The organism is Vibrio genomosp. F10 str. 9ZD137, from assembly GCF_049974785.1.
Lineage (GTDB): Bacteria > Pseudomonadota > Gammaproteobacteria > Enterobacterales > Vibrionaceae > Vibrio.
In genome coordinates, this window is record NZ_JBNGCJ010000415.1 from 1 (window position 1) to 57,671 (window position 57,671).

At 40.5% G+C, this 57,671-nt stretch carries 56 protein-coding genes and 1 pseudogene (1 of these 57 running past the window's edge); 9 read left to right on the plus strand and 48 right to left on the minus strand.

Translation table 11 applies throughout. From position 1 onward, the window contains the following. Positions 1-14: 14 nt before the first annotated feature. From ACP45E_RS09625 to ACP45E_RS09635, 3 genes are all read right to left on the minus strand, one after another. On the minus strand, positions 15-1,199 hold the full coding sequence (locus tag ACP45E_RS09625) for an ATP-binding cassette domain-containing protein (RefSeq protein WP_241824294.1): 1,185 nt from the start codon (positions 1,197-1,199) through the stop codon (positions 15-17). Between the two features lie 376 nt (positions 1,200-1,575). Continuing rightward, positions 1,576-3,222, minus strand: coding sequence for a chaperonin GroEL (gene groL / locus ACP45E_RS09630; protein WP_017038310.1), 1,647 nt, complete (start codon positions 3,220-3,222; stop codon positions 1,576-1,578). A gap of 80 nt (positions 3,223-3,302) precedes the next feature. Beyond that, positions 3,303-3,596, minus strand: coding sequence for a co-chaperone GroES (locus ACP45E_RS09635; RefSeq protein WP_017036809.1), 294 nt, complete (start codon positions 3,594-3,596; stop codon positions 3,303-3,305). Between the two features lie 258 nt (positions 3,597-3,854). Between ACP45E_RS09635 and ACP45E_RS09640 the strand changes: the two genes are divergently transcribed. Beyond that, positions 3,855-4,472 (plus strand): helix-turn-helix transcriptional regulator, encoded by a 618-nt coding sequence (locus tag ACP45E_RS09640; protein WP_017036811.1) that lies wholly within the window; start codon positions 3,855-3,857, stop codon positions 4,470-4,472. 173 nt (positions 4,473-4,645) lie between these two features. Here the strand turns inward: ACP45E_RS09640 and ACP45E_RS09645 are convergent, their stop codons facing one another. Next, complete coding sequence (locus ACP45E_RS09645) at positions 4,646-5,623, minus strand: sensor domain-containing diguanylate cyclase (protein WP_017036812.1); 978 nt, start codon at positions 5,621-5,623, stop codon at positions 4,646-4,648. Further along, positions 5,620-6,561, minus strand: a complete 942-nt coding sequence (locus tag ACP45E_RS09650; protein WP_017036813.1) for a response regulator — start codon at positions 6,559-6,561, stop codon at positions 5,620-5,622. The genes ACP45E_RS09645 and ACP45E_RS09650 overlap by 4 nt, the downstream gene beginning before the upstream one ends. A gap of 384 nt (positions 6,562-6,945) precedes the next feature. Here ACP45E_RS09650 and ACP45E_RS09655 point away from each other — a divergent pair, with 384 nt between their 5' ends. Then, positions 6,946-7,287 (plus strand): DUF3135 domain-containing protein, encoded by a 342-nt coding sequence (locus ACP45E_RS09655; RefSeq protein ID WP_017036814.1) that lies wholly within the window; start codon positions 6,946-6,948, stop codon positions 7,285-7,287. An 18-nt stretch (positions 7,288-7,305) separates the two neighbouring features. Here the strand turns inward: ACP45E_RS09655 and birA are convergent, their stop codons facing one another. Both birA and murB read right to left on the minus strand, forming a co-directional pair. Next, on the minus strand, positions 7,306-8,310 hold the full coding sequence (gene birA / locus ACP45E_RS09660) for a bifunctional biotin--[acetyl-CoA-carboxylase] ligase/biotin operon repressor BirA (RefSeq protein WP_017036815.1): 1,005 nt from the start codon (positions 8,308-8,310) through the stop codon (positions 7,306-7,308). Further along, complete coding sequence (gene murB / locus ACP45E_RS09665; protein WP_017038311.1) at positions 8,307-9,395, minus strand: UDP-N-acetylmuramate dehydrogenase; 1,089 nt, start codon at positions 9,393-9,395, stop codon at positions 8,307-8,309. The genes birA and murB overlap by 4 nt, the downstream gene beginning before the upstream one ends. Before the next feature lie 64 nt (positions 9,396-9,459). On the opposite strand from murB, the gene ACP45E_RS09670 reads away from it, so the two are divergent. Continuing rightward, positions 9,460-9,891, plus strand: a complete 432-nt coding sequence (locus tag ACP45E_RS09670) for a GNAT family N-acetyltransferase (protein WP_017038312.1) — start codon at positions 9,460-9,462, stop codon at positions 9,889-9,891. A gap of 149 nt (positions 9,892-10,040) precedes the next feature. Next, a complete protein-coding gene (pssA, locus tag ACP45E_RS09675) occupies positions 10,041-11,381 on the plus strand; it encodes a CDP-diacylglycerol--serine O-phosphatidyltransferase (protein ID WP_017038313.1) in 1,341 nt (446 codons plus the stop codon). 99 nt (positions 11,382-11,480) lie between these two features. On the opposite strand, the gene ACP45E_RS09680 is transcribed toward pssA, so the two are convergent. From ACP45E_RS09680 to ACP45E_RS09845, 34 genes and pseudogenes are all read right to left on the minus strand, one after another. Next, the gene (locus ACP45E_RS09680) at positions 11,481-13,412 is read right to left on the minus strand and encodes a polysaccharide biosynthesis protein (protein WP_017038314.1); all 1,932 of its coding nucleotides are present in this window, start codon (positions 13,410-13,412) and stop codon (positions 11,481-11,483) included. An 81-nt stretch (positions 13,413-13,493) separates the two neighbouring features. Continuing rightward, positions 13,494-14,042: a sugar transferase gene (locus ACP45E_RS09685; protein WP_017038315.1), complete on the minus strand. Its 549-nt coding sequence runs from the start codon at positions 14,040-14,042 to the stop codon at positions 13,494-13,496. Next, positions 14,043-14,960, minus strand: a complete 918-nt coding sequence (locus ACP45E_RS09690) for an NAD-dependent epimerase/dehydratase family protein (RefSeq protein ID WP_017038316.1) — start codon at positions 14,958-14,960, stop codon at positions 14,043-14,045. It lies immediately after the preceding gene. After that, positions 14,954-16,072 carry a glycosyltransferase family 4 protein gene (locus ACP45E_RS09695; protein ID WP_069584939.1) on the minus strand — a complete coding sequence of 373 codons (1,119 nt, stop codon included), beginning with the start codon at positions 16,070-16,072 and terminating at the stop codon, positions 14,954-14,956. Before ACP45E_RS09695 ends, ACP45E_RS09690 begins: the two co-directional genes overlap by 7 nt. A 16-nt stretch (positions 16,073-16,088) precedes the next feature. Beyond that, positions 16,089-17,375: an SGNH hydrolase domain-containing protein gene (locus ACP45E_RS09700; protein WP_141707274.1), complete on the minus strand. Its 1,287-nt coding sequence runs from the start codon at positions 17,373-17,375 to the stop codon at positions 16,089-16,091. Further along, positions 17,309-17,971, minus strand: coding sequence for an acyltransferase family protein (locus ACP45E_RS09705; RefSeq protein WP_017038319.1), 663 nt, complete (start codon positions 17,969-17,971; stop codon positions 17,309-17,311). Before ACP45E_RS09705 ends, ACP45E_RS09700 begins: the two co-directional genes overlap by 67 nt. A 93-nt stretch (positions 17,972-18,064) precedes the next feature. Then, positions 18,065-19,618 carry a hypothetical protein gene (locus tag ACP45E_RS09710; protein WP_141707275.1) on the minus strand — a complete coding sequence of 518 codons (1,554 nt, stop codon included), beginning with the start codon at positions 19,616-19,618 and terminating at the stop codon, positions 18,065-18,067. A 170-nt stretch (positions 19,619-19,788) separates the two neighbouring features. After that, complete coding sequence (locus ACP45E_RS09715) at positions 19,789-21,198, minus strand: MBOAT family O-acyltransferase (protein WP_017038321.1); 1,410 nt, start codon at positions 21,196-21,198, stop codon at positions 19,789-19,791. Positions 21,199-21,317: 119 nt separating this feature from the next. Then, positions 21,318-22,439 (minus strand): N-acetyl sugar amidotransferase, encoded by a 1,122-nt coding sequence (locus ACP45E_RS09720; protein ID WP_017038322.1) that lies wholly within the window; start codon positions 22,437-22,439, stop codon positions 21,318-21,320. Beyond that, positions 22,439-23,203, minus strand: a complete 765-nt coding sequence (locus tag ACP45E_RS09725) for an AglZ/HisF2 family acetamidino modification protein (protein WP_017038323.1) — start codon at positions 23,201-23,203, stop codon at positions 22,439-22,441. The genes ACP45E_RS09720 and ACP45E_RS09725 overlap by 1 nt, the downstream gene beginning before the upstream one ends. Beyond that, a complete protein-coding gene (gene hisH / locus ACP45E_RS09730) occupies positions 23,204-23,809 on the minus strand; it encodes an imidazole glycerol phosphate synthase subunit HisH (RefSeq protein ID WP_026026670.1) in 606 nt (201 codons plus the stop codon). Between the two features lie 92 nt (positions 23,810-23,901). Beyond that, positions 23,902-24,963 carry a hypothetical protein gene (locus tag ACP45E_RS09735; protein WP_017038325.1) on the minus strand — a complete coding sequence of 354 codons (1,062 nt, stop codon included), beginning with the start codon at positions 24,961-24,963 and terminating at the stop codon, positions 23,902-23,904. Continuing rightward, on the minus strand, positions 24,960-26,015 hold the full coding sequence (locus ACP45E_RS09740; RefSeq protein ID WP_017038326.1) for a glycosyltransferase: 1,056 nt from the start codon (positions 26,013-26,015) through the stop codon (positions 24,960-24,962). Before ACP45E_RS09740 ends, ACP45E_RS09735 begins: the two co-directional genes overlap by 4 nt. Then, complete coding sequence (locus ACP45E_RS09745) at positions 26,012-27,283, minus strand: hypothetical protein (protein WP_069584941.1); 1,272 nt, start codon at positions 27,281-27,283, stop codon at positions 26,012-26,014. The genes ACP45E_RS09740 and ACP45E_RS09745 overlap by 4 nt, the downstream gene beginning before the upstream one ends. Then, positions 27,276-28,340: a Gfo/Idh/MocA family protein gene (locus tag ACP45E_RS09750; RefSeq protein ID WP_017038328.1), complete on the minus strand. Its 1,065-nt coding sequence runs from the start codon at positions 28,338-28,340 to the stop codon at positions 27,276-27,278. Before ACP45E_RS09750 ends, ACP45E_RS09745 begins: the two co-directional genes overlap by 8 nt. After that, on the minus strand, positions 28,331-29,332 hold the full coding sequence (locus ACP45E_RS09755; RefSeq protein WP_017038329.1) for a hypothetical protein: 1,002 nt from the start codon (positions 29,330-29,332) through the stop codon (positions 28,331-28,333). Before ACP45E_RS09755 ends, ACP45E_RS09750 begins: the two co-directional genes overlap by 10 nt. A gap of 91 nt (positions 29,333-29,423) precedes the next feature. Beyond that, positions 29,424-30,599, minus strand: a complete 1,176-nt coding sequence (locus tag ACP45E_RS09760) for an N-acetyl sugar amidotransferase (protein WP_017038330.1) — start codon at positions 30,597-30,599, stop codon at positions 29,424-29,426. Next, on the minus strand, positions 30,580-31,197 hold the full coding sequence (locus ACP45E_RS09765) for a HisA/HisF-related TIM barrel protein (protein ID WP_241824295.1): 618 nt from the start codon (positions 31,195-31,197) through the stop codon (positions 30,580-30,582). The genes ACP45E_RS09760 and ACP45E_RS09765 overlap by 20 nt, the downstream gene beginning before the upstream one ends. A 107-nt stretch (positions 31,198-31,304) precedes the next feature. Beyond that, positions 31,305-31,925 carry an imidazole glycerol phosphate synthase subunit HisH gene (hisH, locus tag ACP45E_RS09770; protein ID WP_017038332.1) on the minus strand — a complete coding sequence of 207 codons (621 nt, stop codon included), beginning with the start codon at positions 31,923-31,925 and terminating at the stop codon, positions 31,305-31,307. Continuing rightward, on the minus strand, positions 31,915-33,054 hold the full coding sequence (locus ACP45E_RS09775; RefSeq protein ID WP_069584943.1) for an N-acetyl sugar amidotransferase: 1,140 nt from the start codon (positions 33,052-33,054) through the stop codon (positions 31,915-31,917). Before ACP45E_RS09775 ends, hisH (ACP45E_RS09770) begins: the two co-directional genes overlap by 11 nt. 7 nt (positions 33,055-33,061) lie before the next feature. Beyond that, positions 33,062-34,111: a pseudaminic acid synthase gene (gene pseI / locus ACP45E_RS09780; RefSeq protein ID WP_017037941.1), complete on the minus strand. Its 1,050-nt coding sequence runs from the start codon at positions 34,109-34,111 to the stop codon at positions 33,062-33,064. Positions 34,112-34,121: 10 nt separating this feature from the next. After that, entirely contained in the window at positions 34,122-35,018 is an 897-nt protein-coding gene (locus ACP45E_RS09785) for a bifunctional UDP-2,4-diacetamido-2,4,6-trideoxy-beta-L-altropyranose hydrolase/GNAT family N-acetyltransferase (protein WP_347229979.1), read from the minus strand. After that, positions 34,931-35,617: a UDP-2,4-diacetamido-2,4,6-trideoxy-beta-L-altropyranose hydrolase gene (gene pseG / locus ACP45E_RS09790; RefSeq protein ID WP_241824297.1), complete on the minus strand. Its 687-nt coding sequence runs from the start codon at positions 35,615-35,617 to the stop codon at positions 34,931-34,933. The genes ACP45E_RS09785 and pseG overlap by 88 nt, the downstream gene beginning before the upstream one ends. Before the next feature lie 5 nt (positions 35,618-35,622). Further along, the gene (gene pseF / locus ACP45E_RS09795; RefSeq protein ID WP_017037940.1) at positions 35,623-36,312 is read right to left on the minus strand and encodes a pseudaminic acid cytidylyltransferase; all 690 of its coding nucleotides are present in this window, start codon (positions 36,310-36,312) and stop codon (positions 35,623-35,625) included. Then, positions 36,309-37,484, minus strand: coding sequence for a UDP-4-amino-4,6-dideoxy-N-acetyl-beta-L-altrosamine transaminase (gene pseC, locus ACP45E_RS09800; RefSeq protein ID WP_017037939.1), 1,176 nt, complete (start codon positions 37,482-37,484; stop codon positions 36,309-36,311). The genes pseF and pseC overlap by 4 nt, the downstream gene beginning before the upstream one ends. Further along, positions 37,481-38,494 (minus strand): UDP-N-acetylglucosamine 4,6-dehydratase (inverting), encoded by a 1,014-nt coding sequence (gene pseB, locus ACP45E_RS09805; RefSeq protein ID WP_017037938.1) that lies wholly within the window; start codon positions 38,492-38,494, stop codon positions 37,481-37,483. Before pseB ends, pseC begins: the two co-directional genes overlap by 4 nt. A 54-nt stretch (positions 38,495-38,548) precedes the next feature. After that, positions 38,549-39,046: an acyltransferase gene (locus ACP45E_RS09810; RefSeq protein WP_198927709.1), complete on the minus strand. Its 498-nt coding sequence runs from the start codon at positions 39,044-39,046 to the stop codon at positions 38,549-38,551. Beyond that, entirely contained in the window at positions 39,021-40,328 is a 1,308-nt protein-coding gene (locus ACP45E_RS09815) for an oligosaccharide flippase family protein (RefSeq protein ID WP_069584945.1), read from the minus strand. The genes ACP45E_RS09810 and ACP45E_RS09815 overlap by 26 nt, the downstream gene beginning before the upstream one ends. Then, positions 40,325-41,401, minus strand: coding sequence for a DegT/DnrJ/EryC1/StrS family aminotransferase (locus ACP45E_RS09820; RefSeq protein WP_017038464.1), 1,077 nt, complete (start codon positions 41,399-41,401; stop codon positions 40,325-40,327). Before ACP45E_RS09820 ends, ACP45E_RS09815 begins: the two co-directional genes overlap by 4 nt. A gap of 8 nt (positions 41,402-41,409) precedes the next feature. Further along, positions 41,410-41,991, minus strand: coding sequence for an acyltransferase (locus tag ACP45E_RS09825; RefSeq protein WP_017038463.1), 582 nt, complete (start codon positions 41,989-41,991; stop codon positions 41,410-41,412). 10 nt (positions 41,992-42,001) lie between these two features. Continuing rightward, the gene (locus tag ACP45E_RS09830; protein WP_017038462.1) at positions 42,002-42,949 is read right to left on the minus strand and encodes a Gfo/Idh/MocA family protein; all 948 of its coding nucleotides are present in this window, start codon (positions 42,947-42,949) and stop codon (positions 42,002-42,004) included. 11 nt (positions 42,950-42,960) lie between these two features. Further along, positions 42,961-44,241, minus strand: coding sequence for a Vi polysaccharide biosynthesis UDP-N-acetylglucosamine C-6 dehydrogenase TviB (gene tviB / locus ACP45E_RS09835; protein ID WP_017038461.1), 1,281 nt, complete (start codon positions 44,239-44,241; stop codon positions 42,961-42,963). A 179-nt stretch (positions 44,242-44,420) separates the two neighbouring features. After that, positions 44,421-45,572, minus strand: coding sequence for an LPS O-antigen chain length determinant protein WzzB (locus tag ACP45E_RS09840; protein WP_069584947.1), 1,152 nt, complete (start codon positions 45,570-45,572; stop codon positions 44,421-44,423). A 965-nt stretch (positions 45,573-46,537) separates the two neighbouring features. Beyond that, positions 46,538-47,855 (minus strand): annotated as a pseudogene (locus tag ACP45E_RS09845) (IS4 family transposase). Between the two features lie 191 nt (positions 47,856-48,046). On the opposite strand from ACP45E_RS09845, the gene ACP45E_RS09850 reads away from it, so the two are divergent. The 4 genes from ACP45E_RS09850 (at position 48,047) to lpxM (ending at position 51,026) form a co-directional block, all read left to right on the plus strand. After that, positions 48,047-48,364, plus strand: a complete 318-nt coding sequence (locus tag ACP45E_RS09850) for a hypothetical protein (protein ID WP_017037692.1) — start codon at positions 48,047-48,049, stop codon at positions 48,362-48,364. 53 nt (positions 48,365-48,417) lie between these two features. Then, complete coding sequence (locus ACP45E_RS09855) at positions 48,418-48,783, plus strand: MBL fold metallo-hydrolase RNA specificity domain-containing protein (protein WP_026026576.1); 366 nt, start codon at positions 48,418-48,420, stop codon at positions 48,781-48,783. A gap of 235 nt (positions 48,784-49,018) precedes the next feature. Continuing rightward, positions 49,019-49,960 carry an ADP-glyceromanno-heptose 6-epimerase gene (rfaD, locus tag ACP45E_RS09860; protein WP_017037693.1) on the plus strand — a complete coding sequence of 314 codons (942 nt, stop codon included), beginning with the start codon at positions 49,019-49,021 and terminating at the stop codon, positions 49,958-49,960. A gap of 109 nt (positions 49,961-50,069) precedes the next feature. Beyond that, on the plus strand, positions 50,070-51,026 hold the full coding sequence (gene lpxM / locus ACP45E_RS09865; protein ID WP_069584949.1) for a lauroyl-Kdo(2)-lipid IV(A) myristoyltransferase: 957 nt from the start codon (positions 50,070-50,072) through the stop codon (positions 51,024-51,026). 87 nt (positions 51,027-51,113) lie between these two features. On the opposite strand, the gene ACP45E_RS09870 is transcribed toward lpxM, so the two are convergent. From ACP45E_RS09870 to ACP45E_RS09885, 4 genes are read right to left on the minus strand one after another with little or no spacing between them, the layout of a single operon-like run. Next, positions 51,114-52,085: a glycosyltransferase gene (locus ACP45E_RS09870; protein WP_017037695.1), complete on the minus strand. Its 972-nt coding sequence runs from the start codon at positions 52,083-52,085 to the stop codon at positions 51,114-51,116. Between the two features lie 3 nt (positions 52,086-52,088). Next, entirely contained in the window at positions 52,089-52,577 is a 489-nt protein-coding gene (coaD, locus tag ACP45E_RS09875) for a pantetheine-phosphate adenylyltransferase (protein ID WP_017037696.1), read from the minus strand. Between the two features lie 8 nt (positions 52,578-52,585). After that, positions 52,586-53,638 carry a glycosyltransferase family 9 protein gene (locus ACP45E_RS09880; protein ID WP_017037697.1) on the minus strand — a complete coding sequence of 351 codons (1,053 nt, stop codon included), beginning with the start codon at positions 53,636-53,638 and terminating at the stop codon, positions 52,586-52,588. Further along, the gene (locus ACP45E_RS09885; RefSeq protein ID WP_017037698.1) at positions 53,628-54,731 is read right to left on the minus strand and encodes a glycosyltransferase family 9 protein; all 1,104 of its coding nucleotides are present in this window, start codon (positions 54,729-54,731) and stop codon (positions 53,628-53,630) included. Before ACP45E_RS09885 ends, ACP45E_RS09880 begins: the two co-directional genes overlap by 11 nt. Before the next feature lie 71 nt (positions 54,732-54,802). Between ACP45E_RS09885 and ACP45E_RS09890 the strand changes: the two genes are divergently transcribed. Continuing rightward, the gene (locus ACP45E_RS09890) at positions 54,803-55,525 is read left to right on the plus strand and encodes a 3-deoxy-D-manno-octulosonic acid kinase (protein ID WP_017037699.1); all 723 of its coding nucleotides are present in this window, start codon (positions 54,803-54,805) and stop codon (positions 55,523-55,525) included. A gap of 38 nt (positions 55,526-55,563) precedes the next feature. On the opposite strand, the gene ACP45E_RS09895 is transcribed toward ACP45E_RS09890, so the two are convergent. The 3 genes in view from ACP45E_RS09895 to waaA are tightly spaced (each overlapping or abutting the next) and all read right to left on the minus strand, a layout consistent with a single transcriptional unit that may run on beyond the window. After that, on the minus strand, positions 55,564-56,433 hold the full coding sequence (locus ACP45E_RS09895; protein WP_069584951.1) for a hypothetical protein: 870 nt from the start codon (positions 56,431-56,433) through the stop codon (positions 55,564-55,566). Beyond that, positions 56,426-57,175, minus strand: a complete 750-nt coding sequence (locus ACP45E_RS09900) for a glycosyltransferase family 25 protein (RefSeq protein WP_017038469.1) — start codon at positions 57,173-57,175, stop codon at positions 56,426-56,428. Before ACP45E_RS09900 ends, ACP45E_RS09895 begins: the two co-directional genes overlap by 8 nt. Further along, positions 57,172-57,671 carry the 3' portion of a lipid IV(A) 3-deoxy-D-manno-octulosonic acid transferase gene (gene waaA / locus ACP45E_RS09905; protein ID WP_069584953.1) on the minus strand. The gene runs 802 nt beyond the window's last position, so the window shows 500 of its 1,302 coding nt (coding positions 803-1,302); its start codon lies beyond the right edge, outside the window; it ends in the stop codon at positions 57,172-57,174. The genes ACP45E_RS09900 and waaA overlap by 4 nt, the downstream gene beginning before the upstream one ends.

Genomic DNA, 57,671 nt, shown 5'->3' on the forward strand with positions numbered 1-57,671 from the left:
ACCGCTCTTCCGATCTAGTCGAGACTGCGAAAACTGGTCTTAGCAAATTCACGCATTTCCAAGACATCTAACCACTGATGCGCCGCTTCAATTTGCTTTTTACTCGGTTGATCGTAAAGCCCGATAGAATCATAGAAACCCGACAACAACACATCCAACGCTTGGCACCCAACTCGATATTGCAGATGCAATGCGGATGAAACAATGCCTATCTGGCGTTTTATATCCCAGATACTCTCACCACTGCCGCGCTTCATGCCCAGTACATGAATATCATTGCAATAGCATTGAGGATGATCACCGAGAATCAGACCTAGCAAGGTGCTTTTTCCACAACCATTGGGACCGCGTATTTGCCAATGCTCCCCAGAGTGCATCTGCCAAGTGACGTCTTTGAAGATAACGCCATCTAGGTATTCCACTTTGACATTATTCATGGACACCAGCGGTTCACTCGTTTTTTTATTGGGTATTTTTTCAACCATCATCCCAAGTAACACGTCACTTTTTTGCTTTGATAGTGCTTGAATTTGTTGCCGAATCGGATGGGAAGACCACTCTTTTTCGGTCATGGTTTGTGTTAAACGTTGATGATCAAACAGAGCGACATGGGTAATACACTTCGGTAATTCATCCTCCCGAGAGGTAATGATCACTAACTGCATTTGGCTGGAACACTGATTGAGTAATTCTGTCAGAGCGGCGCGGTGTTCGGTGTCTAACCCGGTGTATGGCTCATCGAGAATCAACAATTGTGGATTCTGAACCAACGCTCTGGCGAGCATGACTCGGCGCGTTTCTCCCGTTGAAAGCTGTCTAAATTGTCTCTGGCGTAATCGCATCAAATCGGTTTTTTCCAACATCGTTTCAAGCTGTTTGGCCTCACAACCCACATCGATAAGCAACTGCTCAACGGACGTTCCATAATCTAAGCTGTCTTGAAAGTCTGTTTCGTCTTTGGCAATTTCATCTTCGAGCAATTGCTGCTGCATTTCCAATGAGACGCATGAAATACGCTGCGGGAGGTTCTTAATCTCGCCACTGTCTGGAACTAAATCACCACTAAGGATCTTTGCCACCAACGAAGCACTGTGACTGTGGGCAGCGAATATACCCCAATGCTGGTTTGGTGTGAGCGCCCAATCATCAATACTTAACGAAGCGGCATCGCTATGGTAGCGAAGCTTTTCAATGTGCATAACGTATCCCTGTTTTTATGATTGTAATTTTTTATTGTTGTCACTTTTTATTGTTGTGATCATGTCAGCCACTCTCATTGTCAGGCGATGGCCTTTCAGTACTTTCTTTTTCCCTCCCCCATATAGTGCAAAATATCATCACTATTATCCAGTCACACGCCAGCACCCATGTCGAATTACCGTATTAAATAAGCATCAACTCATTTTTCAGACACAAAAAAACCGAGACTAAAAAGCCTCGGTTCTCTATCTGATATTTGTTTAATTATCTTTAAGCTGTAACGTTTTAGAGCAAGAAGAAAGCACGGAGTTTACGCTAGTAAATGAGTACTTTCGACGCCGCTATCAAGCTTTACAGCAACAAGATAAACACAAATTACATCATGCCCGGCATACCACCCATACCGCCCATGCCACCCATATCAGGCATAGCTGGACCAGAATCTTGTGGCTTATCAGTGATCATCGCTTCTGTTGTGATCATAAGACCTGCAACCGATGCTGCGAACTGAAGTGCAGAACGAGTCACTTTTGTAGGATCTAGGATACCCATTTCGATCATATCACCGTACTCACCCGTCGCCGCGTTGTAACCGTAGTTACCTTCGCCAGCACGTACATTGTTCGCAACCACTGACTCTTCATCACCCGCGTTCATTGTGATTTGGCGAATTGGTGCTTCCATTGCGCGAAGTGCCACTCGGATACCGACGTTTTGCTCTTCGTTGTCGCCTTCAAGGCCAGCCACTTTTGATGCTGCGCGGATAAGTGCAACACCACCACCTGCAACCACACCTTCTTCAACTGCTGCGCGAGTTGCGTGAAGTGCATCTTCTACGCGGTCTTTTTTCTCTTTCATTTCCACTTCAGTTGCTGCGCCAACCTTGATAACCGCTACGCCGCCAGCCAGTTTAGCCACACGCTCTTGAAGTTTTTCTTTGTCGTAGTCTGAGGTTGCTTCTTCGATTTGTTGACGAACTTGAGCAACACGACCTTGAATCATCGCTTCTTCACCCGCACCATCGATGATGGTTGAGTTTTCTTTAGTGATGGTTACGCGCTTCGCTTGACCTAGGTCTTCTAGTGTTACTTTTTCAAGGTCTAGACCGATCTCTTCAGAGATTACCGTACCACCAGTTAGGATAGCGATATCTTGCAGCATAGACTTACGACGGTCACCGAAACCAGGTGCTTTCACTGCTGCCACTTTCACGATGCCACGCATGTTGTTCACAACAAGCGTTGCCAGTGCTTCGCCTTCTACATCTTCAGCGATGATCAGAAGTGGACGAGACGCTTTAGCCACGGCTTCTAGAGTCGGAAGAAGTTCACGAATGTTCGACACTTTCTTGTCGATAAGAAGAATGAATGGGCTTTCTAGATCAACAGAACCTGCTTCTTGGTTGTTGATGAAGTAAGGAGATAGGTATCCGCGGTCGAACTGCATCCCTTCGACTACGTCTAGCTCGTCTTGTAGAGCCTGACCTTCTTCAACCGTGATTACGCCATCACGGCCCACTTTATCCATGGCTTCAGCAATTAGGTTACCGACCGTTGAGTCAGAGTTTGCAGAGATAGTCCCCACTTGTGCGATCGCTTTAGTATCTGCACATGGAACAGACAGCGCTTTTAGCTCTTCTACTGCTGCGATAACTGCTTTGTCGATACCGCGTTTAAGATCCATTGGGTTCATGCCAGCTGCAACGGCTTTTAGGCCTTCAGAGATGATCGCTTGAGCCAGTACTGTTGCTGTTGTTGTTCCGTCACCTGCAGCATCATTCGCTTGAGAGGCGACTTCTTTCACCATTTGTGCGCCCATATTTTGGAATTTATCTTCCAATTCAATTTCACGGGCTACAGAAACACCATCTTTAGTGATCGTTGGAGCACCAAATGATTTATCTAGAACAACGTTACGGCCTTTAGGACCTAGCGTTACTTTTACAGCGTCAGCCAGAACGTTTACACCTTCTAGCATCTTGATACGTGCGTCATTACCAAATTTTACGTCTTTAGCAGCCATCTTTATTTCCTTTAAATTTTTGATTCGATTTTTACTCGAAAGTAAATATTGAAGAGAAAAGTCAATTACTCAACGAGTGCTTATGCTTCGACAATCGCCATGATGTCATTTTCAGACATGATCAAAACTTCTTTGCCATCGATTTTCTCAGTCTTAGTACCGTAGCCTTCTGCAAAAATTACGGTATCGCCAACTTTTACATCCAATGCTTGGACAGTACCGTTTTCTAGGATGCGGCCTTTACCCACAGCAACAACGATACCGCGAGTTGATTTTTCAGCCGCTGAACCTGTTAGTACGATACCACCCGCTGACTTTGATTCAGCTTCTTGGCGTTCTACGATAACTCTGTCGTGTAATGGACGAATGTTCATCGGTCGTCTCTCCTAAAAATTTCCATGAGGTTTGAGAAATGCTGACACCTAATGTTTTCAAAGGTGTTGCAGCGGTTGAAAGAGATGTGGGGGCATTCCCAATAATCCCAAGGGGGGAAGGACATTTTTTTGTGACCAAACCTGCAAAACAACCTGATTACTGTGTTGGGGGGTAGATTCATAGGATCAATCTAAATAGTAAATTCTTTGCTTTATTAAATCGTTACGACATAATTAAACAAAGCGAATGAGGAAAACATGAAAAGTAGCGAAAAAATACTGCAAGCGATCAAGAAAAACGGTGAGATCACCGCAAAGCAGTTAGCCCTTGATTTGGCTATGACCACAATGGGCGCTCGCCAGCACTTACAGTTGTTAGAAGACGATGGGTTGTTGAGCTACCAAGACCTCAAAGTCAAAGTTGGCAGACCAACGAGACATTGGTCACTGACCAACAAAGGCCATGCGCATTTTGCTGATAGCCATGGAGAACTGTCGGTTCAAATGATCGATTCTGTTGAGCGCGTTTTTGGTCTTGAAGGCTTAGAGAAAATAGCTCAAGACAGAGAAAATCAGACCCTAGTGTCTTATCAAAAGCTCATTAATACTTCTCAGTCACTGGAACAAAAACTGGCGATTATTGTTGAGCAGCGCAGTAATGAAGGTTACATGGCTGAATTTGAAAAACTCGATGATGGCTACTTGCTTATTGAAAATCATTGTCCAATCTGTAAAGCGGCGACACGAAATACGGTACTTTGTCGCTCTGAATTAAACGTGTTTCAAGCGCTACTTGGTAAGGATCACCAGGTTCAACGCATTGAACACATTGTGCAAGGTCAGCGACGCTGCGCTTATCACATCAGTGAAGGCTAACTCTGTAAAGACTCCTCCAATAGAGGCGAGCTCAGTGAAGGCCTACGCAATGAAATCCAACTCTGCGAAAACTGGCTCTGCCACCGCAAACTCTGATGCTCTAACTCTTACTTCTTATTTCTGGCCTCTTACCTCTTACCTCTTACCTCTTACCTTTCTATTCACGCATAGCATTAAGCGGGGACGGAATGAACCGTGGTCATATTGCGACCGTTTTCTTTGGATTTGTATAACGCGGTATCGGCGGCTTCAATCCAACCGGTGGCTGAATCAATAGCACTGCGGTTAAACTCACACACCCCGAGGCTAATGGTGTAATTAATAGTCCCTTGTGGCGAACCGATTTGGCTTTCTTCAATTCTCTTACGTAGCCGTTCTGCAAAATACAACGCTTGTTCATGACAGGTATTAGGCAGCAAGACGGCAAATTCTTCTCCCCCATAGCGTCCAACAAAATCACTGCCTCTTGAGGTTTTCTGTGCAAGTTGAGCGGTATGACGAATCACTTCATCACCAATGCTGTGCCCGTAGTTATCATTCACCCGCTTAAAGAAATCGATATCAAACATGATGAGAGTCGACACACGATCATCGTCGATTTTGAGGCGATTGTATTCTTCGATTAACGAATCTTCCCAACACGCTCGATTGAGTAGGCCCGTTAACCCATCAATGCGGCTCTTATGTTCGAGCTTGCGATTGGATTCATGCAAAAGCATTTTGCTTTGCGCAGTATCGGAAACGTCACTGATCATCACGCATAGGTGAGAAACCTGACCGGATAAAGAGCTCAATGGTGTGATGACCATATTCTGATGCATCTGCTCTAACCCACGAGAAGCAGGTGAAAAATTATTAAATTCGAAGATATAGGCGCGATCTTCCCAGGAAGAAAAACCTTGTGTCCCCAAAGAGATGGTGGCGTTGAACTTAGCTTCCATCCAGGCTTCTGGAAGATCTTTACACACACTGAACAGCGGCTTTTGTAAAATTTTGGCTGACGATATTCCGCTGTACGACTGCATGAAACGATTCCAAGCCACGACTTTAAATTCAAGATCAAGAACAAAAATCCCTACATCCATCGTGTCGATAACTTGGGTATACCAATGCAGCTCTTCAACCACATTTAAATTGGTTTCATGGCTCATATGGACTCCATAATACAGTTAATCACCTTCTCTGAGGACTGATCAAACATAAACAGCACCTCACATTCAAACGCTTGATCATCTCGATAAATAAATTCAAGTGCTAAGGTATCATCGCCAATACAACTCGGTTTTGCATATACGCGTGTATCCACCACCACCGGTTGACGTAATGAAACACTGACGTCCATTTGTTCACAGAGAGAAGTCATAAATGAAGACACAAATAGGTTAGCCACATTCAGCACGACTTCATTGTAAGAGTTATCATCACTGGTGAACCCCAAGCGCTCGCCGATGTGCCCAATCCCATCACCATGAAGGCATATCAACGCCTCACCATGCATCCCACTTCCCACAAAACGCTGAGTAACCGCCGCGACTTCATCTCGATACAAAGCATCACGCAGCATCATATCCAGTTCCGCTTTTTCAATTTTACTGACGGTTGGTACAGGCAGATGAATAAATTCACCCAGCACTTTGGCTAAGGTGGCAGCACCTTGCCCAAGCGCTATATTGGCGATCTCTTTAAATTTCACCTGCGGGGAGATGTCGTCAACTCTGGGCCCGTTACTTTTGAACACCAAACCTAAACGAGTAAACACCTCTGCCGCATAGCTACTGGAAAACGGTTTTTGAATAAAGAGATACGCGCCTAAATCCATACATCGACTTACCGCCTGGGGTTGAACATCCCCCGAGACAACGACAACTTTGGTGGAAATATGCTTGGGAATGGCTTTTAGTACTTGGTAGCCATCCATTTCGGGCATGGTAAGATCTAGAAATAGCACATCAATAGCGTATTGGTGCAAAAGCTCTAATGCTTGGCGTCCATGTTGAGCGAACAGCAAATTTTGATTCGGTAATAACTCGATACTTCGCGCCAGCATTTTTCGGGCGAGCGCGGAATCATCGCAGATAAGAATATTCATGCTTAATAGTTATGTCGAGGTTATGAAGATCACTGAGCCACGAAGGTAAGTTTCCAGCAACCATTTTGGAATGAAGTTCACTCCACCAGCACCAATTAGGTAATTAGGTAATTAGGTAATTAGCCAGACATGAATACAGCATGTTAATTAGGGGGTAAAGATATCCTTAACAAAATTAGAGCCTTGCTCATGTTTATTTCTATTTTACTGCTTGAATTCATCGAAATAATCAATATCTAGATGCATATCAATTCTATTAATGGAACAAAAATCACCGTCTCATAAATGAGAATAAAGACGTTAGTTCAAACTTTAATCTATTTGATTGGTTACGCTTAAGGTAGTGTTGATAAATTCATCAACGCTGTGATAGAGGAAACAGACATGAATGCCTCACATTTAAATCAGACTCTGCCACCTTTTGATGAGTTGGTCGACTTAGCCAAACACAACCCAGATGCGTTTGTGCAATTTAAAAAAGAGATGTGTGAAGAGATGATTCTTTCCGCTTCCAGCGAAATGCAAGATCGCCTTTGGGCTCAGCAGAGTCACATTGATCGAGTGGTTGATCGCTGCAAGAATCCGACTCACGCTAATGTGTTGTTAATGAAAGAGCTATCACAGCAGATGCATCGCTTCCAAGATGTCTTGGATGGCAATGTGCCAAAACAAGAAAACAGCGCTCAGATTATTCCGTTCAGACCAAAAGAAGAGCAGTGGCGCTAAATCCACGCCACTAATATTTTACGGTGTTTCATTATTGCGTAATGAAATTTCACCACCAATGAAGCGCTCAACGCCCTGATCGGTTTCAAGCAGCACAGCCCCTTGGGCGTCGATACCTTTCGATATACCTTCAATTTCACGTGAGCCCATAACCAGCTTCACCTTACGACCTAAATAGTTGTCTAAGCGGTTCCAGCGTTCAACGAACCCTGTCATTCCATACAACTCATAATCGTTTAATGTACTTTGCAAGGTATTGACTAAAGTCACCGCCAAATCATTTCGATCAAAAGTTTGAGGATGAGGTTGAGCATCACACACTTCAGATAAGCTGACCCACGGCTGAGTGATCTTTTGGGTGACGTTCTGATTTATGTTTTGGCTGTCATTCGCCATATTCAGGTTGATACCCATGCCAATCACAAGGTTCGCCGCTGCGCCTGCTTGACCAGACATCTCAACCAAAATACCCGCCAGTTTTTTGTCCTCAAAGTAGAGATCGTTCGGCCATTTGAGTTTGACGCCATCAATGCCGATTTTTTCCAGTGCTTCAACAATAGCAACACCAACAACCAGGCTCAGCCCCATTGCCGCAGCCATACCAGCATCTAATCGCCAATAAATAGAGAGATAGAGATTACTGCCAAATGGCGAGACCCATTCTCGGCCACGACGACCTCGTCCTTTGGCTTGATATTCAGCGATACATACCGAGCCTGATTCCAATTGATCCACTCGGTCAAGTAAGTACTGATTGGTTGAATCGATAATCGGAACCAACTCTAAAGGCGTTGTCACTTGAGACTTAAGTAGCGCTTCATCGAGTAACTGCATCGGTTTCGACAGTTGGTAGCCTTTCCCTTGTACACTAAAGACATCGACACCCCACGCTTGAATGCCTTTAATATGTTTACTGATAGCCGCTCGTGAAATACCCAACTGCTCTCCAAGCTCTTGGCCCGAATGAAAGCCGCCTTGAGACAAAGTCTGCAATATCGCCAATTTTACTCGATGCTCTTTCATTCCTGCGTCTCCAGTAAACCTTTACGCTGTAAAATTGCTTTTAAGTTCGTTTCGCCAGTCGCATCCATAAAACGCACTTCATGTTCTAGTTCAATATTGTATCGCTCAAAGACAGCCTGACGCACTTTTGCTGCGAGTAGCACCACATCATCAGCGGTGGCGTTATTGGCATTCACAATCACCAAAGCCTGATTCGGATGCACTTGAGCGCCACCAACCATGGCTCCTTTCAACCCACATTGATCGATCAACCACCCTGCTGCGACTTTCATCGCTGGGTTGCCTTGTTCATCTGCGGCAGGATAAGCGACTATCTCTGGAAAGCGTTCCTGTAGAGATTCAAAGTGCGATTGAGTCACGATTGGGTTTTTGAAAAAACTGCCTGCATTTCCAACCTCTTCCGGGTTTGGGAGCTTTTCCAATCGAACCTGACTGACACGCTCAAAGATTTGCTTGGCAGTAACCGTGGCTTTATCAAAGCCCTTTAGTGGGCCATAACCGATATTAGGCTGCCAGTTTTTGACAAGCTTTAGCCCAACGGCGATAACCACCGCCTTTTTATACCACTGATGTTTAAAGATGGAATCACGGTAGCCGAACAAACACTCTTTGGCACTGAGGCGCTTTATTTGATGGCTTTCCAGGCACAATATGTCCACATATTCACAGATATCTTTAAACTCCACGCCATAGGCTCCGATATTTTGAATCGGTGCAGAGCCCGAACAGCCAGGGATCAACGCGAGGTTTTCTAATCCATCATAACCTTGTTCGACACACCACTTAACCAGCGCTGGCCAATCTTCCCCACCGTTAACATGCAAATGATACGCAGACTCTGATTCACGAACTTCGATGCCCATCAACCGACTGACCACCACCACACCTTTATAACGCTCGGTAAACAACATATTGCTGCCTTTACCTAACATTAGCTTCGGTAAGGCACGCCACTCGGTTGATTGATAGACATCCAATAGTTGCTGTTGCGTACTCACTTCAACGAGGTGATCACAATATTGCTCAATGGCGAAAGTATGGTAAGAACCAAGATTGGCGTTAGATAGAGATTGCATGGGCTTCATCGAGTAACTTAAACTGCCACTATTCTACATGACAACGGTACGATTAGATAAGAGGAAGGTCATAATGAGTGAGCTGACAATCGCGGTTCTCCCGGCAATTAAAGTCCCCCTGGTCAATAAGCTCTATAAGGTTCACTACCCTTCAGGTAAAGCCAAAAAAGATGAACACATTATTACGGCCTCAAACCGCTGCGCTATCATTGCGATGGTTCGATTTCGCACGATAGAGCAATACCGCCTACTCACTGGGATGCTTGTGATCCCGGAGCAGCGCGAACAAGGTGTCGGCCATGCTCTACTCAACTATTGCCAAGACAATGAGCTGACTGGTAATGACTTTTGTTTTGCATACGACCACCTAGAGGGCTTTTACCGCGATCATCAATTTGAAGTTGTTGCCCTAGATGAGATGCCCAATTGCCTTAAAAATCTTTACCAACGGTATGTGAATAGTGGCCGAAGTCTCATTCCTATGCAGTTTCAGGTTGATAATTAAGCAACTATGCGCCTTTACTGGTCAACGATAGATTAAGTTTGGTAATATTCGTCTCTTGCAGTTTTTTGCATTTTTTCGCCCAGTTTATGATGCTCTATATTTAAGAGGGCATACCTCAACTTGTTAACGATTAAGGTGATACATCCAACATGATGGTCAATAGGAATCCATTCAATCGACTGCCAACCCTTGCACTAGAGCCTGAAAATTTTGGCGTTCTGTATTCAGCGCAAGCGTTTAGAGCTCGCGTAGTAAAAGCGATTCAAGAGGCAAGTAAACGGATTTACCTTGTTGCTCTTTATTTAGAGGATGATGAAGCCGGTCGTGAGATCTTAACTGAGCTGTATAAAGCCAAGCAGAAAAACCCGGATCTAGAAATCAATGTGTGTGTCGATTGGCACCGAGCACAGCGTGGGTTAATTGGCGCTGCCCCTTCTGAAACCAATGCAGCCATGTACCAATCTTTTGCTGAACAATATGAACATAAGATTCCTGTGTATGGCGTTCCTGTTCGTGGCCGAGAAGTGTTTGGGGTTTTGCATTTAAAAGGATTTATTATTGATGATAAAGTGATTTATAGCGGCGCAAGCTTAAATAACATCTACCTGCATTATCAAGATCGTTACCGATTTGACCGCTACCATGTATTGAAGCAACCAGCACTGGCTGACAGCATGGTGCGCTTTATACGCGAATCTCTCATCGACCACCCAGCAGTCAACAATCTTGCTAGTGATGAAAAACCAGCAACCAAAGATATTAAAGTTGAAATTCGTCAGTTGCGTGCGTTACTCGCCCAAGCCAAATATGAATTTGAACACCAACCTGTCAGTAATGAACAGATTGCCATTACCCCGTTAGTGGGTGTGGGGAAGCGTCGTAATAGGCTAAACAATAGCATCAACCAATTATTGGCTGCCGCCAAAGATGAAATATTCATCTGCACGCCTTACTTCAACTTTCCACGCAGCGTGGCAAAAGAAGTTAAAAAAGCGATAAAACGCGGTGTAAAAGTAACGATTGTGGTGGGTGATAAAACCGCAAATGATTTCTACATTTCACCAGAAGAGGCGTTCAAAACCATTGGTGGGCTGCCTTATCTGTATGAAATGAACCTTCGCCGCTTTGCTAAAGCTAATGAAGCGCATATTGCGAGCCGACAGCTTTCTATTAACTTATGGAAGCACGACAGCAACAGCTTCCATCTAAAAGGGATTTGGGTCGATAAGCGTTACATGCTACTTACCGGTAACAACCTCAACCCAAGAGCCTGGAATCTCGATCTTGAAAACGCGATTCTCATTCAAGACCACTATAATCACCTCACTGAAAAATTTGAGTTGGAAGTAGAGAACATCTTACAACACACCGAAATGATTTGTGCTTATCGCCAACTTGAAAAGATAGAGCACTACCCAGATCCTGTTCAAAAACTGATTCGCAAGATTATGCGCGTTAAAGCGGATCGGGTTTTGAAGCAGATATTGTAATGACTAAAGCATCCAAAGTTTAAAAAACAAAAAGGCTCCTTTCGTAGGAGCCTTTGGTATCTAGTAACTATTTAATGAAAAACGTTTAATGAAAAACAGCTAGTGGATGACTTCATCTTCTAGCTCACAGTTTTGAGCTTTCCACACCAAGTCACCTATACCATCTGTTGGGTTGAAGTCTGTTGGTGCATCAAGTAATAGCTGGCGAATCTTGTTGTGATCAAAGTCGTGGCACGCTGAGTCAAGGGCGTCAATCAACTGAGTGTATTCATCAAGAGATAAGAAACGTTCATTAGCTGTCATGATGCGTTCATGAGCCGTTTTTCCAACACTATCGCCGATTAAAAGCTCTTCGAATAGCTTTTCGCCCGGTCGAAGGCCAGAGAACTCTATGGCTATATCACCGTATGGGTTCTCTTCGCTTTTAACTTCAAGACCGGAGAGTTGGATAAGATTTTTAGCTAGATCGGTAATTTTAACCGGCTCTCCCATATCTAAAACAAACACATCGCCCCCTTTCCCCATAGCACCAGCTTGAATGACTAGCTGAGCCGCTTCTGGGATGGTCATAAAGTAGCGAATAATATCCGGGTGAGTCACCGTGACTGGCCCACCTTTTTCAATTTGGCGTTTAAACAGAGGGATGACTGAGCCAGAGGAACCCAAAACATTACCAAAGCGAACCATACAAAAACGAGTACCCTCTTGCTTAGCGTTTTCTTGCTCAGCCAAAGCCTGTAAACCCAGTTCAGCAACACGTTTCGTTGTTCCCATCACATTGGTTGGTCGAACCGCTTTATCGGTAGAGATTAAAACGAAGGATTCGACACCCGCTTCAATCGCTGCTTTCGCCGTGTAGTAAGTACCAAAGACATTGTTACGCACACCTTCAACCACGTTATATTCAACTAAAGGAACATGCTTGTATGCAGCGGCATGATATACAGTCTGCACGTTGAAGCTACTCATAACCGTCGCTAAGCGATTAATTCTTTGCACAGAACCCAGTAACGGAATAATTTCAACGTATAACCCTTCAGCCTCTATAAACAGCGAAAGTTCACGTTCAATTTGATACAAACCAAATTCAGAAAGCTCAAAAAGGACGAGTGCTTTAGGCTGGTTACGTAAAATTTGACGACATAATTCAGAGCCAATCGAGCCACCAGCGCCGGTGACCATAACCGTCTTGTCTTTAATGTTGGCTTCCATTAACGCCTGTTGAGGAGCTACAGAATCTCGCCCTAGCAAATCTTCAATAGCGACATCTTTTAACTCATCAATTTGGGCTTTGCCTTCAACGATATCCTTCATATCAGGGACGGTGAGAACTTCAGCTGAAAGATGAACTAGAGCATCCAAGATTTCTTTGCGCCGAGCCCTTGAAGCACTAGGTACAGCAAGTAATATTTGTTTAACGTTATGTTTTTCTACCAGGCTATCTGCTCGGCTAATATCTTTAACCTTAAGGCCCATGATAATGGTATTTTCTAGGGTTTTATCTTCATCAATAAACCCGATAACCTTATGAGTTTCCGATGATTTTAAAGCTAGAGCCAGTTGTCTTCCAGCCGCACCAGCGCCATAAATCAAAACATTTTTCTTTCCCTTGTTGCCAATTTCAGCGACTAGAACTCTGATAATAAGTCTGGAACCTCCGCTGAGTAGGCAAAGGAATGCCCCATAAATTATCGGCACCGAACGAGGAACTGATGCATCAAGATAAAAAGCCAAAACAGATACTGTTGCAGCTGAAATTGCAGTGCCTATGCTAACCACAGCTAAGGCATGGAATGTCAGGTAGCGTAAAATTGCGCGGTATAAACCAAGTCTTGTATAAGCTAAAATTGTTATCAGCAATGTTCCAAGTAATACATACTTTGTTGAAACATCATCTAGCGGTTTGATATGGCCTACTCGAGTCCAATAGGCTGCATAAAAAGCAGTTATAATGAAAAATGCATCAATACATATGCTAATCAGTCGTTTATTGAAACGAGATAAATTCCAAAAAAAATTAAGCCTAGCCATTATTATTCTCTTAATAAAACTAACGCCAGTATTGTACTGGCGTTAGAAGAATTTGTCTTTAATCAAACTCAGTAAGGTCAGCTACCTCACAGCATCCCCACTACCACTGCCTGTTACCGTCATCAGGATGTACTTAAAATAATCTTTCAGAGTCAAGGTGTCGATCATTTGTTTATCGGTTTTAGCAAGTAGTTCAGGCGTAGACATATCAATATTTTGAACTTGAGCTAAGCCGGTTATGCCTGGGAGAACATTATAAACACCTAAAGCATCTCGCGCTTTGATCAACTCGTCTTGATTAAACAGGTTAGGGCGTGGGCCAACAAGGCTCATTTCACCTTTCAGTACATTAATTAACTGAGGAAGCTCATCAATTTTAGTCTTGCGTAAAAAATTGCCAAGTTTGGTAATCGACGCATTATTAGCTAGATGGCTTGCTACTGATTTAGTCTCAACTGACATAGTGCGGAACTTTATCAGCTTAAATGCCTTTTTATTACGGCCTACACGTTCTTGTACAAAGATTGGTGAACCTGTATCGAACAATCCAATAATGACAACTGTAATTAAAATAGGCCATAGGAACAATAAACCCAATAAAGCAGCTAAAATATCTAACAATCGGATCATTTATTTACTCACGTTACGCAATGAATTCATTGCTTGTTTCATGGTCAAGGGCGGAGTCCAACCAAGTGTTTCTTTAATATGAGATGAATCAACTTCTAAATTACTAAATAGCTGATCAACTAATGCTGATTTACCTACGAGCTTACCAAACAATCTAATTAAAGTAATTGGAATTGGTAAGTGAAGCATCCTCTTTCCTTGCCCTTTTGCTATTGCGTGTGTAAATTCCTTGATAGAGACAGTCTCATTATCCGAAGCAAGAAATACTTTCCCTGGAGCTCTTGGGTGATCTGCGCATATTTCTAGCAAACTACACAAGTTATCAACTGAGACAAAGCTTCTTCTATTATCAGCCAATCCAAATGGTGTAATACCAAATTTAGAAATAAATTCGGTTAATAAGCCAAAATTACCCGGAGCATTTGAGCCATATACTAAGGGAGGCCTAACAATGACTAACTCAACATGACTATTCCTTGAAAGCTCTCTAAGTTGTAATTCTGCACGATGTTTTGACTTAGCGTACTCGCTGCGAGGCTTCAGGAGAGAGTTTGGGGTAAAAACACTCCCTATACGGGTAGAATCTCCATTGACACCAATCGAACTAACAAACACGAATCTTTTAACGTTGAGCTTCTCTGCGACCTTAAACAACTCTATAGGGTACTGAACATTTGCTTGTTCGAAAGCCTTTTCAGAAGTCCCTTTAACATGAGCCAAACCTGCAAGGTGTATGATGACTGCATCGCTTGAGAAGCGGTCGTAATGACCTAATAACTCATTAGGTGAATTAGTATACAAACTATTCCGACTAAACTTAGAAGCATTACCTCTAAGTAAGAGAAGAGTTTCTCTACCTGATAGTGATTCAACCAATTTCTTACCGATGAATCCGGATGAGCCAGTGATGACTAACATTTTACTCTCGCATTATAAATTTTCTTTGTATTTAGATACATTTCTAAAACAGTAAATTTATCGTTATAACTCTCTAATGAGTTCTGTCTAAAAGCATTTAATTGTTCTTTGCTAAGACTCATCATATAATAAATTGCTTCAGCAAGTTGTGCGATATTTTTCGCCTCAAACATCACACCATTTTTGTAATTCAATACCAGTTCATTTATTCCGCCGACGTCAGAGGCAATAATAGGGAGTTTACTGGCCATAGCTTCAATAATAGACATAGGCAACCCCTCAGAAAGTGATGATAATATAAAGCAGTCATAGTTACCGTAGAGCTCAGTCACATTGCTACTGAAACCTTTAAATGCGACAAATTTGTTTAACCCCAAAGTCTCAACAAGCTCTTTCGCTTCATCAATGTTCTCACCACCTCCATAAAAGTCGACATATGCTTTTCTCGTCTTGGACTGGGTATTTACTTCATCCAACGCCTTGATCAAAGCTAAGTTATCCTTAGGGGCTTGAAAGCGGGTAACGCAAATCAACCTAAACTCATCACTTGACTCTGGGCGCACTTTAGCGAACTGAGTGAGAGAATCACAACCGTTATAAACCAAATGCGTTTTTTGGGGGCTAATCTTAACCACATTATGTGCGTAGTCCAAGTCCGCTTGACTGACACATATTATATCACTCGTAATCACAGATAAAATCCTGTCCAATAGCTTGTAAATCATTCCTGTAAACCAAGATGAGTTTTTTATATGAGACCAGCCATGTGCTGTATAAACAACTTTTATGCCAAGATTAAAAGCGGCTAAACGCCCTAACAAACCAGACTTTGCAGAATGAATGGCAAAGACTTCTGGACGCGTCTTTTTCAAGACACTCCTAATTTCCTGAATAGCCTTTAGATCAGAGATAATACTAAAATTTCTTTTAAGATCTCTCACTGATGAAGATGAAATACCATGTTTTTTAAGTAAGTCATGAAAAAGACCATCTCCTCCTGCTAGTACGTGTACATTACAACCATCATTTAGAAACTGCTGGCATAACAACTGTACGTGAACTTGCGCTCCACCAACAGTATCTGAACGTGTGATTAACTGAACAATTTTCATTCTATTCCCAAACGACCTATTCAAACAATTCTTTGTAATATGAAACAGCAATTTTCGCGCCAGCCTTTGAAAGGTGATGCGCATCAGAGTATATGAATTCTCCATGAGTTAGAGGCTCACATGTTCCATTATCACAAAAAGGCTTAGTCATATCTACAAATGTCATCCGATCGTTTTTGTTAACCATCTCCTCAACTCGTAGCATGAGGTTACGCGAGTTAGCGACAGATATATCAGATGAAAGTCTACCCTTACAGGCATGTGACATTATACTCGGTCGCTCTACGCAATTACGTAAGCTTTGGTCTCCGGAAATTAAACCTGGCGGTGCCCCCAGTACGTATATATTCGTATCTAATACAGATTGGAGCTTCAGTATACTGTCTAATATAAAGTCATTATAGCTACCATCTTCAAAGCCCTTTCTGTTACCATTTTCATCAACCACTAATGTAGAGTAGCCTCCCCAGTTTATACCTATAAAAACGGGTATATCGGGCGCCTCCTTTAATCTTTCTCGTAAGTCATTCAATCGGTCAAAACAAGCTTGTCTTGGTTTTCCAGAAACAAAAGAGGTGTATAAATCTGAGAAAAAGCATCCATCCGCCAACGACACAATTGCCTTACCATGAATATTTTCTTCTATAGCACTCACATATTGTCTAGAGTAACTGTCCCCCAGCAGCGCATAAGAGACATTTTGATTTTTATCTCCAATTTCATAAGTTCCTTGTAAACTTCCATTACCACCATAAGCATTTTGGTGAAATTGGGCTGAGTCTATTGCTCTATCTTCAAACGGCCTCAAGGCTCGACCATCGGTATAAATGACGAAACTCACAGCTGAAATCATAGCAAGTAATGAAATCCAAATAGTTGCTCTGCGTTCTATAGAGTATCTAAACTGTTTTTCGACAAAAGTATATAACAGATAAGAAACAGCAAGAGTAATTAAAATAATCACTATCATGTCGATATAATTTATCTCTCTAAATACATAATATCGATAGAGAACAATAACAGGCCAGTGAACTAAATAAATAGAGTAAGAGCACCTCCCAACTTTAACCAACCAACTATTCCGATCAAAGTAGTTATTATATTTATTAAGGATGTGAAGCATTAGAATAGCAGCTCCAATCGTCGGAATAAGGGCAAAATACCCAGGAAACACCATTCCACTATCAAATAAAAAAGCACTGAGAAGAATTAGCCCTAGACCCGAAGAACCAACAATTACGCGACGAGAAATACTTGATGCTCTCGAAGTGATACATAATACACAAATGAACCTATCAGGAATTCATGCCAACGCGAGAAAAGAAGATAATAAGCTGCATCTTTGTTTCCTGCACTGATATAAATAGACACAAATAGCGAAGCAAAAAAACTTAGCCACAAAAAATGGATTAGATATTTGGTTTTATTTAATAAAAAAATCACCAGAAAGATGACGATGTAAAATTGTTGCTCTAAGCTTAGCCACCAAGTGTGTAAAAGTGGATTATTTATTGATGACTCATCAAAGTAGCCTGAATTCATTAAATAATATATATTCGATAGAGAAGATGCAGACCAAATCACCGATTTAGAAACATCAACATAAGTTTTAGGATCGACTAAAACCCAACCAATAAAAACAACTGATGTGTAGAGAACTAGTTGCGCAGGGAATAGTCTCTTAACCCTAGACTTAAAAAACCGAACTCCATCAACGCCTTTGTCATCGATTCTAGCGCCTACTAAAATCTTAGTAATTAAAAAACCAGAAATTACGAAAAAAACATCAACCCCGACATATCCTCCCGGAATAACCCCATCCAAATGGAATAAAAAAACCAATATAACAGATAGAGCCCTCAGAGCATCGATATCTGGATTATAGTCGTTCTTAATCAAAACCAATCACCTATAAAAAACGAATTTTACTTCTAGAGAAAAACATAGCAGTTAATCTAAACTTTAAATGAAATCACTAAGTAAAGGATACTGTTAGTTTAGCGCGATTACTTCATAAGTATCATTCGGTACTATCCAAGCACCATAATACTTTCCGTTTATTTTCTTCACATTGCTACAATCTAGGGACATATTTCCTTTCTCACTAATTTCCTTTACACCATTCTCGTTCTTAGTATATATACTCACCCCAAGGTCACCTGAACATTTCTCAGACTCGACTATCAGTATTCCACCGAGTTGATATACTGATGCTATATCGTTGGAGAAAATATGGTCAACCTCCTCATTCACTATAATCTCATTGATATCAATAGTTACGTATACCTCTTTTACTTCAGAAGAGCCGTTGTCGCCATTTAAACTGAGCTTGTTACCGTTAGGCCTTATTTTTTCAGAGAGGAACGTTATCTGCTTATTATTTGAATAACGATTCCCCACTCCAAAACTAACTTTCCCGCGATACTCAGCGTTCCAAGCAAAGCTATGGTCTATGGTTTTTTTTGAATTGGTTAAAGGTTGATAGCCAGTCAGACCTAACTTGATAGTTAAAAATTTAGAGTATTCAATGACGCCCTCAACAAAAGTATACTCTCGATATTGAGACACTATCTTGATATAGTCATCAGGCAGGTTAATACGAATATAACTCGGGTTTATAAATCCCTCTAGAATTGGAGAAACAACCATATCGGGGTATATTTTCAAAACTGAATTCAAGTTCTCTAATAAATTTACTTTTAGTTCCTCTAAGTGCTCATCGACATTTTCCTTATAAATAAACCTACCAAAGGGAGTGCTCTCTTCTTTTTCGTTCAATATTTTTTCGAAGGCTATCATACCTAGATTAGTATCAAAATGTGAGGAATCAATCCAATATTGAGAATCGATCATATAATCGTTTACATAAGAAAAATCATAAAATGGATAGATATCTGCAAGGCGTCTTTTAAACTGAAAGAGCTTGTCATGGTCTCTACGGTAATATGCTTTTACCCAACGGGGAGTAAAAAACAAGGTAAGTTCAAAATTATATTCTTTGGAGAGTACAACAATATCTTTGACAAACTCTAGATTCTCATCAATAAAGAAGTCATTATCTCCAGGGGAAAACTGGTTAGCCTCCATTGCAGGTACATTCAAGCCTTGATTAATACTAATACGGCTTGGGTGCTCTGTCGGTTCAAAAAGCTCACCAAATCCAATTCTTTGGTATTCACCTTTATGTTTAAGAGAAATTTCTGCATCCATCAATGTCGGCAAATTAAACAACCAACTTACATAGAAATCTATTCTAGACATAACAGTTGTAGGATACAATAAACGTCCCGAATAACCCTCCTTGTAATACAGATCAAAGTCATCAATTGCGATGAAAACATGCTTAGGACGGGCTCCTTCTTGTAGAATCCCGTCTAAATTATACCTATGCTCGGCTAGTGTTGAACCTGGAAGGTCTAACTTGACTAAGCTAGTACCAAGTTGTGATGCTAGTACCGGACCATAGAACCCACTGGATCGTGAAGAGCCCATCAACAATGCAGGGGGCTTTTTTGCGTGTTTTATATGCCAAGCCGCATTTCTCACGGATGATATCGATGAACGAGATGCCCAATCATAGGGGGCATTGATATTAAGAAACTGATTATTAGTTATAGGCCTTACGTATCCATAATGGTCTAGATATATATTGTAGGTCGCAACTGGTGCCACAGCCAAAACAAACCCGAGAAGAAAAATTAATATTTTTATCATAATTAAAAGTTAAAATAGAGGAACTCTTGATGTTCAGTTGAAAGTAACATCACCGTAGATAGACCAAACAGAACTCCAAATATGAATAACTTACCATTAATTAGCAATGATCGAGGAGTATCATCAAGGTACTTCTTAAGTATTTGATTTGAATTTGGAAATACAACAGAAACCAAAAAAAACAAAACAATTAGAATCAATGAATTGTATGACACAATTTCTGCATTATAACTAAGCACGCTCACCTGGTTTTCCTGAAGGAAAAACATGCTTTTTAGAACACTAACTGATTTTTGTAAGCTCTCGGCTCGAAAGAAGACCCAACCAATGTGTACTACAAATAAAGTTATTGCCCATGATATTAAAGTAGGAATACGAACACCCAATCTAGACCATAAATTACAGATGGTCAGAGATACACCATGAATCCCCCCCCATACAATGAACCCCCAACCAGCACCATGCCAAATTCCACCCAAGATAAAAGTAATTAGGACATTTCTGGTCGTTTTGTTTCGGTTCCCCCCTAAAGGGATATAAATATAATCCCTCAACCAATGAGAAAGAGTAATGTGCCAACGAGACCAAAAGTCCTTAATTGATGTTGATTTATACGGTGAGTTAAAGTTAATGGGAAGTACAATATTGAACATCATAGCAATCCCCAAAGCCATATCTGCATATCCAGAAAAGTCAAAATACAACTGAAGCGTATAACTTGCTGTTCCTACCCACGCATCCATAAGACTCAAAGAGCCAACGTGTGTATCAAAAGCGAGGTTCGCATAGACAGAGAGGCTATCTGCAATAACTACTTTCTTAAACAAGCCAATACAAAACAAAATAAATCCAGGTCCCAACTTATCGTGGAATACTTTAGATTTATTATTAAATTGGTGAATTAGTTGGTAGTGATGAACTATAGGACCAGCTATAAGCTGTGGAAAAAACGTGACAAACAAAAAATAGTCAATAAATTTATATCTAAGTGTTTTTTCACTGCGATATACATCCACAAGGTAGGCAATCTGTTGGAAAGTAAAGAAACTTATAGCTAAAGGCAAAATTACCTTTTCAAAATTAAAATCTCTCCCTGAGAGTAAACTGACATTATTTAAAACAAAATAGCTATATTTATAGTAAAGCAGAGGGATAAGGTTAAATATCAACCCAAAAACAAGCACAGGCTTGTTTTTGAAGTAATTAATAGCCCAGGATATTAAATAGTTCCCAAAGATTGATAACAAGATTATGGCTAGATAGTCAACTTCCCACCAGGCGTAAAAAAATAATGACGCAAAAATTAGCCAAACCTTAGTCGTATCAGAACTAGTATTAACTTTCAAAAGAGAATATATACAAAGAACAACTGGCAAGAATAAAAATAAAAATTCTACAGAGTTAAATAACATTAAAAATTTAAAACCTAAATTATTTACTTTGAATAAAAGCGACAGGTTACAAGTTCTATCACTCTGTTTTCATCTTCACACCAAGACTTAAAATACCTGTAAAATGGCGTAAAAAACCTCTAGTTCTTTTTTAAGAACTTAAAGTAAAACTTACGACAATATTCCCAAAAATTATTTTCTGAAGGAAAAGTATCATGTTTAACCTCTGGCCTAGATATGTATTCGACAAGCTGCCCTTTTGTCCAACTCATCTTTTTAAGGAAGTAACCTATATCTTCTTCCAACTCTTTCTGAGACGGGTAAGGGATTTCTTTCAGCTTCTCTGACGCCTCTCCCCTAGTCATTTGATTGGACAAGATTAGAGATGAGAAATGGAGCTTTCGTTTATCGACATCAAACTTCTCAGGTAACAAATGCCCTTGATAGAACCTTGTGAATACTGACTCATAGTGTTTATACGGGTACCTTTTATATCCGAACTCTTTTTCCAACATATTGAGAGCCGACTCTTTGTCGAATTCAAAATAATCGAGAAATGGAATCCACCTAATATTTTTAACAAACTCTGAGTAAATAAAACCAAGTGTCCCAATCGATGGGAAAGATTTCAATTTAATATTCTTTGTCTTCGCAATCGCTTTTATATTGCGCTTGTCTTTCTTCAGCCAATTCCATCCTGTAGGAACTCTTACGCCCTCTGTAGACATGTTGCATCCAGAGAGAATCCACTTCACACCGTGCTTTTTGGCTAGCTGATAATTTACCGCCAACATCGCATTGTCATAAAGCAGCTCAACATCGATCACATCAGCATCAAAAAAGGCCTGCATAAGACCTTTATACTCAGACCAGTCTATGACATGAGTATACAAATCAACATCTAAGTTACTAATCAAATTCTCAATGTTGTTCTGGGCTAACTCGGAATTCCAACCATTATCCATGTGTACTGCTAACGGCCGTAAACCCAACTTCTTAGCTTGGATAAGAGACCACGAGCTATCTACTCCACCAGAAACCCCTACGATACAATCGTACTGTTGATTTTTCCCATCTCTCTTAATCTTCTCAATTAACTGCTCACAGTCAGATTTTCGCTGCTCTGGGCTTTTGTAAGTAATATGTGCAATGCGCTCATCATAGTCGTGACAGTAGTTACATACACCTTGGTCATCGAATAAAATATCTTGAACCGTAGTATCAAGCACGCAACGACTACATACAATTGTTTCACCTTTCATTAGATGCCTTTTAATAATTCTTCTAAGTCTTTATATTTAGGGTAGGTAATCAAAACCGCATCATGCGGCGCTTGAAACACAAAAAAAGCACCTGCAGCAACGGCTGACGCACCGCATTTTACTGCATCACTAATATCACCGAGAGAGCCCACACCACCGATTGCAATAACTGGAATATCAAGAATTGACGAAGCTTTTTCTATTAACGGTAAATTCATCCCACAACACAGCCCGTCATTATTAACATAGTTTAATACTAACTCTCCAGCTCCTGCTAGTTGGATTTCTTTGACTCTCTCCTCCCATTTCTGAGGTAGTGTTTTCCCTGTAGAAGCCGCGTACAACTTGTTTTTACCAAACAGTGTAGATTTAATATCCACTGATACGACTACGCTTTGAGACCCAAACTTGTTCGCAATGTCGGTTACCAGTGAAAGTTCTGAAATAGCTGAGGTTTGGATACATACTTTTTCGATACCAATTCGAAATAGCTTTTCGGCATCTTCAAGTGTTCTAACGCCGCCACCATAACACAACGGCATAAAACACTCACTGGCTACACTTTCGATTAGCTCTAGATTTGGCCCTTCACCTAGACGAGAAGCATCTATATCTAGGATGATAAGTTCATCAACTTCTTTGTCATTGAATATGCGAACTGCATTAATAGGGTCTCCAACATACTTTGGCTTTTTAAATTTTTTTGTTTTTACTAGCCCTTCACCTTTAAGCAGTAAACATGGAATCACTCGCTGTTTTAGCATTTAAAGCTCCAAAAAACGTTTCATTAACTTCATCCCAAACTTGTGGCTTTTTTCTGGATGGAACTGACAGCCAAGAATATTTTGCTTTTCAAATGAAGAAACAAACCGCTCACCGTGGATAGAAAAAGTAGCAATATCACTTTCATCATCACACTCAACAAGGTAGGAATGGACAAAATAAAACCGGTCACCTGTATCACTTTCAGCGAACAAAGCGCTCTCTTTTACAACACTTACCGTATTCCACCCCATATGAGGAACCTTAATGCCGTGCTTTGCCGTATCAAATTTCTTCGCACTTCCGGACACGAGCCCTAGCCCAGTAGATACGCCTTCTTCACTTTTATCCAACAGCAACTGCATACCTAGACAAATCCCAAGTAATGGTGTGTGCTTAGAAACACTATATTTGATAGCTTCTTCTAGCCCACTAGCTCTCAACGCTGCCATTCCTGCATCAAACGAACCAACCCCCGGTAAAAGCAACTTACTTGCTGCAACCACTTCTTCAGGGGTCGTAATTATCTCACACTCGCCGCCAACTTTCTTGATTATGTTCGCAACTGAACCAATGTTACCCATTCCATAGTTTATAATGCTAATCAAAACCGTATTACCTCATTTGTTAATGCCGGTTGGCGTAACCCTTAAGGTCGCGCACTCCAACACAACTTACAAAATTCAAGTGAATTGCCAAGCTATTTAGATAGCATAATATCATTTTTATTTATTTTGGGCTCCCTACCTCTTAGAACTATATAGGTCATAAAAAATGGCAGGCAAAAAATGTAGTAACGCCAATGAACAATATCTGAGAACATTAGCGGAAAAGGACTAAAAACTCCCATAATCAAGAACCTGAACTCGTAACTTTTATAACGATGATTAAAGATGAAAGCCCAGCATATTAGAGCTATACTATATAGTGACAGAAGAAAATCTCTAAGATTTGCCTGATAGTCACCAAACAAACCTTCCATATAGGCGCTCCACATTCTCATGACAATTAAGAATAAGTATTTAGGAAGATAAAGTAAGATATAAAGCCCTTTACGTATACCACTGCCAAAAAACTGAGCTAATGTACCCGAACCTGCTAGAAGATCTTCTGCTGTACCAAACTCCCCGGAGGACAAGACCAAAGGGCAGACCATACTGATCGCAATCATTGATAGCAATAGGCGTTTATAGCTAATATAAGTTAAGTTCCTTGGAAAAACCGCCATTACATATATATAAAAAGCCAACATATATGACCGGGACATCAACATAACCAATATAGATAAAACCAATAGTCGTTTACTTCCGCTAACATAATAAGATAAAAACAGCAGCGTACCTGATATTAAAAATATCTCCTTATTAATGGCAATAAAACCAAAAAACAAAGCCGGAATCATTATGATAGTTAAAAACGTAGAACTGGTTTTTAATTTTAACTTCCTACCATATATAGCTAGTGAAATAAAAAAAATCGTATTGGCAAAGACAACAACTGGAACCACTTCTCCATCAAATAACATAAGTAAAGCAATAGGCATACCTACAGTTATTAAGCGTAGTAGCTCTAATAGACTCAACTCATAATTAGAGAATTTTTCATAGAGTCTATAATATTCGCCACCATCACTAGAGAACCAATAGGAAAAATCATTTTGATGCCACTGTTGTATATAACCTTCCAACAGAAAAATAACCAATAAAACAGCCAAGTAAAATATAAACAAAGTAATCTCATTGGATTTTACACGAACTATCATGCCATCACTCGTTTATAGTACTCAAGATATGAAGTTGAATAGAACTTTGCTTTAGCCAGTTCAGATATGTCTTTTTTTAACCCTGGTAACATTTTATCCATAGAAACTGCATTAAATACCTCGACTAAATTACTTAAGTCTTCGTTCAAATAATGAAGACCTACAGTTTGACCAAACTCTTGAGTATCTCCAGAGTTCAACACAATAACTTGACTTCCAGAGAGTAATGACTCAACTACTACTCTTGACGGGTAATTGGTTGTAGTTTGCAACGAAAAGACTATGCCTGACTCTGACAAAATCTGCTGAGGAGAAGCAAATCCATGATACGTAATCTCAACTCCTTTATTCGATAAATGGGTGACTTCATTCTCTACCCATGATTTCATTGACCCCTCCCCGTAAATTCGGAACTTAGGGAGAGGTTGGTCTAAGTCAAGTTCAGCACTCTTCAGCAGTTCAACTATTTTTATGTAGGTATCAATGCCTTTTCCACCCTCAAGTCGAGAAATGATTGCAACATCATTTTTCTTGCCGTTGGTATTAAAGTTAGCTGCATCCACAAATGACCCACCAGGAGTAAGTGAAAATTTTTTGTCACTTTTTTTTAGTTCATCATAAATTGCAGGACTTAGGACATCGACTTTACTAGCAAATATCCCTGCTATTCTCTGCAAGCTAAGTCCTATTGATTTAAGCGATATCTTTGGTTTTGCATAGCAGTAGCAATATGATATTGAATACTTCCTAATTGGAAAATAATGTAAAAAAAACGGTGGGTTAAGTGGATAATGAAAGGTATCGCCCTTCGATGATTTACACACAACACCAAAGTAAAATTTAAAACAGAACAGAACATAAGACCATCGAGTTAGTTCAATGCTAATGATTTTTTCATTTAACTTATAGTTATTGTCTAATTTTTGTAGTAGCAAACTTGGTGCAACAAGGTAAATATCTTCTTTATTTTTGATCATACTTTTAAAAACATCAAAAAACCTGCGTTCTGCTCCACCAATCGATGGAGAGGCAATAACTAAATACTTACTCATAATTTACATATACCTAAATAGAATGAGTCTAGCTTTTCCTGGCTAAATGTATGGGCTTGGTAACTCAATCTATCAGTTTCACTTACCCACTTTTCGATAAAATCATATTGTAGCTCGCCATACTCTATTAATTGACTGTTGTCTGATTGTAGCTCACGAAAAAGGCCATAGTTGACTCCCCCTTGTTCTAATGTCGGACAAAGAAGCAATGTTGGTACTCCGAGTTCTGCAGCCTCACCAGTACAACAACTAGACATCGTGATATGAAGATCTACTTTTTTTAACATAATACTTAGAGGGGAAGAGGAAGCATATTCAAAATCTACATTTTCATAAGTATCACTGAGCTGCTGTATCAACTGCCGATGTCTCTTATACCAAGGACGTATCATTTGGATTGGATGCAATCTAATGAAAAACATCCAATCACTGTTATTCTTGATTAAAGACAACAAGGAATCATGAATTACGCCATTATCTAAAATATTACTCAGAGGCTCCCGCTCACCGTCATAACCCCATTGGAGTGAAACGAGAACTCTCTTCTCAAAATCATTCCGCACACTATTATAGTAGTCAATAGACACAATTTCTTCACAATAATTGTGCCATGGGTTTATAGAGTTGTGTGTTTTAATTCGTTTATCGCCTGTTAATACTTTCAATGTGTCTGTTGTACAATCATCAAAAGAGACAATATCTGTAGGTAAAGTTTTTTCGATTCGATTAAACTTTTCTCTAAATACTTCATCTGTAATCGAGTAATTGTTACCATGCATCAACTCAACCACTTTAATCCCGTTCTCTCTGGACGCACTACACAACCCATGTGGCGGATCTATAGCAAAAACAATGTCGATATTTAAGTTTTTCAGTATACGTTTATATATAACACCTTCCAACTCCACTCTAATATCCAGTGAAGTCTTTTTAGTTAATTTTGAAAGTATCAACGTATATACTTTTATTAGCAGTATGAGGTAATTAAAAGATAAACACCCTTTAGTTAACTGGTGTTTTCTTAATACACCAAGAGGGCTACTGAGCTCATAATAGGAAATATTTTCCGTCTTTAAAGCTACTTTCAGCCCCATAAACAAAGGTGAGTGGTAAACTTGATTCTGAATTAAAGCTCTGTCTACATCATGGCAACTAAGTAAAATACAATATTTGTCTTTATCATGTTTCTTTAGCAATACAAATAATGTATCTAGTCTTAGCAAAAAAACAAGAATTTGCTGAATCTTATTTTTAAGAGAACTAAGCAAAGTGCTCACCACTACGCCCCGTCAGCACTAATTCTTCAGGGATATCTTTGAGTTCTATTTTAGATGAGTCATTTAGTTGAGACCAAACACATCCAAGTATCAATAGCATATTGTTACGAATATCAACATCGGATATGTAGTTCAAACGCTTATTCTCTGTTAAAGCATTCACCAAATCATCAATTGCTGTCACAGTTGCCCCTCGGCTCCCCATCGGGTTGACAAAAGTCTGGTCGGTAAAGTACTCAGAGTTTTTACTAGGACGACGCATAATTTGTAAGTTTGCACCATCACCATGAACAATAATAACACCGTACTCGAGCATTAATGTAACTATGTTTCCGCCACACTTACTGATTTTACCGAGCACACCGTTTTCATATTCAATTTCTACGCTAACTATTTTAGGGTCAGCATCTACGACTTTTTTTTCGTAATTTACCACATCACCTTCAATTTGCAGTAACGCCTTCAAAGCTGTGGGTTGGCCTCCAAAAAAATTAAGTAGATCAAAAGTATGTGGGTGAGTCCACATTAGAGGTGAAAAGCCAAAGTCTGCTCGTACTTCGACTAACTCACCTAACTCTCTCGATTGTGCGATTTCTTTGGCTTTCAGGTAAGTAGCGTGGAACCTACGGTTAACGCCGTATGAAAGGAGAACGTTGTTTTTTTTTGCTGCGGACAAGATCGTGTTGCATTCTTTTAAACTATTACACAACGGCTTCTCGACATAGATACCTTTGATGCCAGCATCAATAGCTTGTGTCAGTATATCTGCTTTATTTGGAGTACGAGTTGCGCATGTAAGTATGTCAATATCGTTCTTTAGTAAATCGGAATAGTCGGTGTATGTCTTCTCAACGCCGTATTCGTTTTTTACATAATTTAAAGATGATTGACTTACATCTGCAACACCTATTACGTAGGCCTGTGGGGACTCAATAACAGACTCCATATGAGAAACAGGAAGCCAACCAGGAGGTAAAACTCCTTGTAATCTATTAGAGCGCAAAGCACCCATTCGCCCACAACCTACAATCCCAACTTTTAAAGCCATTTTAGTATTCCCGTTAACGAGTTAGTCTTACGCTCGATCAAAAACTCATAGAGTTTATCCAGTTCATCATATGAAACAACTAACTGCTTTAATGCATTTGTAGACAACTTCTTTTCTAAGACAAGTGAGGCTAGGTAACTCATGTTGCGCTTCAATGTAAATCTTACATCCTGCATATCTATATCCGATTCACACACATAACCAGCATAATGCAGTGAAAGCTGCTTATCGTACATCAATCGAGAATCTAAAGGATTAAAGCTTGGTGGGTTTTCGCCTCGGCCGGGGAAACCCAACAGCACACACGTTCCACCTGCTCGAAGTAATTCAAGTCCATTAACATAATCTTCCCATGAATCAGAAGTATTAATGACGATATCAAACGAAGCCTTATCAGCGGGTGAAAGAACTTCCTTCTTGTCCAAAACATCGACTCCACCGTCAACGAACTGTCCATTAACTAGCTCAGCTTTGCCTGTCACTATTGTTGGTCTAGTGCCAAACGATTTTAGTAATGCGGACGTTGTAAAGCCCAATGCTCCACAGCCAATTACTGCAACCTTATGCCCTGGAAAATACTCTGCTTTTTTCAGAGCGCTATATCCAAGGTGATACAAGTAAGTAAGACAGATATCTTTTTGCTCAGCTTCATCCAATTGAGAATACCGGGCAAGAATATCTCCCCTATTGACAACCACTACACTTCGATGTGACTGATGTGTAAGGATATAGTCTCCAATCTGAATACCTTCTACATTGTCGCCAACCCATTTGACTCTAGCCAAGTTACAGTAACCTTGTAATCGTGGATACTGTATACTCGGACGTAAGGGCGGCTTCCCCAACCAAGCAGCCTTCTCGGTACCAGGGGAAATAGCAGAATACACTGTATCGGCCACGATCTTATCATCGTTGACTTGAATAAACTGTGATTCTAAGACTAAAGATTCTTTCTCAACTAATGTATAGACTTCTGATACCACTTCTCTCATAAGCGAATGTAAACCTTTCCATAAAATTATAAGTTATCAACAGAATATCGGAGGCATATCATGCATTCAGCCAAGTAACAACACCCAGCATTTATATGTGTAGGCCTTTACCGAAAATCACGTGTTTCTCACTTTGCACTTGTCCATCATTTAACAACGGTGCTAACGAGTTCGGGAGGGTAATCTCGTTTGATAAAGGCTCGCCAATTAGATGCAACATATTCTGTAACCGATGCATTTTGTACCAATCTAAACCGCTTTTTGTAACACCCAGCCATTTAAAAAAAGGCTCTACATCTGTTTTAGATTGAGTATAAAAATCTACTATAGCTTGACCTTCAGTCGTAAGAAGTCGTTTATGCCGTATCTCTCTTGCTACATGGTCAGTTACTTTCCTATACCCTTGCCTTTTATACTTCAAGAGATCGTGGAAATCATAATAAACAGAGCTTCCTGCTCGCTCATATACATCAAAAGAACTGGTATTTCGCTGAGGTATAAAGCCCATGTCCGTAACACTTTGGTTTTGCTTTAACGGATCCCACTTGTAGTAGTTACTAAGGTACAAACCTCTAACTTTCCTGCGGCCCAGATCGGTTGTATTTGGGTAGCGGTAATAATTCAAACACCTCTCATTTATTTGGGCTCCGTTTCCTATAGCTGTCTCTATTTCTTTGCCAAATAGATCATGCTCACGACGACTCCACCGACTCATTTCCGCGCAGTCAAAATGAGAGAATTTTCCAACTTGCTCAACGGCTTGATTCTGCCCCCAGATGATAAGTGGTATCTTTCTTTCATAGGCCACATGAACTGGAAAAGATGTATGTAGCTGTAAAAATGGTAATAGAATATGATCAAATTTTCTTAAAGATGTACGTACTAAATCTTTATATACACGCATATCAGGATTGAACGTGAATGAATCAACGTCAAAATAAGTTATGAGTTGATGAAGATTTTTCCAGCCAATGTCATTCTTAAAGTAATCATTGACGCAAACCACTAAAGGAGCCAAACCTAGCTCTAATACTAGCGACAAAGTATAGAAATCTTCTGCATCTCCGACAACAGGAACCACGCAATCGTATTGACTATGTGCTTTTTTATAAGGTTTGATTAAACTCTCTAACTTCTCCCTCTTAGCACTCCAGTCAATCGAGTATTTTTCATCATGGGTTTTGCAACCAGAGCAACTCGAATCAGAGATGACTATTCCAAAGGGATGACTAACTGGATATAAGCACTTAGGACATTGTTGCTGCATTTCTATAACCTATTACAGACGTTTCTTTGTGAAGAACTTTATTATCAATTAGCACAGAAGCGACGTTTCGCTTCTTCGCTTCTTTAACTGTCTGATACCCGACCCCCCCGCTTACAACTAGTTTTTCTGCAGCAAAGCCTAGCTCATCAACTAATACCCAATCAAACTCATCATGTAAGCCTTCATGCTGAGTGTCTACGACAATAATTTCATTAGCATGTTGCTCGATAAAATCGAGATCTATCTCATTTATAGGGATAAAATTTTCTTTGTCTGAACGGTAGACAAACACACCATCATCATTTTTAACCATAGGTAACAGACACTGTATGGCTTGTTTACCAAAAAGTTGAGTTGCCATTCCAATCAACTGCTTGTTTTTATCCAAAAAAGAGGAAGAAAACACTAAGCGCTCGACAGGTATTCCCTTTAACAACATCAAGTGTTCAACCGAGCGAATCCCTCCCCCAAAACTAATAGGAGTCATTGTTTTGACAGACTTAAGATGTTCTACATCTGATTGATAGTTGTTATTATTGAACCTGACAGGACGAATAATCGCAATCTCATCGCATTGATACTCTTCTAAAGAGTCCAAGACCCTTTGTAAGTCACCTAGCGGCCTCTTTGCTTCCCAATTATAGGACTGGAGGCAAAACTGTTCGTAAAATAGTACTACTGACCCAATTCGCATAAATTCTGTGCCTATATAATCATTGATATTAATTCAGCACCTGTTCGTTGACTTTTTTCAGGATGAAATTGGATACCAATAACGTTATCTTTCACCAAAAAGCCACTGTACTGTTCTAGTTGTTTAGAGACAGGCACCGTATACGCTTCTTTGTCATCACTAACAAACCCGTACTCATGATTATAAAAAACACGACCATTCAAAATACGCTTCCTGCTGTAGTTCATCTTGTTGTTTAAACTCTGCCCTAGCAGTTTAGTTCTGTTAAAGTTAATGGCCTCCCAACTATTGTGAGACATATTATGCGGCAACCTTTCGACGCGGCCAGAAATGATGCCGAGCCCTTTGACTCCCCCGTCTTCCTCTGACCAATTCGACATAATTTGAAAACCTAAACAAATGCCTAACAGGCGACATCCTTTATCTAGATGTTCTAAGATGGCTTGATCAAACCTACCATCCTTCAAACGCTTCATATATGATCCCGCAGACCCTACTCCAGGTAAAATAAGTAAGTCACTATTTATTCCACTAGGGCTGTTTACGACTTGAGAACCAATATTGGAGTTTTCGAGCCAAGACTGAATGGAGCTAATATTACCAGAACCAATATCTAAGATGTTAACCTTCATAATCGCTTCCTACCTTAAACTTTCTGATAGGACGCCTACCTTCTTGGATATCAAATATATCACCATTAACCCATTGATTCGCAATATTCCAGAACTCAGTCTCTGAGATACCAACATACCTAGAAAAATTATTGATAATTCTATCTGAACAAACACCATCGTATTGTTCTGCAATTTTAATTGCTTCTTCTCGGCTGAGTTTGCCCAAACGTATTTTTTCGTTAACTGTATCCGTTGCCCGACCAAAACCAAACTTGTAATATTTAAGCATCATATTAATGTTGGTGAATTCCTCATCGAGCATTGAGGCGTTTGATAGATCACCAGTTTCTCGCTCTTCTCCTGGACGCAAGGTTAACCCTTGAAGAGATGCGTATATCGAGTTGTCATCATTGCTCCAATCATCCCACGCAGGGCCTAAGTAGAAAATATTGATCTTTTTCCTTTCGAACTCTATTTCATTCGGATAAAAATAGTGCTCGCCTAAGTAAGAATGAGGAACTGCCTCTTTTATCCATTCAGTCCCGCCCGCTGTCAAGGTATTAAGTTTTCTCAGGTTATTACCGTCAAACTCATCAAACCCTTCCACAGCAGAATCTCCAACTTGTAACGCAGGGTTCTCACCCCAAAAGATCGTATTTACACCAAGTTCAATTGCTAGGCGAGGTACTGTTGAGAATAAAGACATTTCAGTCGATTTGCACACATTGCCAAATTGTTGAAATGACTCCAGTGCCAACTTAGCTGCTGTCTGAGGAGCTGGTGTTGCCGCGATGACATCAAACCCCATTTCAATAAGGTTTATTAAGTTTTGAGCTCCAATATCTGACATTTGTTTTGGCGGGTAGGCGCAACAAACCAGCAAAGGCCTTAAGCCTAAACGATCACGAACCCAGTGAGCTTGGCGTGTACTATCTTTACCACCACTAACACCAACTATGCAGTCGTATGCCTCTTTATTACGCTGCTTTCTTCTACTAGTCTTGATTTTTTCCCGTAAGATCTTGAGCTTTATTTGAGCATTGCTTCGAAGGTCTTCCGTAGAATAATGACACGCAATGCATACACCATCATTGAATAAAGCATTTGGCCTCAGGTCAGTTGTCAAACATTTTTTGCAATATTTCATCGCTACATTATTTCTCTAAATGATCAAAAGAAAGAGCTGTCCCCTTAGAAAGATCTATCTTTACTCGTTTACCAAGCACTTCTTCATAGTACTTAGGTTCTAAGCCATAACCAGGCCGTATACTTCTAATGTTTTTTTTACTTAACACTTCCCCTTTTTTTACACCTTCTACGATATAGAGTGAGCGACGAAACTTAGCATTCCCTTTTTCTGCTTCTGTTCGTTCATAGTTTACCCTTCCCAAGGACTTCCAAGCTGTTGAAGCATCTTTACACAACGCGTAAAGTTCAGGCGGTTCAATTGAAAAGCTGTCATCAGCACCACCACCATTTCTATCCAAGGTTACATGTTTTTCAATAACACTAGCACCTAAAACCACAGATGCTACTGCTGTTGCATTGTCGATTGTATGATCTGACAAACCCGAAATAACCCCAAATCTACCACTTATATCATTGATCGTCCGTAAGTTGTATTGCTCTGCTGGGGCAGGGTAGCCGCTGACACAATGTAGAACTACTAACTCAGTACAGCCATTCTGTTTTGCCGTTTTAATCGCTTCAGCGATTTCCTCTTTATTAGCCATACCCGTAGAAATAATCATAGGCTTTCCAGTCTGAGCTACTCTCTTAATCAACGGCAAATCGATTATTTCAAAAGAAGCTATTTTATAGGCTGGTGCATCCAATTGCTCTAGAAGGTCTACGGCAGTGAAGTCAAATGGTGAACTAAAAATTGTTATACCTAACTCTTTAGCTTTCTTGAAAAGCGGCTCATGCCATTCCCAAGGCATGTGAGCTTCTTCGTATAATTTGTAGAGTGTCTTACCATCCCACAGCCCACCATGTATTTGGAACTCCTCACTATCGCTATCAATCGTTATAGTTTCATGCGTATATGTCTGCAACTTAATCGCATCAGCACCCGCCTTTTTTGCTTCTTCCATAATTTGAAAAGCACGGTTGATGTCACCATTGTGATTGGCTGAAAGCTCTGCAATTATGTAAGGTGGATATTCTGGACCGATTTTTCGACCGTCTATTGTAATATATGTCATTCTATGTCTCTTAACTTGCGTAGCGAATGTAATTTCTTGAATCTATTTGTATAAACTTCGCTTTTTTAAATAACCGATGAGAAGCCGTATTTTCTTCCAACACTGTGGCATGAAGGGTCCTATCGGAATGCAACTCACTTACTATGTTTAATGCAGCTAAAGCAATTCCTCGACCATAATGCTCAGGTGAAACATAAATTGAAATTAAATAGTTACCAGGCTCAGTCAAATCCAACCTTAATACACCCAATTTATCTCCCGAGCCGCTATCGAAGATGATATAAAAATAGTCACATTTACTTTCTAATCTTTGACTCATCCATCTATAATGTGAATCCCACGACGGAACTTCAGTATTCAGTGCAAACTTACGAGTGCTAGGATGACTCTGCCAGTCGTATACTATTTTGATATCGTTCTGCGTAGCTTGTCGAAGGCTCAAGTCTATTGATGCTTTTGGCTTAAAATTCTTACGCATTTCAACTACAACTCTTTGCGTACCCAATCCATCACACAACTTGAGATTATTGGCATGATACTGTGCCCATCGAGATACAAGTTCATAATATTGATTTAAGAGTGAGTTGCCAATCTCATTTAGTGATACAGTCAATACTGCATCACACTTTAAAAGCTGCTCACAGACTGTCTTTTGGTTGTCTGCAAGTGGAATGAGGATACTGGGTAAACCTAAGCAAGCCCTTTCCCAACTAGTTGTTCCAGGAGCCCCTATGGCTATATCGTGTTCAAGCATCAAACGAGCCATATCGCTCTCGAACTCTTTATGCTCTATATTTTCATGTAGAGCACACCAATCCCTTACGATTTGAAAGTGAGGTGATCTAGGTCCAAGTAAAACTGTAAAATTAGCATCAACCTGTCCGACCAAAGCTTGAAGCGACTGCAAAGTCGCATTCTGCTGATCCCCCCCCCCATCGAGACGAGTATTTTGGGCTTTTTATCATTAAATACTTTACTTACTGCTTGAGATCTAAGCTTAGAAAATTTTGGCGCAACCATAGCATAGTCGATACCAGAAAGGACTTTCCCCCTGCCACTGTACTCTTCAGGTGTCCTTCCAAGAGTTTGATCTATAATCAGATCTGCATGATGTTCTCGAACAAGATCATCGATAGCAACCAAGAAGCAATTCAACTGGTTAATAACTTGCTTGTGCCAAGTCTTACCAATAGCATAATGATCTACAACTACAATTTCTGCCGAGCCTACAAGATGAGCAAACTCAATAGCGTCATCTTTCTCTGACTGAAGCAACCAAGTCGAATAATTTAATTCATCAACATTTGGCAAGTCAGAACTAGCAGAAAGCGTAAGAACCTCATAGCCTCTATTCTCTATGTAAGGGATCATATCTCCCTCCTGAGGAATACAAGCAAAAGAAACGGCGTAGTTCTGTTCTCTCAACGCGTCGGCAACGACAAGACACCTCATAATATGTCCTGTACCAATCATTGTCGATGCATCCGCTCGAAATATGATTTTCATACTATTCATGCTTCGATCAAGGAGTACAGTAGCTCAGCAAACTCCCAATCATCCTTAGTATCAATATCCTGAACCCTAGCGCGGGGTAACAACACAACTTTAGAGTGGGAAGAAAAAAAGGAATCACGATTAAGAAAAGCATTCTTTCTCCCCCAGTAGAACTGCCCTGCATCGTGATAAGCGTTCTCTAAGTCTTGTGAACGAGTCTTCTCATATTCACTAGAAAACATGCTTACCTCCCCATCACTTGAAAGCTTAATTGCCCTCTGTATTGGAAAAGGAAACTCAGTTGCGCTGAAGACATATTTACAATGTGGTTCACTTTCGAGCTTCTCTAGCCCTTTTTGTAGATCCTTTGGCTGAACGAATGGAGCAGTAGCATATAGACAACACACTGCGTCGATAGCCCACCCTTCTGCTTCACACCACTTAACCGCATGATTAATAACATCTATAGTCGTTGCGTAGTCATCTGATATGCCTGCCGGACGAATAAAAGGGATCTCCGCACCATACTGACGAGCAACTTGGGCTATTTCTTGATCATCAGTAGAAACAATCACTTTATCGAAACACCCTGATTGCAACGCAGCCTGTATTGAGTATGCGATCATTGGTTTACCATGAAAAAGCTTTATATTCTTTCGCGGTATACGTTTACTACCTCCCCGTGCAGGAATAATTGCTACTCTCATTCTCCCTCCAAAATCTCGGACAAAACTCGAACTACTTCATCTTGCTGTTGTTCTGTCATCAAGTGGAACATAGGCAAGGAAATCGCTTCGCGGTAGTATTTTTCAGATTCAGGGAAATCTCCCCATTGAAAGCCCATTTTTTGGTAGTAAGGCTGAGTGTGGACTGGTATATAGTGCAAGTTAACCCCTATACCTTTACTTCTCAACCTATCAAATACCTCACAATGAGTAAGGAAAATTTCATCTAGCTTTAGACGAATAACGTAAAGATGCAATCCAGAGTAGGAGTCAACACTTTGATACGGTAGCACAATTGGCAACGCTTCAAGTAAATGGTTATAGCGCTCAGCCAAGCGATGTCTTTCACCAACGAACGGCTTTAACCTCAGGATCTGTGAAACGCCCAACGCGGCTTGAAGCTCTGTCATCCGATAGTTAAAGCCCAAATCGACTTGCTCATAATACCACCCGCCATGGCTTTCATTCTCCATTTGCTCCAGATCTCGGGTGATCCCGTGACTGCGAAGTAACCGCATTTTTTCAGCCAGATACTTGTCATTAGTCGTCGCAGCGCCACCTTCAGCTGTTGTAATGATTTTTACTGGGTGAAAGCTAAACACTGTGATATCTGAGAACTTGCAGTTTCCAATAGGCTGGTCTTGATAGGCTCCTCCAATCGCATGTGAAGCATCCTCAATAACTTTGAAGCCATACTCCTTAGCTAACTTATGAATCGCTTGCATGTCACATGGTTGGCCACATAAATGAACTGGAACAACTACTTTTGGTAGCTTATTTTCAGCTTGAGCTTGAATGAGCTTTTCTTCGAGCTTTAAAGGGCACATGTTGTAGGTGATTGGATCGATGTCAACGAAATCTACCTCTGCTCCACAGTATAAGCCACAGTTGGCAGATGCAACAAAGGTTGTTGGCGAGGTCCACAAATAGTCACCCGGCCCCAATCCGAGAGCAAGGCATGCAATGTGAAGCGCAGACGTTGCGCTGTTTACAGCTATAGCATGTTCTGCTTTTGTATGAGCCACGAGTAAACCTTCAAACTCAGGAACTTTCGGTCCTTGTGTCAGAAAATCAGACTGTAATACGTCAATTACACTATCGATATCTTGCTGTGTAATTTCTTGCTTTCCGTATGGAATCACATTCACACTCACACTGAAAAATTTGGATCAACATGTTCTAAAATCAATTCTCGCAAACCTTCGACCGTTTCCCAGTCGGTGTTTGTACCCGAATTATACTTGAACCCAAAGGGAACTTTCTCCGCTTTATGGTGAGCCATGTACTCATCTTCTGAATAGATCAGCGATACAGAAGGAAGAATTGCATAATACTTACCCAAATCAATAGTGTTTAAAGAATCGGTATCAGTGATCATTTCCTCGTGCAACTTTTCCCCTGGACGAATCCCAACTACTTTAGTCTCACACTCTGGCGCAACGGCTTTGGCTATGTCCAAAATCTTGTAGGAAGGGATTTTAGGCACGAATATTTCACCACCTAAATGGTTTTCAAGCGCGTACATCACCATATTTACACCATCTTGCAAAGATATGTTAAATCTAGTCATATCTTTGTGAGTAATAGGCAATACACCTTCTTGTTTCTTACTTAAGAAGAACGGGATAACAGAGCCACGGGATCCCATAACATTGCCGTAACGTACAACACTAAAACGAATATCTTTCGAACCTCGAATATTATTAGCCGCAGTAAAGAGCTTGTCAGATGCCAATTTGGTCGCACCATACAAATTTATAGGTGCACAAGCTTTATCCGTCGAAAGTGCTACAACATCGCGCACACCGCACTGTAGTGCGGCATTGATCACATTTTCAGCACCAGTAACATTAGTACGAATACATTCGGTTGGATTGTACTCAGCCGTATCAACTTGCTTAATTGCTGCTGCATGAATGATAACGTCTACATCTTCACATGCCTGAATCATTCTTTGCTGATCACGGACATCGCCAATAAAAAAGCGTAGTTGAGGATATTGACTTGCAGGATATTGCTGACGTATTTCAAACTGTTTAAGCTCATCTCGAGAATAGATGATTATTTTTCGTACATCAGAATAACGTTCAAGGATCGTTTTAATAAACTGTTTGCCGAACGAACCTGTGCCACCTGTGATAAGTACATTTTTATTGTTTAACATTTTACTACCTTAATTCTCAATAAAAACAAAATATTATAGACATAAGCACCTAAGCTAAATTGTCTTCTTCCGAATGAGTTTTGCAGGCACGCCCGCCCATATTTCATTCTCTGGTATATTCTTAGTAACAACCGAGTTAGCCCCTACTACCGAGTTGTTACCTATTTCTATCCCCGGATTGATAAAGACATTAGCCCCAATCCAACAGTAACTACCTATACTGACATCGGCAGTCTTCATTTTCACTTCTTTACTGAAATCAGTATTGGCTATGTTTGACTGAGTATAGATTCTTACATTATGCGATATTTGGCAATGAGAACCTATATTGACATTTGCACCTTTCACTGCCTGAACAGTTGAAAAGTCCCCAATATAAGAGTGCTCACCCACATTTATGCTTCCATCACCATAAAATAGTATATATACACCATTGAATTTAAAAGTTTGCGGTAATAGATATTTATCTCTATATGGGTAGTAAATACAATACCAGTAATAGTACGAAAATTTTAAAAAAGCCTTACTAATGATCAATGCTAATATTTTCACCACGTAACTCTCTTATAAATAAAACAACTGAAGTTTGGACACTATGCCAGGGTAGTCTTATCACCTTAGGCGACAAAAACAAAGCTAACAAAAACATAAAGCTATTGCTTATGGCAAAAGAAACTGCACCACCTAGCAAGCCATAGTCTTTTACTAAAAAATAAGTGAGAACAGCTGAGAATATACCAGAAGATACGCTAACTAAAGATAACCAGCCCGTTTTTTGAGAGAAAAAATAAAACCCGGCTACCGCATAGTACATTCCGGTAAATGCGTTACCTATCAGGAACCAAATTATAAACTGCATTGTAGAATGATACTCTTCACCTATCAGGTACTCGAATATTAAGTTTAAAGTCAAATAGGCTGGTATTACTATTATCGTAAACATCAAAAACACCACATACGTTGCTCCGACTACTATCTGGCGACTTTGTTTGTCTTCGCGACTCAAAAGTTTGTAAATCCATGGTCCATACGCCTTAACAAAGGCATCAGCTATAATAGCCATCCCCATTGCTAGCTGCAATCCAACGGTATATATACCAACTGCATAGTCACCTAGAAGGGTAGCAATGATTATTCTGTCTACCATAACTAGCACTATTGCAGATATCGCATGAGGAATTAGAGGTATACCAAATTTAAGTATATCTTTAAAAAAGCACAACTTAATGCTAAATCCAATATCGCTATTCTTTAAAAGAAAAAACACTGAAATAACTGAAAATATAACAGAAGCAATAAATATTCCGAAAACTCGACCTTCCCACGAGCTGTTATAGTAATAGAGAATACATAAAGACAAAATAATATTTATCAATGTATAAGAAATCTGAAACATTCCATACTTAACCGCTTCCTGCCTAACTTGGAGCAGAACCAGCCAGATATTAATAACAAAAGTGAGCATGGAAGCAAGCAAGGCTATTAATATCCACTCTTTCGATAGAAGTATATACTTTGATACCAAATCACCTAAAAGCAATAAAACCAAAGATATTACTATGAAGCTAGATATTAGGACTAGAAATGCGGAAGTAACATACTCTGAAAGCTCTTTGTGAGAAAGTTTAAAGTACTTTACGCTGACAGCACCATTCACACTTAGGCCGACAAATGCCCCCAAAATGGTAACTGTCATAGTAAACATAGTTACCATACCATAACCTTCAGGGTCTAATATTCTGGTAAGAATAGGCAACAGAAGAAAAGGAATAGCGGCATTAAGTATATTGGAAAACAAATAAATAAAGCTATTTCCTACTAGCCCACGCTTCATTTTTGACGATCCATATACCCATGCATCGGTATACTAAAAACTTCACCCGACAATTTTTCTGCAACAGGAAAGTCGCCTTTTTTATAACACAAGTGTGCAAACGCCGTTTGCTCATGCATACATGTCCTGTAGTAGACCATTGTCGGAATGCCTCGCTCCGAGAAACTCTGCATTGAACTCACACGGTCGTTGCTACGCAAAGTATACTGAGCCCAGGAGCTAACATAACCTTCAGGTACCACTGGAGTGAGGTACAAATTGGAATATTCAGATTTATAGCGTTCAGCTAACGAGTTTCTCGCAACCATTTCAGTAGGGAATTCTGTTAACTTTTCAAGAAGTATCGCAGCTTGAATTGTATCCAGACGACTATTCACGCCAATGCGAACATTATCGTATTTGTCTCCTCCCTTGCCGTGGATTCGATAGGAACGAACTAGACTCGCATACTCATCGCTGTTGGTAAAAATAGCACCACCATCTCCATAGCAGCCTAGCGGTTTTGCAGGAAAAAAGCTCGTGGTAGCAATGTCCCCAAAAGATCCCGCCATTTGACCGTTGATTGAGCCACCAAAGCCTTGAGCTGCATCTTCAATTAACTTCAAATCATATTTCGATGCAATTGCCTCAATTTCTGGATAGTTTGCCGGCAAACCAAATAAATCTACAGTAATGATGGCCTTAGGAACCAGTTTTCCTTCGGAAATTGTTTTTTCAATTTGACTCACTAGTGACTGTGGACAAATATTAAAAGTTGTCTCATCTGAGTCAACAAATACAGGGGTTGCATTTGCAAAAGCGATAGTTTCAGCAGTGGCGAAAAAGGTAAAAGTAGGACAGAAAACAGCATCACCTTCGTGTATATTCAATGCCATCATAGATAGTGTTAATGCGTCTGTCCCATTAGCACATGTAATAGCATGCTTAACGCCAACAAACTCTGCCAGCTTATTTTCTAACTCATAAACCTCTGGCCCCATAATGTATTGGCCATGGTTTAATACATCGCTTATGCGAGCGTCTATTTTTTGTTTTAAGTGCTTATATTGCGTTTCTAAATCTATGAATTGCATTTTATTTACTACTCTTCAACTATCTTAAGCTCTGAGCCATCTAATCGATAAATAGCATCAGTATTTGGACACTTAACTTCTAAATCACCTTTTAATGGCAAATCAAGTTGTTCCCCAAAAATGCTCATCCAACCAATCTGTCTAGCAGGAACTCCGACCATCAAAGCAAAAGGTTTAACGTCTTTCTTTATTAGTGCACCTGCACCGACAAAAGCATACTCACCAATAGTTGTTCCACAAACAATAGTCGAGTTGGCACCTAACGTGGCACCTTTTTTAACTATAGTATTAAGATACTGGTCTTTTCGTTCAATTAGGGAGCGGGGATTATACACATTGGTGAAGACCATGCTAGGGCCGCAAAAAACCCCCTCTTCTAAATGAACGTTATCGTACACTGAGACATTATTTTGTATTTTGCAATTGTCACCAATAGTAACTTTATTTCCAACAAACACATTTTGGCCAAGGGATACACCTTGACCGATTTTTGCACCACCGCAAATATGGGCCCAGTGCCAAACACGCGCCCCCTCACCTATCACAGCGCCATCATCAATGATTGCTGTCTCATGTTTCATAAAACTCATAAGTTCACTCCTACTTAAGGATTTTGCTGAGTAAGGGATGGTGATGCTCAGGCACATGAACCGTTTGCTGTTCACGGATTTTTTCTACGGTTTCAATAGCAGCACGATTTTCTTCTAAGCCGTAGCCATTACCCGCTAGGATATTTTGGTAGCTTTGGGTATGAAGATCTGTAAAACCACCAGAAAATTCTAGTTCTTCATCTTCAATCATGATGCTGCGATAAGTTTTCTTCTCACCTTGTACAGCATTGTCTGGCAGGTAACTGGCATCAATAGATAGGAACCACTTAACCCGCGCACGTTCATACTCTAAGTAGCCGGCGACTGTTTGTTCATCTTTATAATGCACTTCGTTTGCTTTTATATCACCAAAGATAAAGTGCAACATATCAAAGAAGTGCACTCCGACATTGGTTGCAACGCCGCCCGATTTTTCATTCACTCCTTTCCATGACTTTAGGTACCACTTACCACGAGATGTCATGTAAGTTAATTCAACATCAAACACTTTATCAGCTGGTGCATTTTGAACTTTTTCACGCAATGCAATGATAGAAGGGTGAAGTCTGAGTTGCAGAATACTGTTAACTTTCGCTCCGTATTTTTCCTCATACACTCCCAATATTTCAAGCTCTTCAGAGTCTAACACCAATGGTTTCTCACAAATAACGTCGATACCATTTTTAAGAGCAAACTTCATCTGTGGTGCATGCAGGTAATTAGGTGTACAGATTGAGATGTAATCTAATTTTTTACCTTTAAGTGCTTCATCTTCAACGTATGCAGCAAAGTCTTCAAACTCGGTAAAAAACTCAGAGTCTGGGAAGTGCATATCCATGATACCTACGGAGTCGTTTACATCCATAGCAACGTCTAAGATGTTGCCAGTCTCTTTAATAGCATTAAGGTGACGCGGGGCAATGTAGCCACCTGTACCAATTAAGGCGAATTTTTTCATTGTATTTTTCCTTACAGACGAATATCAGCAACACCTGGAGCAAACACGTACTTAACGTCGTATACAACATGTTTATCTTTACCAAGCTTACGAATCGCTTCGATACCCATGGTTTTAGTTTCATCATGATCAACAGCTAGAATAATGCCATCATATGCGCCTTCTTCTAACTCGCAAATGAGCTTAATACCATATTCATGTTCAACTTCTCTAGAATCAGCCCAGTTATCAAAAACATCCACTTGAACATTAAAATCGTTTAACTCTTTAATGATTTCAATCACTTTAGTATTGCGTACATCCGGACAGTCACCTTTGAAGGTGAAACCCATAATCAGCACTCTAGATTCATCAATGTGAATTTTTTCACTTGATAACTTTTTCACCATTTGAGTCGCAACATATTGACCCATACCATCATTAATGCGACGGCCAGCTAGTATAACTTCAGGTGAGTAACCAACTTCCTTGGCCTTGTGGGTTAAATAATATGGATCAACACTGATGCAATGACCACCAACAAGGCCCGGTTTAAACGGTAAGAAGTTCCATTTTGTACCAGCAGCTTTTAAGACCTCTTCGGTATCAATGTCTAAGCGATTAAATATTTTTGCGAACTCATTGATGATTGCAATATTCAAATCACGTTGTGTATTTTCAATCACCTTCGCCGCTTCAGCCACTTTGATAGATGAAGCTTTATGAGTGCCTACAGTAATAATGCTGTTGTAAACACTATCTACGTAATCAGCAACTTCAGATGTGGAACCCGCAGTTATCTTGGTAATAGTCGTGAGAGTGTTGACTTTATCACCTGGATTGATCCTTTCAGGGGAGTAGCCTGCAAAAAAGTCCTTGTTGAATGTCAACCCCGAATGCCTTTCTATAATTGGAATACAAACTTCTTCTGTCGCTCCTGGGTACACTGTTGACTCAAAGACAACGACATCACCAATAGAAACTACTTTAGCCAGAGACTCTGATGCTTTTTGGAGTGGCGTTAAGTCAGGAACGTTCTCATCGGTAATGGGGGTTGGCACTGTAACAATATAAAAATTACAACCTTTAATAGAACTGAGATCCGTAGTATAACTAGCATACTTTGCAGCGGCTAATTGCTCTGATGTGCACTCTAAAGTAGAGTCTTTGCCAAGGTTAAGTTCATCAACCCGCGCTTGATAAATATCGTAGCCGATAGTTGGCTGCCTTTTACCGAATTCTACAGCCAAAGGAAGGCCAACATACCCTAAGCCAATAATACCAATGCGGGTATTTTCTAACGTTATTTTCATAACTGCTCGTACCTAAAAAGTAAAAAAATTATCCAGCTCATCTCAGCTGCGACGGTAGAACTGAGACACTTTTTATCTATTTTAAAACAGTGCATTTATCACTATCCCTTATAAAACCGTGTTATTGCCTATTTCCTCCAATCCGCCCAAATAGACCTTTTGGAATTTCTGTAGCTTTACTATGCATCCTCTTCTTTACGAAATACAAAGCGAGCCAAAACTATTGCCACTCCAAGTATTCCTCCGAGTAAGGTGCCTAAAACCGCTATCAATGCGCGTTTAGGCTTATCGCGAGTAAGCGGCTTTTCTACGTCACCAATAAAACGAAAAGAAGCAAATTCAACCTTATTGTCAACAGTTAGATTTTCTAGCATCATCAATTTAGAATTAATTGGCTGAAGCCTAGGCGCTATAACATCTAGGTTCTCAATCGATTTTAACGCGGCAATTTTTGCTTCAATCGCTAGGCTCCCCATATCAATATTAAACAACTGTTGCCCATCATTTATTTGTATAGGCTTCGTCACATTAGCAGCTTTTGCAATCTCTAGCGCATATTCAGCCCGGAAAATTTCTATCTCTAACTGCTTTTTAGCTTGAAGCTCTAACATCGTCTTTTGCTGAAATAACTCTTGCTTCTTGGTGCTTATTATCGCGGTTAAGTTATTTATCACGTCACGGTGGAGTTTTTGGCTGATAAAATCGATGTATTCATTGATCAAGGAGTAACTACTTGCCTTTTCAGTCGCTTGAAAACTCAGTTCGTAAGGTGAATTTTCATCATTTTTATCAACAATGCTTGCGCTAATTTTTTGAAACCATGCCGCATATAGCCAGAGCGTGGTTTCTGCTTCTGCTTCTGCTTCTGCTTCTGCTTCAAGTTGGACTTTGAACTGTTGAAAATCTTGACTAGAATCAAGAAAATCTCGTTTATTATTAGTCGAATTAAATTCTTGAATAAAGTGACCAAATAACTTGCCTGGTGATGCGAAATCAGAAAGCTCCTCGCTTTTCAATAAAGTGCCGTCACCTTGGGCAATATCAAATACAGGCTGAAATTGCTGTATTTGTTGTGATAATCCTGAAATATCTTGAAGTTGCGGGGGCATAATTTGCGCTTTTGAGGACCACCACTGTTGTGCATTAAGTGCATAAGCCACCGCAACAATAGAAAACAATACAGTAGTGGCGATGATCGTCCACTTCCCTTTCCAAATTACCAAAAAGAGTTCTTTTAAATCAATTTCATCATTTGGTTGATGAAAAACCGGTGTTGAAAAAGAGAGTTCTTGATGTGGCGTGTATTGCTTATCAGATGCTTGAGAAGGCATTGTCACTTTGATTAATCCATTTTGGGTACGCTACCGCCCAAGGGTTAAACGTATCCTCAGACGTTACAAGCATAGGTGTTATATAAGGGTCGGCATTCTACCGTAAATTCTACATCAAAAAAACATATACCCATTCAACTTAAAAGCTCTTCCAGAAAAAGCTAACGATGCTCTCACTTTTGATAGAGTCATCCGTTTTATAGAGCTGCAACTTTTAAAGGGATATGCATCGAAATGCTCTAATGTACTTATTAATCAAAAGGATCCCTATTAATAAGCTTATATTAACGTTTATCCTTCTGCCTGCGTCAGGTTCCTCCTAGTGACATTGAGGTAGGCAATTAAGAAGAACGACTAATGAAAAGAGGTTAATTTATGAAAGCCTTCAAGCAATCGCGATCTATTTCGCGCAAGTCATCGTCATCAAGCGAGCCCTCACTCTTGTTTGAATCTTCTTTAATCCGCGCTCACGTTCTACCCCACGGAGCCAAAAGTACAGTAACGGGCTCTTTCAGGGAGGCGATCTTTTGATAAAAGACCAAAAGCGAACACTCGATATTGAGTTTTCAATTGCACATATCAAGGCAGTCATACTAACTCATAGCGCATAGATGATATTGGTCAGCTGCCTTAGTTGATCGCCAAAGGTTATCGCGGCCCAATATTTGCCACCCAAGCTACGTGCTCGCTTTTACCGTTAATGCTTAACGATGCACTCGTGTTGCAAGGCTTCCAACACGGTCAAACCGAACAGGTACTTACCGTTCTGAAAAAACAACTTAGGTCGGTGAATTACCATCAATGGATTCCCACTAAAGTGCTATCTGGCAACACGCTATCTCGTCGAACAGCCCGCTCCCCTATAGCTAATCAGCGACTACAACCAACCTAAACCATCGAAAAATCCTAGCCATCAAGACAAGAAAAGTCATGCTGTGTAACGCATCTCTAAGACCCAACACCTATCATTTAAGGTGTTGAGTCTTACTAAAACGAACGGTCCTATCTTTGGGCCGTTTTTGTTTTTCGGGTAAAATATAACGTTTCACTCGCTCTCTCATAGCTCGTAGCTTTTTGGGAATAGAACCTGGAGAAGCGATAGCACACCACATTAGCTCATCTTGAATATCTCGAAGTGCCATCGTAAAGCTTATCCTAAGTGGTGAGACTTTGGCCTCTTTTGCTATTCGGCTAATCTCCAGACGGATTAAGTTATACGCGATAAGGATACCCCATATCTCTTGCTCTACACCCTCTACAGATTGACTGCGGAGCAGAATTTTATCTTCAAGCATGTCATGCTTAATCTCGCCATAACTATTCTCGATTTCCCACCTTTCGAAGTACACGTCTAATAATGATTTTAAACTGTATTTTCTATCTGTTAGAGAAGTCAGCAGCCCTTGTATATGATTTGGCTGTTGTTCAACGTCATCGGGATATAGAGCTAGCCTAGCTTTCCACTTTTCTGGGAGACTCGGGTCTTGTTTTCTAGCCTGGGGAGAGACTTTCATCTCCACAATCAGATCTCGCCCATCATCATCGAGCTGCTCGATGATTTCATATTTCACATTTGACTTTATTGGCGTCATCCAGTGACTTGTCCCATGTTCTTGTTGCCAGTTAAGCATAAGCTCTGCGCTCAAGTAGCAATGGTCAAAAATGGTCAATGAATTTGGGACAGCTGATGAAATTAAATCTTTTGCATAGCTGATTTCACCTTTAGAACTTTCCCCAAAAGCCACATCATGAATAAGGCGACTGCGTAGTGATGTGAGTGCGCATTCGAACGATTGGGTACTCAGTGTGCCTGTCTTTTCGGTAGTAAACATATTGATAATGCTCAGCTAAGCTTGGGTTATCGTGAGTTCTAAACTGTGTGCCATCGATTGAAAATAGGCTCAAACCATTCCATTTATCACCCGCATCTTCCGACTGTGTCCAGTGCTTTGCTGTGATTGAGAATAATGACTTTAAAGGCTTAGCGGTGAGGCGCTTTCTCGCCAGGGGAATCGCACTAGGTGCAATAGACTCACCCAATGAATTAGACAATTTTAGGTCGAGTTTATCGAGTACATCTGTAATCGGTCTATCTCGATATAGACCAATACCAACGACTAACCATACAACAAGTTCGGCAGGTAACTTTCTACGACGCATACTCGCTTTGTTCGTTTCAGATAAAGCTTGGTTTATCCAATCTAGCGGAAGGTCTTTTTGGAACAAAGAAAGAGATTCTGGATTAGCAAAATCGTCAACATCGATTAACCAGTGTGACAGCATAAAAATACCCTTAAACAGAAGTGCTTAAGGGTATTGTCAACCATCTGCAGGATCGTTCAACTGATCAGGGAAATGCTTAAATGATCAGTGTTATCTCTAAGACTTAAGGTTTCAACCTGCTGGACATATTCTCGGCTCTGATTATGTTGAGTTTAAAATCGATAATAGAGTGATCGTGTTTTCTGGAGATCATGGCCCCAACAACACTACTTCTTCCTGACTTTATCTCTCCGAAACGAGCCGACTATCTGTTTATTGAGTCCAATTATGGAAATAAATTTCATGATTCGATTGAAAGCCGATCTCAACGCTTGTTAAAGATTATTCATCGTTCATTACATAATGGCAGAACAGTATTAATTCCTGCATTTAGTGTTGGCTGCACACAAGAGTTACTCTTTAATATCGAATCACTTTTACACAAAGAACAAATCTCAGACCGAATACCTATTATTTTAGATTCTACACAGGCCACTAAGATCACAAAAACTATCGTCAATCATCGCTAGCTTTGGAGTGAAGAAGCCAAGGATAAAAGGCCCAAGGGCGACACCCTCTTGCCTTGGATCAGTATATTACTATTAATAACTATCGCGAGCACCAACGTGCAGTAAACCGACTCGCTCAACCGGAAGAAACTGCAATTGTTATCGCCGCTTCTGGAATATGTACCGGTGGACGAATATTGATTTATTTAAAAGCGGTGTTACCTGATAAGCGAGCCGATGTTATTTTTGCTGTGTATCAAGCTAAAGGCACGCTCGGGAACTACCTTCAAAACATCCAGCCTAGTGCCAATATTGATAAAACGTCAATTCCAGTTAAAGCGCAGATCCATTCAATATCTGGTTATTCTGCCCATGCAAATCAGGAAGACTTAATCGAGTTTATTAAAAGAATTGCAAACCACCGAAAGAAGTTCATTTAATTAATAGCGAACCAAGAGTGGAACAAACATTTGCCGATGTGTTGAAAGAAAACATCACTTCGAAAATGATCATTTAGGATCCTTTCGGCGACACATGTTTACTGCCTGATAATGATGAACGCAACGTTAAACCTCATTTGTTACCCACATTTGCCATCACTAAATTCCCGTTTCTCCCCTTTACTTTGCAGTGCTATACTCCATCCATTAAGTATCATAGAGATAGGAAGTAGTTATGATCATCGTAACTGGCGGCGCTGGCATGATTGGCAGCAACATCGTTAAATCGCTTAACGAGCAAGGCGTTAACGACATTTTGGTAGTCGACAACCTTAAGAATGGTAAAAAATTCCAGAACTTGGTTGATTTAGACATCACGGACTACATGGATCGCGATGACTTCCTGGTTCAAATTATGTCTGGTGAAAATTTCGGCCCTATTGAAGCTATATTCCACGAAGGTGCTTGCTCGGCAACAACCGAGTGGGATGGCAAATACATGATGCTCAATAACTACGAGTATTCAAAAGAGCTGCTTCACTACTGTTTAGAGCGTGAGATTCCATTCCTATACGCTTCTTCTGCTGCGACTTACGGTGAAACGGATACTTTCATTGAAGAGAAGCAATACGAAGGTGCACTTAACGTTTACGGTTACTCAAAGCAGCAGTTCGACAACTATGTGCGCCGTTTGTGGCAAGATGCAGAAGCTCATGGTGAAACCTTATCTCAAGTTACTGGCTTTCGTTATTTCAACGTATACGGTCCTCGTGAACAGCATAAAGGTTCAATGGCTTCCGTTGCTTTCCATCTGAACAATCAAATGAACGCAGGTGAGAACCCAAAGCTTTTTGCTGGCAGTGAAACTTTTCAGCGTGATTTTGTGTACGTTGGTGATGTAGCAGCTGTTAATCTTTGGTTTATGCAAAACGGTACTTCGGGTATTTTTAACCTAGGCACGGGAAAAGCTGAGTCTTTCAATGAAGTGGCTAAAGCGGTGGTTAAACACCACGGTAAAGGTGAAGTGGAGACCATCCCATTCCCAGAGCATCTTAAAGGTGCATACCAAGAATTCACACAAGCTGATTTAACCAAGCTTCGTGCGGCAGGGTGCGATCATACATTCAAAACCGTCGCTGAAGGCGTTGCAGAATATATGAAGCTAGTAAATAGCTAACACTTCCATTTGCTGTATTTAAGCCAAGGGTTTATCTTAACGCTTGGCTTTTTTCTTTTCTTCGCATTTTTATTTTCTTAAATGCTACTTATCAGGCAAAGGTTTTACTGTGGCTAATACACGTAATGATTACGACTCTAAAGCATACAATCCCACGTTTAAACGGGAGTTTTTAGCGCCTAAGCACTGGGGAACTTGGTTGGGATTGACATTCGGTTTGCCTCTCACGCTTTTACCCAATTCAGTCCGAGTTTCAATCGCTCGCTTTATCGCGCGTAAGATGTGTAAAAAACAACGTGGTTCAGTACAAAAAGCCCGCATCAACCTAGCCCTTTGTTTCCCTGAAAAATCAGAACAAGAACGAGAAGCGATTTTAGAAAAGTGCCTTGTCACCGCGGGAACATTTTTACTCGGTTTTCCTGCGATCAGTCTTCGTAGCAAAAAATGGTTAGAAAGAAACTCTTCCATTATTGGGCTTGAATACCTGCAAGATCTCCAGAAAAACAACCAAAGTGCTATTTTGCTCGTTCCTCATTCGTGGTGTATTGATATCCCAGCCATATTACTCGCTTCAAGAGGGCTGCCTGTTTCGGCTATGGCCAACAGCCAAAAGAACCCATTTACCGATTGGTTAATGCATAAGCAAAGAGTGCAATATGGTGGAAGAGTCTACGATCGCAGTGGTGGCATTAAGCCGTTTATAAAGTCAGTGAAAGACGGATATTTAGGTTATTACCTGCCAGATCAAGATCACGGACCAGAGCAAAGCGTATTTGTGGATTTCTTTGCTACAGAGAAAGCCACATTGCCCGGGCTGGGTAAACTCGCAAAAGTGAGCCGCGCAAAAATCGTCCCTACATTTGCGAGTTACAATATTGAAACTGGAAAATATGAGATAGAGATAAAGCCGCCACTTGAAGATCTCTCGGGCGATGAATACATCGATGCGAGAGTGATGAACGAAGTGGTTGAAGGATTTGTAAATCCAAGACCTGAACAATATATGTGGATTTTAAAGCTGTTGAAGACACGAAGGGATGGAAACGACCCTTATGTGGGTTATTAGCTATATATTTTGGTCAATACTATAAAGGCTATAAACATAGACTAATAAATAAACAGCTAAGCGACTTCTGTATAAGAAGTCGCTTTATTATTTTTGATACGGTAAACGCTTAAAATCAGTAATAATCGAACCTAGGTCTGGATTAAGTGGCTTCCCATCAATGACCTGCTGATATTTTTCAACATACGCCTTCGCCATCTCATGAGCATTAAAGACATCTCGGGCGTATTCATGACATCGAATTGCATTAAACTGTTCTGAACTGGATACCGCCTTAATCAAATTAGATTCAACATGAGACAAAAAGCCCACATCCTTTGTTACTAATTCAGGTAACGAGCCATAAGGGGTGCCAAATACTGGGCAACCAAAATACAGGCTCTCAGTAATCGCTAAACCAAAGGGTTCATGCCACGTCACCGGAAAGATGAGCCCTTTGGATTTCGTCATCACCTCTGACTTCATTGTATCACCCACCATGCCCAAAAAACGCACATGCTGATCGAGTGTCAGTCTCAAGCCCATTTTCAGGTTTAATCGATGCCCGCCCAACACATCAAGCTGTTCGCCTGCTTTCTTAGTGATATCAATGGCCCCTTGAACATTCTTCACTCGCCATGCTGCTTTGCCAAGAAAATGAAAACGTTCACGGTTAGCCTTAAGATCAGGTTTTAGGTAATTGTCCCAATTGAGTCCATTGTAAACATAAGCCTGCGCACCATGGTTTTTTGCATGTTGCGACGACACAAATACGGTATTCGGATCTATGGGGCCGTCTGAGTTTCCATGCTGAGTTAAAATATAAGGGATGGAAATTGGCTCAAGGTCAGAATGAAAATGCACAACATCAATATCATTTGGAAGCTGTTGTTGTAGCGGTACATTAGGTTGATATTCAATGACTCTTGCCCAGTCACATTGAGTCCCTTTGCCTGCCAATAACGTCACTTTATGCCCTGCAAGGTGCAAAGCATAAATTAAGTCCCAAATGACTCGTTCGGTTCCACCATAGTTAACAACTGGTAATGTCGCTCTTGTATAAACGAGAATATTCATCATGGCTTAACGCTCTGCTGAGTTAACTTTAGCAACGACAGCCTGGTGAACACACTCAGGAACAAACTGCTGAATTTTTCCGCCATGAATCGCGACTTCACGAACAAGCGTTGATGATAAAAATGCGAACTCTTCCGCGGGCGTTAGAAATAGACTCTCTAGCTCTGGTTTTAATCTTCGATACATAGTGGTTAAACCAAACTCGTACTCGAAGTCCATGGTAGTCCTCAAACCTCTTACCAAAATAGAGGCGTTCTGATCAGTGGCGAAGTCGACAAGCAAACCACTGAACCCTTCTACAGACACATTCGGCAGTTCACGGCAGGTTTCTCTAAGCAAAGCCACTCGCTCATCTAAACTGAACAACGTGGCTTTACTTGGGCTTTCTGCAACACCAATAACAAGCTGATCAAACATACTCGCAGCGCGTTTGATTAAATCGTAATGACCGTTAGTAACCGGATCAAACGTACCTGGGTATATGGCTATTTGCATGGTATTCCTTATTGTTTTTTATTGTTCGGCACAAGTACTTGTTCTAGCTTTTCAATCACATCATTCACTTCAATACGCTGCATTAAATCGCTCCCCTTGACCCTCGTTCCCCAAGGTAAGGTATCAGCGGATTGACCGTGTTGCTCAGCGGCGACGTCATCATAAACTGAAACGACGTGATCTAAACTGTTATACGGCCCAGTTCGACGAGGATTACTGTGGGCATAAAGTCCTATAACAGGAGTGCCTTGAGTCGTTGCAATATGAGCAGGGCCGGAATCAGGTGCAATGACTGCGCTGGCTTTAGCGATGACGGCCGTCAACTGTTTGAGTGACGTTTTACCAACCAAGTTAATACTTGGTGACGCCATATGCTGTGTAATGTTCTTTGCTAATTCTCGCTCTCTATCGGTTGGAGCACCGCAAAGCACAACCTGCAAACCTAAGTGATGCGCATGGTCAGCAACAGCGGCGTAGCGTTCCACCAGCCAGTTACGTTCATCTTTACTGGCTGCCGGGCTAATAACAATGTATGCCTGCTCTGAAAGCTCGTTTGCCAGTTGCTTATCTGCCAATGAAAGAGGAAGATTCCAGCTTGGTGCCAGCTGAGGGCAGCCTAAAAACTGAGCAAATTGAGAGAAATTATCCAGAACATGCGAGGCATTGGTTCGCGGTAGTTTTCTATTAGTAAATAACCATTGGCCTTCTTTGGCTCGATTCCAGCTAAAACCCACTTTTATTTTCGCTTTAATGCCGAGTGTTAATACGCTGGCTCTTAACGCCACCTGCATGTGCAGCAAATAATCGAATTGGGTTTGGCTTAGGGTTTTCCATACTTCCTTCATCCCTTTTAAGCCACGTTTTTTATCAAACACCACCACCTGAATACCCGGCAGATCACCCAGTAGCTGAGATTCTATTTTTCCCATAATCCAAGTGATTTTGCATTCTGGATATGTGGTTTGAATACGCTGTACAGCCGAGAGTGCATGGCAAACATCACCAATGGCAGATAGGCGAAGAATGCAGATGGATTTCGGTGCTGATAAATTACTCTTCATTTACTGAATCCAACGGCATCATTTCCTTAACAGCCGAGATCACCTGCTCTGGCGTAATGTCTTTTAGGCATGGTGAATACACATCATCGCTGATCTTACAATGGTTCTTATAACAAGGGACACAGCTGCGTTCCGATTGCAAAAGTCGAATATTTGCCACTCTTTGAGACCCAATGCCATTTCGATACAGGTTATTTTTGACATCAATTGGCTGTTCATACGGCCAAGGTGACCACATACTCGCAGGCGCAACGCTAATGATAGAAACAATGGGGATTGGGTAGCCTGATGCCATATGTCCAGGCCCGCTATCCGGCCCAAGAAAGCCATCGCTTTGTTTCAACAGTGCAGAGGTTTGTGCCAATGTAAGCAGCCCTAACACACTCACTAGCTGAGGTGATTCCGGTATTTTTTGGAGTATCTGATTTACAACCGCTTCATCTCGCTCCAATTTAGCGCCAGAGAGCACAATATTGTAGCCAGATGCGATGAGACTGCTGATGGTTGCAATCCAATAGTCAACGGGCCACTGTTTAATGTCATTGGAAGATGGAGCGTGTACAACAATATAACGCTGTGGCAGCTTTTGTTGAATCACATCGGGAAGAGACTCTTCCGGTGAAACAAGCCTAGGTGTACATTCAACACCGATGATTTCAAGCATACGAGCGGCTCGGCTCATTTTATGCTCAAAACGATGTTGTTCTGTAATATGATGACTATAAACAAGCTTCTTAAGCCAAGTGCCTGAAAGTGATTCATCAATCGCTCCCAGTCTCTGCTTACCAAAAATAAAGCTGTATATCGCCGTTCTATCATTGAGCATTTCATTCACGACCAAATCATACCGCCCATGTTTTTGCAGAATGCTGTAATAATCTTTCAGTGATGCACTTGGGGGGATTTCAACCAAAGAGTCCACATCTGGGTTCGTGCCAAAAACCATTTCACCTCTAGCATTGACTAGCACGTCAATTTTAGCGTTCGGAAATGCATTGCGTAAGCTTCGAGTAAACGTTGAGATCAACAAACTGTCACCGATACAGTGAGTAGCAATAACTAATATTTTCTGGTAACTATATGAATCATTCATCAATCTATTAGGCGTTTGATATACTGTTTTACCTAGTATGCCATAAACCCACCAATACGAGACAGTGATTCATGTTCACAACAAAACAAATCAACAATACAACGTACTGGTATGATCCTTTAATGCTCACAGAAGATGTTGAATCTGCTTTTTCTATTGATTACTGGAAAGAGAATCAAGCGATACTCGGCAGCGCTCAAGGTAGAGGGACAACATGGTTTGTGAAAGGAGAGAAAGCTGACCTTGCGCTTAGACACTATCATCGCGGTGGTTTGTTTGGAAAACTGGTTCGTGATAGCTACTGGTTTACAGGGTTAAAGGCGTCGAGAGCTTTTCAAGAGCTGATATTGCTCAAACTACTGACTGAAAATAATGTCAACGTTCCAGCTCCAGTCGCAGCAAAAGTTTCAAAGAACGGGCTAACCTACAAAGCCGATATCTTAGTTCAAAAACTCCCTCACGCTGAAGATTTGGTAAAAATACTCTCGAATGAGAAGTTATCAAACAGTGACTTAAGAAATATAGGTCGTCAAATTCGGAAAATGCACGATGTTAACGTTAATCATACGGACCTTAACATTCACAATATTCTGATCGATAAAGACAAAAAAGTTTGGATTATTGATTTTGATAAGTGCCGAACACAAAGTGGCGATAGTTGGAAAGCGAGCAATTTAGATCGCCTTCAACGCTCATTCGAGAAAGAAGCTCGACTAGGACATATTCGTGCTGCCAGCTTTGACTTTTCAGAAATAAAAAAAGGATACGGTGAAAGTACCCTCGATTACTCTTGATTGCCCTGAAAGAAGAGTGAAACTAATGCAGGCAAATCTTACTCTTCTTTGAGGCCAAACAGTTTACGAAGTTTCTTTTTCTTCTTGTAGATATGCCCTCGAACCACCTCAGCAAGAGGGCGCTTAAAGCTGACATCTTTTGCTAGGCGTACTTGTTCTTCAAAAGGCTTGTTGCCATGTTCTTCAAAAAAACGTTCTAAAACGATTCTAGCCCACGCTTTTTGGCCGCTTGTTGAATAGTCATTAACATATTCTCGTGCGGCATTCAGATTAAAATCTTTAACGAGCGCTTCCGATAACGCAAACTGTTCTATCGTATGAGCTCGGCAATCGATATCCATCATCCCAAGTATTAAATCATCAGCATATTCAATATTAGGCAACATGGATCGACTCACTCCTATTACACCAGAATTCCACATGGTAGATGACGTTTGGAGCTCATAATCAATACCAGTGGACGTTGGAATTTTTTTTCCTTTTAATTTCCCATACTCTGAGTTGGAGGGAGCATCATTAATATTAGTTTCAGGGTAAAAAAGAAGGGCTTCATTCTCTCCGACTAACTCGAACAATGTATTTGAAGTGGTTTTAAAGTGCGTATCTGCATCAAAAAATAGGAATTTCCCAATGTCACTGTCCGCATTCTCTAGGACAAATTTCAAGCCTCTATTTTTGATCCTAAAGTGGTATCGACCATCACAAGTCCATTCTTTTTTTTGGTCACAAGTAAGTCCCATAACTTCAAATGGAAAACCAGAAAAACGATCAGGTTGCTCAGTGAGAATATAAACCTTAGGCCAGTGGCTTTGTGGTAACTGTGAAAGAAATGACAGAATGCTAAATTTGGAACCATTGTAATACGTAGCATTGTCACCATACACAATTGAAACTATTGCTTTATCCATCGTTCTTACCACTTGAAAAATCGAAGAGACGCTTTTGCTTACTGCTTAAATGACTTCGAATATCACGTCTATAAAAGTCTTTAATCGCACTTCTTAATCGTATATACAGCCCAGATTTTGCGCCATTCAATTCACTGGCAAACATACCATTCTTGCTTCCTTGAGAAACAAGAGGCGGCTGACACCAATGAATTGAATAGCCCAATCTATCATTTTCATTTCCAATAAAGCCGTCAATAGGCGCACATACAGGAGATGACTCAATATAAGACACGAGTTTTTTTGCGAAAGATATATCATAAACCAAACCACCCGTTAACTTATTGGTCTTACATAAGTAAGTTAACTGATCTTTTTCTCTGTAAGAATATGGTACCGAGCTCGCAGCATCTTCAATATTAACTAAGTAGTTTGTTTTGCCTTCCATTTCTTTCAATATGCGCTTGAGTTGACTATCAAAGCCCTTTACCAAAAGAGCATCATCTTCAAGCACCAACACCTGTGGTATCTGTTCTTCAACGACCTTCTTCATTACCAGGTAGTGCTTATAGAAACATGATTTTTCAGGTAATCTTAGTGAATCATCAAAAAACTCATTCCGGATCTCATCACTCAAATCATCAATATCGCCACGCAGCATATACTCATAATCCATTATGCCTCTTTCCGGAAGATGTTTGTCGATGTGCTTTCTGCGTTCTTCATAGCCTTTACTGACATGAATAACAAAAGTTTTGATCATGATGATTTCTCAATGTTTGGGGAAGTACTTACTAACTCGAGTGTTTTATGTAAAGCACCTTGATTTCGCTTAACTATACCATAGCCCCATTGTCCTTTTTCAACTAACGCTTCCGGTTTAGATAAGGTACTGACTATTTGTAACGCAAGGTCGTGCACATCAGAAACGACTGAAAGTGCATTAGACTCGATAAGCTGATTAGCGAGATCGGAAAAATTGAAATAGCTCGGCCCTGTTAAACAGTATTTTTTAAGCAGTGCTGGTTCGATGAAATTATGCCCGCCCACTTTTTTCCCAATGAGACTTCCCCCCATGAAAACAAGATCACCTGCCGATAACATAATCATCAGTTCCCCCATTGTGTCGCCTAAATAAACATCCACAGACTCTTCAATACGATCTAAAGAGTCGCTTCTGCGAGCCAACTGAAAACCTTGGCTTTTAACTAACTCGGCAACCATATTAAACCGTTCCGGGTGGCGTGGAACGATCACCA

Excerpts from the sequence above, each read along its gene's own strand:
- tviB (WP_017038461.1), bottom strand. The coding sequence starts at position 44,241 with ATGAAAATAACGTTAGAAAATACCCGCATTGGTATTATTGGCTTAGGG.
- ACP45E_RS09760 (WP_017038330.1), bottom strand. The coding sequence starts at position 30,599 with ATGCAGCAACAATGTCCTAAGTGCTTATATCCAGTTAGTCATCCCTTT.
- hisH (WP_017038332.1), bottom strand. The coding sequence starts at position 31,925 with ATGAAGGTTAACATCTTAGATATTGGTTCTGGTAATATTAGCTCCATT.
- pseG (WP_241824297.1), bottom strand. The coding sequence starts at position 35,617 with ATGAAAATCATATTTCGAGCGGATGCATCGACAATGATTGGTACAGGA.
- ACP45E_RS09670 (WP_017038312.1), top strand. The coding sequence starts at position 9,460 with ATGAGTGAGCTGACAATCGCGGTTCTCCCGGCAATTAAAGTCCCCCTG.
- ACP45E_RS09895 (WP_069584951.1), bottom strand. The coding sequence starts at position 56,433 with ATGGATAAAGCAATAGTTTCAATTGTGTATGGTGACAATGCTACGTAT.
- pseF (WP_017037940.1), bottom strand. The coding sequence starts at position 36,312 with ATGAGAGTAGCAATTATTCCTGCACGGGGAGGTAGTAAACGTATACCG.
- ACP45E_RS09900 (WP_017038469.1), bottom strand. The coding sequence starts at position 57,175 with ATGATCAAAACTTTTGTTATTCATGTCAGTAAAGGCTATGAAGAACGC.
- pssA (WP_017038313.1), top strand. The coding sequence starts at position 10,041 with ATGATGGTCAATAGGAATCCATTCAATCGACTGCCAACCCTTGCACTA.
- birA (WP_017036815.1), bottom strand. The coding sequence starts at position 8,310 with ATGAAAGAGCATCGAGTAAAATTGGCGATATTGCAGACTTTGTCTCAA.
- ACP45E_RS09775 (WP_069584943.1), bottom strand. The coding sequence starts at position 33,054 with ATGAAATATTGCAAAAAATGTTTGACAACTGACCTGAGGCCAAATGCT.
- ACP45E_RS09735 (WP_017038325.1), bottom strand. The coding sequence starts at position 24,963 with ATGATAGTTCGTGTAAAATCCAATGAGATTACTTTGTTTATATTTTAC.
- ACP45E_RS09885 (WP_017037698.1), bottom strand. The coding sequence starts at position 54,731 with ATGAATGATTCATATAGTTACCAGAAAATATTAGTTATTGCTACTCAC.
- ACP45E_RS09825 (WP_017038463.1), bottom strand. The coding sequence starts at position 41,991 with ATGAGTTTTATGAAACATGAGACAGCAATCATTGATGATGGCGCTGTG.
- ACP45E_RS09650 (WP_017036813.1), bottom strand. The coding sequence starts at position 6,561 with ATGAATATTCTTATCTGCGATGATTCCGCGCTCGCCCGAAAAATGCTG.
- murB (WP_017038311.1), bottom strand. The coding sequence starts at position 9,395 with ATGAAGCCCATGCAATCTCTATCTAACGCCAATCTTGGTTCTTACCAT.
- ACP45E_RS09755 (WP_017038329.1), bottom strand. The coding sequence starts at position 29,332 with ATGAGAGAAGTGGTATCAGAAGTCTATACATTAGTTGAGAAAGAATCT.
- coaD (WP_017037696.1), bottom strand. The coding sequence starts at position 52,577 with ATGCAAATAGCCATATACCCAGGTACGTTTGATCCGGTTACTAACGGT.
- ACP45E_RS09685 (WP_017038315.1), bottom strand. The coding sequence starts at position 14,042 with ATGATCCGATTGTTAGATATTTTAGCTGCTTTATTGGGTTTATTGTTC.
- ACP45E_RS09840 (WP_069584947.1), bottom strand. The coding sequence starts at position 45,572 with ATGCCTTCTCAAGCATCTGATAAGCAATACACGCCACATCAAGAACTC.
- ACP45E_RS09715 (WP_017038321.1), bottom strand. The coding sequence starts at position 21,198 with ATGTTATTTAACTCTGTAGAATTTTTATTTTTATTCTTGCCAGTTGTT.
- ACP45E_RS09870 (WP_017037695.1), bottom strand. The coding sequence starts at position 52,085 with ATGATGAATATTCTCGTTTATACAAGAGCGACATTACCAGTTGTTAAC.
- ACP45E_RS09695 (WP_069584939.1), bottom strand. The coding sequence starts at position 16,072 with ATGAAAATTGTTCAGTTAATCACACGTTCAGATACTGTTGGTGGAGCG.
- ACP45E_RS09815 (WP_069584945.1), bottom strand. The coding sequence starts at position 40,328 with ATGAAGCGTGGGCTAGTAGGAAATAGCTTTATTTATTTGTTTTCCAAT.
- ACP45E_RS09655 (WP_017036814.1), top strand. The coding sequence starts at position 6,946 with ATGAATGCCTCACATTTAAATCAGACTCTGCCACCTTTTGATGAGTTG.
- ACP45E_RS09680 (WP_017038314.1), bottom strand. The coding sequence starts at position 13,412 with ATGGCTAGGCTTAATTTTTTTTGGAATTTATCTCGTTTCAATAAACGA.
- ACP45E_RS09645 (WP_017036812.1), bottom strand. The coding sequence starts at position 5,623 with ATGAGCCATGAAACCAATTTAAATGTGGTTGAAGAGCTGCATTGGTAT.
- groL (WP_017038310.1), bottom strand. The coding sequence starts at position 3,222 with ATGGCTGCTAAAGACGTAAAATTTGGTAATGACGCACGTATCAAGATG.
- ACP45E_RS09640 (WP_017036811.1), top strand. The coding sequence starts at position 3,855 with ATGAAAAGTAGCGAAAAAATACTGCAAGCGATCAAGAAAAACGGTGAG.
- ACP45E_RS09880 (WP_017037697.1), bottom strand. The coding sequence starts at position 53,638 with ATGAAGAGTAATTTATCAGCACCGAAATCCATCTGCATTCTTCGCCTA.
- ACP45E_RS09830 (WP_017038462.1), bottom strand. The coding sequence starts at position 42,949 with ATGAAAAAATTCGCCTTAATTGGTACAGGTGGCTACATTGCCCCGCGT.
- rfaD (WP_017037693.1), top strand. The coding sequence starts at position 49,019 with ATGATCATCGTAACTGGCGGCGCTGGCATGATTGGCAGCAACATCGTT.
- ACP45E_RS09740 (WP_017038326.1), bottom strand. The coding sequence starts at position 26,015 with ATGAGTAAGTATTTAGTTATTGCCTCTCCATCGATTGGTGGAGCAGAA.
- ACP45E_RS09690 (WP_017038316.1), bottom strand. The coding sequence starts at position 14,960 with ATGTTAGTCATCACTGGCTCATCCGGATTCATCGGTAAGAAATTGGTT.
- ACP45E_RS09720 (WP_017038322.1), bottom strand. The coding sequence starts at position 22,439 with ATGAAAGGTGAAACAATTGTATGTAGTCGTTGCGTGCTTGATACTACG.
- ACP45E_RS09625 (WP_241824294.1), bottom strand. The coding sequence starts at position 1,199 with ATGCACATTGAAAAGCTTCGCTACCATAGCGATGCCGCTTCGTTAAGT.
- ACP45E_RS09635 (WP_017036809.1), bottom strand. The coding sequence starts at position 3,596 with ATGAACATTCGTCCATTACACGACAGAGTTATCGTAGAACGCCAAGAA.
- ACP45E_RS09750 (WP_017038328.1), bottom strand. The coding sequence starts at position 28,340 with ATGGCTTTAAAAGTTGGGATTGTAGGTTGTGGGCGAATGGGTGCTTTG.
- ACP45E_RS09850 (WP_017037692.1), top strand. The coding sequence starts at position 48,047 with ATGGCCCCAACAACACTACTTCTTCCTGACTTTATCTCTCCGAAACGA.
- pseB (WP_017037938.1), bottom strand. The coding sequence starts at position 38,494 with ATGTTAAACAATAAAAATGTACTTATCACAGGTGGCACAGGTTCGTTC.
- ACP45E_RS09820 (WP_017038464.1), bottom strand. The coding sequence starts at position 41,401 with ATGCAATTCATAGATTTAGAAACGCAATATAAGCACTTAAAACAAAAA.
- ACP45E_RS09890 (WP_017037699.1), top strand. The coding sequence starts at position 54,803 with ATGTTCACAACAAAACAAATCAACAATACAACGTACTGGTATGATCCT.
- ACP45E_RS09725 (WP_017038323.1), bottom strand. The coding sequence starts at position 23,203 with ATGCTAAAACAGCGAGTGATTCCATGTTTACTGCTTAAAGGTGAAGGG.
- pseI (WP_017037941.1), bottom strand. The coding sequence starts at position 34,111 with ATGACATATATTACAATAGACGGTCGAAAAATCGGTCCAGAATATCCA.